The following is a 57,671-nucleotide window of genomic DNA, read 5'->3' on the forward strand; positions in this document are numbered from 1 at the left end:
GTTGGGCTTTATCTCCTGGGTACCGGAATATGCCAAAGGCCTCGGCATGAGCCTCGGCGACGCCGGTAAGTTGGTCAGCGATTTCTGGATGTCCTATATGATTGGCATGTGGTCGTTCAGCTTCATCCTGCGATTCTTCGACCTGCAGCGCATCCTGACCGTGCTGGCGGGCCTGGCGACAGTCCTGATGTATCTGTTCATTAACGGTTCGCCGGAGCATATGCCGTGGTTCATCCTGACCCTTGGCTTCTTCTCCAGCGCCATCTATACCTCGATCATTACTCTGGGCTCGCAGCAGACTAAAGTCGCTTCACCGAAGCTGGTGAACTTCATTCTGACCTGCGGCACTATCGGCACCATGCTGACCTTCGTAGTGACCGGGCCGATCGTCGCGGCCAGCGGCCCGCTGGCCGCGCTGCACACCGCGAACGGCCTCTATGCCGTGGTATTCGTGATGTGTCTGCTCCTTGGCTTCGTTTCCCGCCACCGTCAGAACGCGTCGGCGCACTAAGCCTTAGGCCCCTTTGCTTCGGCAAAGGGGCTATTTTTGGTAAAAAACAACTCCTCGCCGCCTTTATCGGTCTGTATCCACGTCTGCGCCAGCTGCGTAGTCGCAATGACCCTTCCCTGACGAATTGACCACCGTACCGGCACCTGGCAGCGTACGGCTTCAAAACCGTTTTCCGCCGGCAAGATCACCAGATTGGCCGGGTTGCCGGTAGCAATGCCGTAATCATTGAGCCCAAAGGTTCTGGCGCTGTTGTGGGTAATCAGCTGCAGACTGTCGTTAATCTGCTGATAGCCCATTAACTGGCAAACGTGTAGCCCCATATGCAGCACCTGTAGCATGTTGCCGGTTCCCAACGGATACCATGGGTCGAACACATCATCGTGGCCAAAACAGACATTAATGCCGGCCGCCATCAGCTCCTTAACTCGCGTCACGCCGCGCCGCTTCGGGTAGTCATCAAAGCGCCCCTGCAGATGAATATTGACCAGCGGGTTGGCGACGAAGTTAATGCCCGAGAGTTTTAACAGGCGGAACAGCCGTGAGGTATAAGCGCCATTATAGGAGTGCATCGCGGTGGTATGGCTCGCGGTCACCCGGGGGCCGATTCCCTCTTTTAACGCCAGCGCGGCGACCGTTTCGACAAAGCGCGACTGTTCATCGTCAATTTCATCGCAGTGGATATCCAGCGGACGCTGGTATTTCTGCGCCAGACGGAAAGCGATATGCAGTGATTCCACACCATATTCACGGGTAAATTCGAAATGCGGGATCGCCCCAACCACATCGGCGCCCAGCCGTAACGCCTCCTCCAGCAAACTCTCACCATTGGGGTAGGATAAAATCCCCTCCTGGGGGAAGGCGACTATCTGCAAATCGACCCACGGCGCTACCTCTTGTTTGACTTCCAGCATCGCTTTCAGCGCGGTCAACGTTGGGTCGGAAACATCGACATGGGTGCGGACAAACTGGATGCCGTTAGCGATTTGCCAGCGCAGGGTTTTCCACGCGCGGGCTTTCACATCCTCATGGCTTAGTAGCGCTTTACGCTCGGCCCAACGCTCAATCCCTTCGAACAACGTTCCGGACTGGTTCCAGTTCGGTTCTCCCGCCGTCTGCGTGGTATCGAGATGAATGTGCGGTTCGATAAACGGCGGGATGGCCAATCCGCCGCGGGCGTTAAGCACTTCGTAGCTTTCGCTGCGCGCCTCTCCCATCGGCGTAATGTCGCCGAATCGCCCTTTATCAATCGCAATCTGCCACAACCCTTCCCTCTTCGGCAGATGGACGTTCTGAATTAACCACAGCGGCGTTGTCGACATAGTTTGCTCCCCTGAATATTGCTTATTTCTTCCGCTGTCTTTGTACATAAAAAGAACAAAACGGAAAAGCCTGATTTTTCCGCAACTTAGAAAAATCATTATAAATCATGAATATACTCATTAAGTGGTAGGTAAGTTCTAAATTGATTTGTATCAATGAGTGTAGTAGCTGAATCGTTAAGGTAGGCGGTAATAGAAAAGAAATCGAGGCAAAAATGAGCAAAGTCAGAATCGCTATTATCGGTAACGGCATGGTCGGCCATCGCTTTATCGAAGAGCTTCTTGATAAGGCGCCTGCCGGACAATTCGACATTACCGTGTTCTGTGAAGAGCCGCGTATCGCCTATGACCGTGTCCACCTGTCGTCTTACTTCTCCCATCACACTGCGGAAGAGCTGTCGCTGGTACGCGAAGGTTTCTATGAGAAACACGGCGTCAAGGTACTGGTCGGCGAACGCGCGATTACCATCAACCGTCAGGAAAAGGTGATCCACTCCAGCGCTGGCCGTACCGTTTTCTACGACAAGCTGATTATGGCGACTGGCTCATACCCGTGGATCCCGCCCATTAAAGGCGCGGAAACCCAGGATTGCTTCGTCTATCGTACTATTGAAGATCTTAACGCCATCGAATCCTGCGCCCGTCGCAGCAAACGCGGCGCGGTGGTCGGCGGGGGTCTGCTCGGTCTGGAAGCGGCTGGCGCGCTGAAAAATCTCGGCGTGGAAACCCACGTGATCGAGTTCGCGCCGATGCTGATGGCCGAGCAGCTCGACCAGATGGGCGGCGAGCAGCTGAAGCGTAAGATTGAAAGCATGGGTGTGAAAGTTCACACCAGCAAAAACACCAAAGAGATCGTTCAGCAGGGCACCGAGGCACGCAAAACGATGCGCTTCGCCGACGGTAGCGAACTGCAGGTCGATTTCATCGTCTTCTCTACCGGTATCCGTCCGCGCGACAAGCTGGCTACCCAGTGCGGTCTCGCCGTTGCCCAACGCGGCGGCATCATGGTCAACGATAGCTGCCAGACCTCCGATCCGGATATCTACGCTATCGGCGAATGCGCCAGCTGGAATAACCGCGTATACGGTCTTGTCGCCCCGGGCTACAAAATGGCGCAGGTTACCGTTGACCATATCCTCGGCAACGACAATCTGTTCACCGGCGCCGACCTCAGCGCCAAGCTGAAGCTGCTCGGCGTGGACGTTGGCGGTATCGGCGACGCCCACGGGCGCACGCCGGGCGCGCGTAGCTACGTCTATCTCGACGAAAGCAAAGAGGTCTACAAACGGCTCATTGTCAGCGAAGATAACAAAACCCTACTTGGCGCGGTACTGGTCGGCGACACCAGCGATTACGGCAACCTGCTGCAGCTGGTGCTGAATGCCATCGAGCTGCCGGAAAACCCGGATTCGCTGATCCTCCCGGCCCACGCCGGCAGCGGCAAGCCGTCCATCGGCGTGGATAAACTGCCGGACAGCGCGCAGATTTGTTCCTGCTTCGACGTCAGCAAAGGCGACCTGATCGCCGCTATCAATAAAGGCTGCCACACCGTGGCGGCGCTGAAAGCGGAAACCAAAGCCGGAACCGGCTGCGGCGGCTGTATTCCGCTGGTGACGCAGGTGCTCAACGCCGAGCTGGCGAAACAGGGTATCGAAGTGAACAACAATCTGTGTGAGCACTTCGCCTACTCTCGCCAGGAGCTGTTCCACCTGATCCGCGTCGAAGGCATCAAAACCTTCGACGAACTGCTGGAAAAACATGGTCAGGGCTACGGCTGTGAAGTCTGTAAGCCGACCGTCGGTTCCCTGCTGGCCTCCTGCTGGAATGAGTACATCCTCAAACCACAGCACACGCCGCTGCAGGACACCAACGATAACTTCCTCGCCAACATCCAGAAAGATGGCACCTACTCGGTTATCCCGCGCTCCGCAGGCGGCGAAATTACGCCAGAAGGCCTGGTTGCCGTCGGTCGCATCGCGCGCGAATTTAATCTGTATACCAAAATCACCGGCTCCCAGCGTATCGGCCTGTTCGGCGCGCAAAAAGACGACCTGCCGGAAATCTGGCGTCAACTGATTGAAGCCGGCTTCGAAACCGGCCATGCCTACGCCAAAGCGTTACGTATGGCGAAAACCTGCGTCGGCAGTACCTGGTGCCGCTACGGCGTCGGCGATAGCGTCGGCTTCGGCGTAGAACTGGAAAACCGCTATAAAGGTATCCGTACCCCGCACAAAATGAAGTTCGGCGTCTCCGGTTGTACCCGTGAATGCGCGGAAGCCCAGGGTAAAGACGTTGGGATCATCGCCACCGAGAAAGGCTGGAACCTGTACGTGTGCGGTAACGGCGGGATGAAACCACGCCACGCCGATCTGCTGGCCGCGGACCTCGATCGCGATACGCTCATCAAATATCTCGACCGCTTTATGATGTTCTACATCCGCACCGCCGATAAGCTGACCCGTACCGCGCCGTGGCTGGACAACATGGAAGGCGGCATCGACTATCTGCGCAGCGTCATCATCGACGATAAGCTGGGCCTGAACGATCACCTTGAAGAAGAGCTGGCTCGCCTGCGCGCCGCTTTTGCCTGCGAATGGACCGAGACCGTCAATAACCCGGCGGCACAGACGCGCTTCAAACACTTTATCAACAGCGATCAGCGCGACCCGAACGTTCAGGTGGTGCCGGAACGTGACCAGCATCGCCCGGCCACGCCCTATGAGCGCATCCCGGTCACGCTGGTGGAGGAAAACGTATGAGCCAGTGGGTAAACATCTGCAAAATTGACGACATCCTGCCGGCGACCGGCGTCTGTGCGCTGCTGGGGCAACAGCAGGTAGCTATCTTCCGTCCGTACCATGACGACAGAGTGTTCGCCATCAGCAATATCGATCCGTTCTTCAATGCCAGCGTGCTGTCCCGCGGGATTATCGCTGAGCATGACGGCGCGCTGTGGGTTGCCAGCCCGCTGAAAAAGCAGCGCTTCCGCCTCAGCGACGGGCTGTGCATGGAAGATGAGAGCCACTCCATCGCCCACTACGAAGCCCGTGTTAAAGATGGCAAAGTGCAGCTGAAAGCCTGATGCCGCAAGGTTCCCTCCGCGCGGCGGGGGGAACCATATCATCAGCTTATGACCACTAATAAGTAGAGGCGGCAAAATTCATATCTCCGTGATTCCCTCAGCTGCTATGCTACGACCGCACTCCCTTTCCCCCCTTGCCGTGAGGATCTGCCGTGGACCACTTACCTATTTTTTGCCAACTACGCGATCGCGACTGCTTGCTGGTCGGCGGCGGCGATGTCGCTGAACGCAAGGCGCGTCTGTTGCTCGACGCAGGCGCCCGGTTAACGGTGAACTCACGCCAGTTTACTCCGCAGTTTCAGGTGTGGGCCGAGGCGCAAATGCTGACGCTGGCGCAGGGCGATTTCAATCCTGCGCTGCTCGATAACTGCTGGCTGGCGATCGCCGCCACCGACGATGATGTCGTTAATCAGCAGGTCAGCGAGGCCGCTGAATCACGGCGTATTTTCTGCAACGTGGTGGATGCGCCCCGTCAGGCCAGCTTTATCATGCCGTCAATTATCGACCGCTCGCCGCTGATGGTCGCCGTGTCTTCCGGCGGTACCTCCCCGGTGCTGGCGCGCCTGCTGCGTGAAAAGCTCGAATCGCTGCTGCCGCTGCACCTCGGGCAAATCGCCCGCTATGCCGGGCAGTTGCGCTCAAGGGTGAAAAAACAGTTCGCTACCGTCGGCGAGCGCCGCCGCTTCTGGGAAAAGCTGTTTGTTAACGATCGTCTCGCCCAATCGCTGGCGAACGATGATCGTCAGGCCGTTGCCGACACCACGGAACAGTTATTGAATGAGCCGCTGGAACATCGCGGCGAAGTGGTGCTGGTGGGCGCCGGTCCGGGCGATGCCGGGCTGCTCACCCTCAAGGGACTGCAGCAGATCCAGCAGGCCGATGTAGTGGTTTATGACCGACTGGTCTCCGACGACATTATGAACCTGGTGCGCCGTGACGCCGATCGGGTGTTTGTCGGCAAACGTGCAGGCTATCACTGCGTGCCGCAGGAGGAGATTAACCAAATCCTGCTGCGCGAAGCGCAAAGCGGCAAACGTGTTGTACGTCTGAAAGGCGGCGATCCGTTTATTTTTGGCCGCGGCGGCGAAGAGCTGGAGACCCTCTGCGCGGCAGGTATTCCGTTCTCGGTGGTGCCGGGGATCACCGCCGCCTCCGGCTGCTCGGCCTACTCCGGTATTCCGCTCACCCACCGCGATTTCGCCCAGGGCGTACGCCTGATCACCGGCCATCTGAAAACCGGTAGCGATCTCGACTGGCAAAATCTGGCGGTGGAAAAACAGACGCTGGTGTTCTATATGGGGCTAAACCAGGCGCCGGCGATCCGCGAAAAACTGATCGCCCACGGCATGGCGGCGGATATGCCGGCCGCTATCGTCGAAAACGGCACCGCGGTCAACCAGAAGGTCGTCACCGGCACTCTGGATCGGCTGGATATCCTGGCGCAGCAGATGGCCAGCCCGGCGTTAATTATCGTGGGCCGCGTGGTGGCGCTACGCGACAAGCTGAACTGGTTTTCTCACCATTAAGCTAATGTGCTCTGACAAAGACAAAAAAACCGGGATAATCCCGGTTTTTTACCTTCAGTGAGCCTTATTACGGCTTAGCGACAAAGCCAATCGCTTCATATACCGCTTTCAGAGTCTTAGAAGCGTGCGCGCTGGCCTTCTCGGCGCCCTCTTTCATCACCTGATTAAGGAACGCTTCGTCGTTGCGGAAACGGTGATAGCGCTCCTGCAGCTCGGTCAGCATACCGGAAACGGCTTCGGCGACTTCACCTTTCAGATGGCCGTACATTTTACCTTCAAAGTGCTGTTCCAGCTCCGGAATGCTCTGGCCGGTGACGGCGGAGAGGATATCCAGCAGGTTGGAAACGCCCGCTTTGTTTTGCACATCGTAACGGACAACCGGCGGCTCGTCGGAATCGGTCACCGCGCGTTTGATCTTCTTAACTACCGATTTCGGGTCTTCCAGCAGGCCAATGACGTTGTTGCGGTTGTCATCGGACTTGGACATCTTCTTGGTCGGTTCCAGCAGCGACATGACGCGCGCGCCGGACTTAGGAATAAACGGCTCAGGCACTTTAAAGATATCGCCATAGATAGCGTTAAAGCGCTGCGCAACGTCGCGGCTCAGCTCAAGATGCTGTTTCTGATCTTCGCCTACCGGTACCTGGTTGGTCTGGTACAGCAGGATGTCAGCGGCCATCAGTACCGGGTAGTCAAACAGACCAGCGTTGATGTTCTCGGCGTAGCGCGCGGACTTGTCCTTAAACTGGGTCATACGGCTCAGTTCGCCGAAATAGGTGTAGCAGTTGAGCGCCCAGCCCAGCTGTGCGTGTTCCGGCACGTGAGACTGGACGAAAATGGTGCTCTTTTGCGGATCGATACCGCAGGCCAGATACAGCGCCAGCGTATCCAGCGTTGCTTTACGCAGGTTCTGCGGATCCTGACGCACGGTGATCGCGTGCTGGTCAACGATGCAGTAAATACAGTGATAGTCATCCTGCATGTTTACCCATTGACGCAGCGCACCCATATAGTTGCCAATGGTCAATTCACCTGAGGGCTGTGCGCCACTAAAAACGATGGGCTTAGTCATTTTTTAATTCCTGAGTTTCACTGTACGGTAGCCCAAGAGCGGGCAAGAGTTCATTAAATTGGTCAAAGATAAAATCCGGCTCGCTCAGCGCTATCGGCTCGCCGTAGTTATAGCCGTAAGTCAGACCGATAGAGCGGCAACCTGCCGCTTTCGCCGCCTGAATATCATTGCGCGAATCCCCGACGAACAGGAGTTCGGCAGGCGTCAGAGAGAGCTTTTGCGCCACCAGCAGCAGCGGATCCGGATGCGGTTTTTTATTCTGCACATCGTCGCCGCCGATCACCACGCTAAAGTATTTCGCGATATCCAGCGCCTCAAGCAAGGGCGCCACAAACGGTGTCGGTTTGTTGGTGACCAGCGCCAGCGGCAGGCCTTTGGCATGCAGCGCGCCGAGCGTATCGGCCACCGCCGGGAACAAGAAACTACCTTCTTCCGCCGCTTCGGCGTAATAGCGGTCGAACAGTTTACGCAAAACGCGTAGCTGTTCGTCTTGCGGTATATCATGATCGTCGACGGAAGGTTTCCCCATCGCCGCGCGTAACGTGGCGCGCTCCTGGCGAGCCCAGTTCAGCGCCCGCTCCATCAGGACGTCTGCGCCGTTGCCAATCCAGGTCACGACGCGTTCTTCACCTGCCACCGGCAGTTCCAGCGCGTAAAGCGCGCTATCAACGGCGGCGGTTAAACCCGGCGCGCTATCGACCAGCGTACCGTCCAGGTCGAATGCCACGCCGCGGATGGCCTGTAATTTATCCATGACTAACCTTCGCTAATTCACTACGCATTTGATCAATAACTTTTTTGTAGTCCGGCTGGCCGAAGATCGCCGAACCCGCGACAAACATATCCGCACCGGCGGCGGCAATTTCACCAATATTGCTGGCTTTCACGCCGCCATCGACTTCAAGGCGAATGTCGTAGCCGGATTGATCGATAAGCTGACGCACCTGACGCAGTTTTTCAAGGGTGTGTGGAATAAAGGACTGGCCGCCAAAGCCTGGGTTAACCGACATCAGCAGGATCACATCCAGCTTATCCATAACATAATCGAGGTAACTTAGCGGTGTCGCCGGGTTGAATACCAGCCCCGCTTTACAGCCATGCTCTTTGATAAGCTGCAGGCTGCGGTCGACGTGTTCAGAGGCTTCCGGGTGGAAAGTGATAATGCTGGCGCCGGCTTCGGCAAAATCAGGAATGATGCGGTCGACCGGCTTTACCATCAGGTGCACATCGATCGGCGCGGTAATGCCGTAGTTGCGCAGCGACTTCAGTACCATCGGGCCAATCGTCAGATTCGGCACATAGTGGTTGTCCATGACGTCGAAGTGTACGACATCCGCACCCGCCGCCAGTGCCTTAGCGGTATCCTCGCCCAAACGGGCAAAATCAGCCGACAGAATCGAAGGGGCAATCAAATACTGCTTCATCCGCATCTCCTTGAAATTTATTTGGTCTTCGGTGGACGGTACAGCGCTAAGAGCTCGTCCACCTTTTTACGCGTACCACCATTGCTGCTGATGCTGCGCCGAACCTTCACAATATGCGTTTCCGCCGCGTTTTTATACCACTCCTGCGTCAGCGGCGTGCGGTGGTTTGAGATAAGCACCGGGATCCGCTTTTTCATCAACGATTCCGCCTTTTTCGCCAGCAGTACCTGCTGATCAAGGTTGAAGCTGTTGGTGTGGTAGGCGGTAAAATTCGCCGTCGCCGTCAGCGGCGCGTACGGCGGATCGCAATAGACTACCGCCCGGCTATCGGCGCGCTTCATACACTCTTCATAAGATTCGCAGTAAAACTCGGCGTTCTGCGCCTTGGCGGCGAAGTGATAGAGCTCAGCCTCGGGGAAATAGGGCTTTTTGTAGCGGCCAAACGGCACGTTGAACTCGCCGCGCAGGTTGTAGCGGCACAGGCCGTTGTAGCCATGACGATTCAGATACAGGAACAGCACCGCGCGACGCAGGGGATCCTGACTCTGGTTGAATTCATCACGGTACTGGTAGTAGCGCTCTGCGGCGTTATTTTCCGGCGTAAACATCTCACGTGCCGCGCTGACGTATTCGTCGGTGCGCAATTTGACGATGTTATACAGACCGATCAGGTCGCTATTGATATCCGCGAGAATATAACGAGAAAAGTCGGTATTCAGGAATACCGACCCGGCGCCCACGAAGGGCTCAATCAAGCATTCACCTTCCGGCAAATGCTTTTTAATATCGTCAAGCAGGGGGTATTTCCCCCCTGCCCACTTCAGAAAAGCGCGATTCTTTTTCATGCTGCCTAACTAATTACACTTTCTCCGGCTGTGGAGAAATCGCTCCGACAGCATCCTGCGCTTAAGACTACTCGCGGCATTACTTCAGGTCAGCTTGTACCTGGTGCAGCGGTTTTGCCCATGGATTTTTCGCCTGAACATCCGCAGGGAGCGTGGCGACGGCACGTTTCGCTTCATCTTTTGAAGCGTAGATGCCGCTAACCAGCACATACCACGGTTGACCGTTGCGAGTCGTCTCATAGACAACATATTTTTCCAGCTTCTCTTTCTTCGCCCAGTTATTCAGGTTGTTGTAGTTAGAGGAGCTGCTGAGCTGCAACGTATAGTTGCCAGACGGCGCAGACTTCATCGAACCAACATCGCCAGCCGTTTTGCTGCCAGCCGCTGCGGTCGCCGCAGGCGTGGTGGCAGCCGGGGCGGAGGTCGTTGCGGCCGGCGCAGTCGCAGTCGCCGTTGGCGCGGTTGTCGCAGCCGGTTTAGTCTGCGCAGTGGCGACAGGCTTGCTGGCGGTAGCCGCCGGCGCGCTCTCTACGCGCTTAGGTTTGGTTTCAACCGGCGCTTTGGCGGTCACCTGCGGCTTGCTTTGCGGTTTCGGTTCAATCACCACCTGTTTACGCTCGGCAGGACGCGGCGCGGCGGCCGTCTGGCGTTCGGTCGTTTGACGCGGCGCGGCGGCCGTCTGGCGTTCGGTCGTTTGACGCGGCGCGGCGCCATTACGCATCGGCGCAACGGTCGCAGGTTCGGTCGGTAAGGTGGAGTTAGCAACGGCGCTATCCAGTTGACCCTGCTGTTGAGTCAGCGCATTGTTCAGGTCGCCCTGAACTTCCACACGCTGCTGGCCCTGCGGCTCGGAGGCGGGTTGACCCTGAGTCGGACTAGAGGCGATCGGCGGCAGAGAAACGTCCTGCGGCTGTTGCTGGTTGGTGTTGCCCGCAGTTTGATCGACCGGCTGCGCGGCATTGTTGTTCTGGTCAGCGGTCATGCTTTGATCGCCTGACAGATTAACGCTCTTCTCACCAGAAGCGGATTCATTGGAAGAAGATGGCGATTTCAGCGCCGAACCCACGCCGACAATCAGCAGCAGGAGTACCAGCACCCCGACGCCCATCATGACATACTGGCGGGAAGCCGGCTTAGCAGGGGCCTTTTTGCGTTTACGCGGGCGGCGTTCAACCTGCTGCTCTTCTTCTACTTCTTCTTCGGACTCGAGGTCCTCTTCGTACTCTTCTTCATCGCGTTCACGACGGGCTTTGTTCGCGCGCGTCGGACGGCCTTCATCGGCCTCAAGATCGAGATCGTCGAAATTGATCTGCGGATCGGCGTCACGCTCGGAAGACTGACGGGAACGACCAGCACGACGATCGTTGCGATCGGCTTTCATATCGTCTTCTGGTTTGAAATCATCCATTTAACACCCCACTAAAAGGCTTATGCTCACGATTATTGCATGTTGCCCGAAATGATAACGCCGCGCGGACGCGGCTAGACCTTCTTATTGTTGCGCCTGCTGAGTATCAGCAATCGCGCCAAGAACTACATCGTGCGACACTCCGCCGCGGACCTCGCTCTTTCCTATAGCGAGCGGTAATACCAGGCGCATTTCGCCTGCCAGTACCTTTTTATCACGCATCATGTGAGGCAAATACGCTTCGGCAGACATTTCCTGCGGCCCGCGTACCGGCAACCCTGCACGTTGCAACAGCGCAATCATACGCTGCGTATCCTGCGCGCTAAACTGCCCTAAACGCTCGGACGTATGCGCCGCCATGACCATTCCTGCCGCCACAGCTTCGCCATGTAGCCAGTTACCGTAGCCCATTTCAGCTTCGATAGCATGGCCAAATGTATGTCCCAGATTCAGTAAAGCACGTAACCCGGTTTCGCGCTCGTCGGCAGCGACAACTTCGGCTTTTAGCTCACAACAACGGCGAATACAGTACGCCATCGCTGATTCATCCAGCGCCATCAGCGCATCGATGTTGTCTTCAAGCCAGCAGAAGAACTCGCCGTCGAGGATAATGCCGTACTTAATAACCTCAGCCAGGCCGGAGGAGAGCTCACGCTTCGGCAAGGTTTTGAGACAATTAAGGTCGACGACCACGGAAACCGGCTGCCAGAAGGCGCCAATCATATTTTTACCGAGGGGATGGTTTACGGCCGTTTTACCGCCAACCGAAGAGTCCACCTGCGAAAGCAGCGTGGTGGGAACTTGAATAAAACGTACGCCGCGCTGATAGCTCGCAGCGGCAAAACCGGTTAAATCGCCAACCACGCCGCCGCCGAGCGCCACGAGTGTGGTGTCGCGGCCATGTGGTTTTTGCAACAGCGCGGTAAATACCGTATCCATCACCGCCAGGCTTTTATACTGCTCGCCATCCGGCAGGATCACGCTGTCAACGTTGACACCCGCTTGCTCCAGTACGGAGCGAACGGTATCAAGATAAAGCGGCGCCAGCGTTTCATTGGTGACCAGCATGACCTGGTCGCCTGATTTCAGTGGCAGAAAAGAAGCTGGATCGTTAAACAAACCAGCCGCGATGGTAATCGGGTAACTACGTTCCCCGAGAGTTACAGTCAGCTTCTCCATAACGCGACGTCCACCTCAGTTGCTTTACTCTGACGCACTTTATTAAGCCAGAATTAGTTGCTTTCCAGCATATGAATAATCTGGTTTGCAACGACTTTCGCGCTTTGATCGTCGGTGCGGATAGTGACATCGGCGATCTCTTCATACAGTGGATTACGTTCATCTGCCAACGCTTCAAGAACTTCACGTGGCGGCGCATCTACTTGTAATAAAGGACGCTTTTTATCGCGCTGCGTACGAGCAAGTTGTTTTTCGATCGTTGTTTCCAGGTAGACCACCACGCCGCGGGCGGAGAGACGGTTACGCGTTTCACGGGATTTTACTGAGCCGCCGCCAGTGGCGAGTACGATTCCCTGTTTTTCCGTCAACTCATTGATGATTTTTTCTTCACGATCGCGGAAGCCTTCTTCGCCTTCGACATCGAAGACCCAGCCGACGTCTGCGCCAGTGCGTTTCTCAATCTCTTGATCAGAATCGTAAAATTCCATGTTGAGCTGTTGGGCTAACTGGCGCCCAATGGTGCTTTTGCCGGCACCCATAGGCCCAACCAGAAAGATATTGCGTTTCTCTGCCATTTTTTCGGTACTACTAAGACTATTCGTTAATGATAAACCCGCTTCGCAGACACCCAGCGCAGCAGGACATGAACTGAAACCTCATATGCAATAGAGCGAGAGTCAGACTAAAAATTATCTCAATACTCCGGCTGGTTTGGCAACAGAATAAAATCGCCGGACATAAAGGGAGGATTGATGTCGTACCCGACTCTCAAATCGGTACCCCTTGTATGCTAAATCCGTCCCCGCGTCAAACACCTGAAACGTGTTTAGCATGAAAAACCCGCTTAATGTACTGCCAGAATACGCGGCGTGATGAAGACAACCAGTTCACGTCGTTCATTATCTTTACCATCATGGCGAAACAGCTGCCCGAGCAAGGGGATTTCGCCAAGCAACGGCACGCTGTCGCGCGCCGACTTATTCTTTTGCGAAAAAATACCGCCCAGCGCCAGGGTCTCGCCGCTTTTCACCTCGACTAAGGTTTCAATTTCTTGCTTATCAATTGCCAACGCTTCGCCATTCTCCTGCTGCAGTACCTGGCCTGGCGTATTTTCGCTAATGCGCAGCTTCAGGCGCACGCGATCCTGCTGTAGCACCGTCGGCGTCACTTCCATCCCCAGGACCGCCTCTTTAAACTCGACCGAGGTGGCGCCGCTTTCTCCGCTGGAGACCTGATAGGGGATTTCGCTGCCCTGTTTGATACTAGCGGGTTGCATATGCGACGCCAGCAGGCGTGGACTGGCGATGATGTCCACCTGCTGCTTTTGCTCCAGCGCGGAAAGCTCCAGCTCCAGTAATCGCCCGTTGATCCGGCCGATATTAAAGCCGCCGCGGGTGGTTGCATCTGACACCGCCAGGTTGCTACTCAGGTTGGTCATTTTCCCCATCCCCGGCGTACTGCTGGCCTCCGCCAGGCTCCACTTCACGCCAAGCTCACGCAGGCTGGTCGCGCTCATTGACACAATGTGCGCCGCCAGTTCCACCTGCCCGACCGGCAGATCCATCTCTTCAGCCCACGCCTTCAGCGCCGGCAAATGACGATCGTCGTCGCGGATTAGCAGACGATTAGTACGCCGATCGACAGTCATCGTGCCGCGGGCGCTCAACAGCTTGCCCCCGGATTTCGCCAGTTCGTCTGCGTCGGCATAGCGCAGCGGGATACTGTGGTTACGTAATGGCAGATTCTGCCAGCGTCTGGCCTGCTCGGCTTCCTGCTGCGCCCGTTTTGCTTGCTGCCACGCCTGTGTATGGATGTACAACACCGTGCCCTGCCGGGCCATTGTCAGCCCGGCGCTATCGACAACCGACTGGAGCGCCTGTCGCCAGGGAACGCTGTTTAAGTGGAGCGACAATGTACCACTGACCTCCGGCGCCACGATTACATTAAGATTTTGCATTTCCGCCAGGCTTTGCAGTACCTGGACCACCGGTACATCATCGACCACCAGCGACACCGGCGGTTCTTTTTTCGTCGCCGCGGCCAGCAACGGCAACAGCAGAAGTAGCAACGGGCTTATCCTTCGCATCATGTTGGCTTCCCTTACGTGACCAGACCCAGCGTGCGGGTTCACACCCGGCGCTGGCCTCCAGAGTTAATGTTTCTACCGTTAGCTGTCGAATTCGCCAGCCGCCAGGCAAAACGTCGTTGCGTCGTACACGCCGCCACTGACCGGTGTGATCCTGAATAAGAGCCAGCCACAGCGCCGGGTGGCCAGTTCCGCCGCCGTAGCGCCACTGTGTCAGTTGTGTGGTCTGGCAGCGATCCTCGACGGGTAAAAAAGGATCCCGCGCCCCTGTCAGCAGAGGACAAACCAACAGCAGCATGTATCCTTTATGTTTCATCGTCCCTCTCCAGCTGCAGCGACAACTGCAACGCTCCTTTTTCGGCATTCAATGAAAAAGCGCCTGGGTGTACCCCGCAATCGGCAAGCCAGGCAAACAGCGGTGGCACCGCCTGCCAGTCAACCACAGCAAGCATTTCGCCACCGCGCCCCCTCGGTTGCCAGGCCTGTAAGGCGACGCCGGCGACAGGCGGCTCCAGCGGCGAAAAATGCCGGGCCGTCCAACTATGGACTACCCGTTGCTGCAGCGTGGCGCGCAGCGGCAATATTCGCCGCCATTGCGCCTGTAGCGGCACATTCGAGGGCTGTGAAACGCTGACAGCAGCAAGCGAAAACGCCAGACATATTGCCGCAGCCAACACTGCGCCGCAGAGTAACGTCAACGACCACCCACGCAGCGCCAGCAGGCGTTCAATCGCTACCCGCATCGGTGGTTTCTCCTGCAAGGAAAAAGCTGAATGACCAGCGCCCCTGTGCATCACGCCGCGTCGCCCCTGGCGTAACCGGTTGAAAATCCTCCAGCTTGCTGAGCGCTTTTTCCAGCGCCGCCACCGCCTTGAGGTTCAGCGCCAGGCCGTTGAGGGTGATTCCCTGCGGCTGGTAGTCCAGCCTGGTCAGCCACAGCGGCTCCGGCAATAGTGCAGCCAGCGATAACAGTCGCGGCTGCCAGGCATGCGTCGCCGCCCGCCGCTGCGCTCGCCGTGCCTGCCGCTCACCGCGCTGTATTTCCTCACGCATCTCCCGCTCGCGTTGCAACAGCGCGGAATAAAGCAGATTGTCGGCCTGGGTGCGCATTACCTGCTGCGCCACATCCATCTGACGTAACGTGCGCGTCGCTATCGTCAGAGTGGCGATGCTTAGCGCCATCGCCGCCGCCAGCAGCCCGCCCAGGCGCAAGCGTTGCCGCCGTCGCGTCTCGCGCCACGGCAGAAGATTAATCTGCTGCGCCATGATTATTTACCTCCCAGCGCCAAACCAAGCGCGATAGCAAAGCGATCGCCGCAGGCGGGAAGCGGCGGCTGCAGGCGGTGGATCGCGCTCCAGCAATCGAAGCTATTTTCCGCCAACGGCAGGCTGCTACAGAGCTGGAACTGTTCATCATTGAGGCGCGAGGTTAAGTGCGAGAAAGAGGGGGCTTCAGCGCAAGGACAATAGCCCCAGCGCTCCTGGGTCGCCCATAACCACTGCGCGTCCCCCTGCCAGACCAGGCCCTGAGTCTCGTCAGTAAGCCAGGGAAAAAAAGAAGTGAGAGCAGCCGCATCCGGTACGATAGCCGCCAGGCGCAGCTTAAGCCGCCGCGCCAGCTGACGCAGGGCGTCGATATCCAAACGCTGAGCCGCCGTCGCCTGCCAGCCATCGTTTGCCGCGCGGGCGGCGTAATCGATACACAGCGAAGAGGCAGGCATTTCCAGCTGACGCGCCATCGTGCCCGCTATCCATGTCGCTCTTTCGCTTTCCCGCAGCGACACCTGTGGCGCGGGCAACTGCTTTTGCAGCGTACGGCTGGCAGGAAGCGCAATGCACACCTGATGCTGTAACGGCAGCTCGCGGCGCCATTCACGTAACCGCTTCACCATCTCATTAAGGTCAACGATGCTGCCCTGCGCCACCAGGCCGGGCGGTAGCGGAATTCGCCACCAGCGACGCAAAGCCCAGCGCCCGCGTTCGTACAACAGCGCCACGATGGCGACGCTATCCTGTTGAATGTGAATTCCTATACGCCAATTTCTGAAAGTCATGCTTAGATCTCCTTATCCGCGATTGCGATTCAAGGAGCAGCCTGGATATACCATGTGGCGAAATGGGGGCTTTTAGCGTCGATCGACACGCCGCCCGGAAAGCATAGCGCCAGCAAGCCGCCCCGTAGGGGTATATCAATGCTCCTGGCTTGCCTTTATACTACCGCGCGTTTGTTTATAAACTGCCCAAATAAAACTAAATGGGAATTCTCCGGTGAAGTTCGTAAAGTATCTTTTTATCCTTGCAGTTTGTTGCGTTCTGCTGGGAGCAGGCTCGATTTATGGCCTCTACAAATTTATAGAGCCGCAACTCCCCGATGTCGCGACCTTAAAGGATGTGCGCTTGCAGATCCCGATGCAGGTGTATAGCGCGGACGGCGAGCTTATTGCGCAATATGGCGAAAAGCGCCGCATCCCCGTCACTCTGCAGCAGATGCCGCCGGAGCTGATAAAAGCGTTTATCGCGACTGAAGATAGCCGCTTCTATGAGCATCATGGCGTCGATCCGGTGGGGATTTTCCGCGCCGCCAGCGTGGCGATGTTCTCAGGCCATGCCTCGCAGGGCGCCAGTACCATCACTCAGCAGCTCGCACGTAACTTTTTCCTCAGTCCGGAAAAAACGATAACGCGTAAGATCAAAGAAGTTTTCCTCGCAATCCGCATCGAACAGCTGCTGAATAAAGACGAAATTCTCGATCTTTACCTCAACAAAATTTACCTCGGCTACCGTGCCTATGGCGTCGGCGCCGCCGCGCAGGTTTACTTCGGTAAATCAGTCGATCAGCTGACGCTGAGCGAAATGGCGGTTATCGCCGGTCTGCCGAAAGCGCCTTCCACCTTTAACCCGCTCTATTCGCTGGACCGCGCGACCGCGCGTCGCAACGTGGTGCTGTCGCGAATGTTAAGCGAAGGCTATATCACTCAGGCACAGTACGATCAGGCGCGCAGCGAAGCGATTGACGCCAGCTACCATACGCCGGAAATCGCCTTCTCCGCCCCGTATCTGAGCGAAATGGTGCGTCAGGAGATGGTCAACCGCTACGGCGAGCAGGCCTACGAAGACGGCTATCGCGTCTACACCACCATCACGCGTAAAAACCAGCAGGCCGCCCAGCAGTCGGTGCGTAAAAACGTGCTCGATTACGACATGCGCCACGGCTATCGTGGCCCGGCCAATGTGCTGTGGAAAGTTGGCGAGACCCCGTGGGATAACAAAAAAATCCTCGATACGCTGAAAAAACTGCCGGGCGTCGGCCCGCTGGCCCCGGCGGTAGTCACCTCCGCGAACCCGCAGGAAGCGGTCGCGTTGCTGGGCAACGGCACGTCGGTGGCATTAACGATGGATGGCGTCCGTTGGGCGCGTCGCTACGTTTCCGATACGCAACAAGGCTCGACGCCGCGCAAAGTGACCGACGTCATTCAGACCGGGCAGCAAATTTGGGTGCGCAAAGAGGGCGACAAATGGTGGCTGTCGCAGGTGCCGGAAGTAAACTCCGCGCTGGTATCTATCAACCCGCAAAATGGCGCGATTATCGCTCTGGTCGGCGGCTTTGACTTCAATCAGAGTAAGTTCAACCGCGCTACCCAGGCGCTGCGTCAGGTTGGCTCCAATATCAAGCCGTTCCTTTATACCGCGGCGATGGACAAAGGCTTAACCCTCGCCAGTATGCTTAACGATGTGCCGATCTCCCGCTGGGATGCCGGCGCGGGCTCCGACTGGCGGCCGAAAAACTCGCCGCCGCAGTACGCCGGCCCTATTCGTCTGCGTCAGGGATTAGGCCAGTCGAAGAACGTGGTGATGGTGCGCGCGATGCGCGCAATGGGCGTCGATTATGCGGCAGAGTATCTGCAGCGTTTCGGCTTCCCGGCGCAGAACATCGTCCATACCGAATCACTGGCGCTGGGTTCCGCTTCCTTTACCCCGCTACAGGTCGCCCGCGGCTATTCGGTAATGGCCAACGGCGGCTTCCTGATTAATCCGTACTTTATTAGCAAGATTGAGAACGATCAGGGCGGCGTGCTGTTTGAAGAGCGGCCTAAGATCGCCTGTCCGCAGTGTAATTCGCCGGTGATCTACGGCGATACGCCGAAATCCAATGTGCTGGAAAACCAGGATGTTGAAGAGGTCGCCACCTCTCAGGAGCCGCAAAACGGCGACGTTCCGCCGCAGCCGCAGCTTGAGCAGGCTAATCAGTCGCTGGTCGCGCAAAGCGGCGCGCCGGAGTATGCCCCGCATGTCATCAACACGCCGTTGGCCTTCCTGATTAAGAGCGCGCTGAATACCAATATTTTCGGCGAACCGGGCTGGATGGGCACCGGCTGGCGTGCGGGCCGCGACCTGCAGCGTCATGATATCGGCGGCAAAACCGGTACCACCAACAGCTCAAAAGACGCGTGGTTCTCCGGCTACGGTCCTGGCGTCGTGACGTCGGTGTGGATCGGCTTCGATGACCACCGCCGCGATTTGGGCCGTACCACCGCTTCCGGCGCGATTAAAGATCAGATTTCGGGTTATGAAGGCGGCGCTAAAAGCGCCCAACCGGCCTGGGATGATTTTATGAAACGGGTACTGGAAGGCGTGCCGGAAGAGCCGTTAACGCCGCCGCCGGGTATTGTGACGGTGAATATCGACCGCAGCACAGGTCAACTGGCTAACGGCGGCAACAGCCGCGCCGAGTACTTCATCGAGGGCACGCAGCCTACCCATCAGGCGGTGCGCGAAGTTGGCACCACCATTACCGATAGCGGTGGCGAAACCCACGAGTTGTTCTAATGCAAGCCACCTTCTAAAAGGTGGCCTGAGAGCAGCAAAAAAACCACCGAAATGAACTGCACCCAAAAAGTTGGATACCCAACGAAGTAAGGTGCAGTTTTTTTATTGCTGACAAAGAATACATTGGCTTTTTTGCCGGATGGCGGCTGCGCCTTATCCGGCCTACCGTTCGTGCGACCAGCCTTTAATTTCTTCACCACGCTGGATGAAACTGCCGGTGCTGATAGCCTCAAAATCGCTGAGACGTTCCCGGAAGGCCGGGGCAGCCCGCATGGATGCGGGCTGAGGGCCGTGATTTGCAGGGACTCTGCCTCGGCCCGACCCGAAGCCTGCCGGGATAAGTCGAAGGAACCACGAAGTGGCGATTTTGGCGGCCAGAGCCCGGGAGTACAGAGGGCGGCGGCGACTGGCCGCCCTCTGTGCGCTCCCTGCGCTATGAGAGACATAAAGCAGAAGAAAAATCGGGAGCGCAATGTGTTCGGAAGCGACAGAAAACAACCGTTTTGCCCGAACCGAATCAATCGCAAACTGATAATAGTATCTTGTATAACCGTTTCAATTATTCACTTACCAGGTTTGGCATAACTCTCGTTTTCCTCACCATCAGTAAAGCGCCAGCGACGTTTCCAGTTAGCCGCTTACAAACGCCCCTGCGCCTGTAGCCATTCACGCACCAGAAACAGCGCGCTGACGTTACGCGCTTCATTGAAGTCTTCTTCTTCCAGTAGCGACATCAGCTGCGACAGCGGCCAGCGCACCTGCGGCAGCGGTTCCGGCTCATCGCCCGGCAGCGATTCCGGATAGAGATCTTCCGCCACCATAATGTTCATTTTGCTGGAGAAATAAGATGGCGCCATGCTGAGCTTCTTCAGGAAGGTCAATTGACGGGCGCCGAAACCCACCTCTTCTTTCAGCTCGCGGTTGGCGGCTTCCATGGCCGTCTCGCCGGGGTCGATAAGCCCTTTGGAGAAACCCAATTCGTAGGATTCGGTACCGACCGCATATTCGCGGATTAAAATAATGTGGTCGTCAACAATCGGCACAATCATTACGGCTTCACGCGCGGTGGGCCGCATGCGTTCATAAACGCGACGCACGCCGTTGCTGAACTCCAGGTCCACGCTTTCAACATTAAAAAGACGCGAACGCGCTACCGTTTCAACGTTGAGAATGGTGGGTTTTTGTAATGATTTGCTCATTGTCATCGGTCTATGCTGTGATTACAGAAGTCATTGTGCGATACGCAGCACGGTTTCGGCAATCCAAATTGCCACTAATTTACATAGTTGCAACGTTTTGCTTGCAATGCAAAGATTCATAAAGATAAAAAAGTCAATAGGTTGAATTTGTTTTGAGAATTTACCGATTCCTGAGTTTTCCCGTTTTTGATAAGCTTACATGCTGCTGCATTGCACAATAAAATTTCCTGCATTAGACAACATGTGCCGATAAACAATTAAAATTACTATGACGATGGGATGGGCATGGGCACCTTTCTGACCTTTTTCACAGCTCTGCTACTCTGTGTCTTGCTTATCGGGTGGTGGTATCGATCTCATGCCAGACGTCGTCGCCTCCCCTTACTGCAAGCCTTTAGCGACGCGACGACCCGCAAGCTTTCTGATGATGAACGCCAGGCGGTCGAAAAGTATCTCGATGGCCTCAGCCAGTCGCAACAGGTACCGGCGACCGGCGCCAGCGTCGCGCCTGTCGCCCTGAAACTGAATGAGCAGAGCGACACCGTTTATACCGTCACCCGCGCCGTCACCCGCTATGGCATTTCGTCTGATGAGCCAAACAAATGGCGCTACTTCCTCGACTCGGTGGAGGTTCACCTGCCGCCGTTCTGGGAACAGCATATCAACGACGAGAACAGCGTCTCGCTGATCCCAACCGACAGCCTGCCGCTGGTGATTGTTCTCAATGACCACACCTTGCGCGACTATCCGCAGGAAGCCCGCAGCTACGCGCTTGAACGCGCATCGGCTACCCAGGCGTCGATTCGCGGTGAGGAGAGCGAGCAGGTCGAGCTGCTGAACATCCGCCAGGAAACTCAGGAAGAGCATGCTCTCAGCCGTCCTGACAGCCTGCGCGAAGGGATTATGATCGTCGCAGCCTTCCTGCTGTTCTATTGCTGCCTGATCTCCCCTGACGTCTTTGCGCCGTGGCTGCTCGGCGGCGGCGTACTGTTGTTGGCAGCGGGCTTATGGGGCATCTATGCGCCGCCGCTGGCCGGTTCGCTACGCGAGATCCACTGCCTGCGCGGAATGCCGAAACGCTGGGGACTGTTTGGCGAGAACGATCAGGAACACGTCAATAATATTTCGCTGGGGATTATCGACCTTATCTATCCGCGCCACTGGCAACCGTGGATCGCCCAGGACCTGGGGCAGCAAACCGATATTGATATTTATCTTAACCGCCATGTGGTTCGCCAGGGGCGCTTCCTGTCGCTGCACGATGAAGTGAAAAACTTCCCGCTGCAGTACTGGCTACGCAGCGCGATTATCGCCGCCGGCGCGCTGCTGGTCGTCATCATGCTGTGGATTAGCGTCCCGCTGAATATGCCCTTTAAATTCACGCTCTCCTGGCTTAAGGGGGCGCAGACCATCGAAGCCACCACCGTCGGCCAGCTTGAGAAGGCGAAAGTCCGCATCGGCGACACGCTGCAGTTAAAAGGTACCGGAATGTGCAACATCCGTACGCCGGGCGCCTGGAGCGCGAAAGAAGCCTCACCGTTTACGCCGTTCGATTGTTCTCAGATCATCTGGAACGATGCGCCTCCCCTGCCGCTGCCGGAGTCCGATATCGTCGGTAAAGCCACGGCGCTGGTCCAGGCGGTACAGCGCCAGTTGCATCCTGACCCGGACGACGATTCACACGTTAGCCCGGCATTACGTTCGGCAATTCAAAAATCAGGAATGGTACTGCTGGATGACTTCGGCGATATCGTGCTGAAAACCAACGAGCTCTGTTCGGCGAAAGATGATTGCGTGCGTCTGAAGAACGCGCTGGTCAACCTTGGCAATACCCGCAACTGGGAAGCGCTAACCAAACGCGCCACCGCCGGTAAGCTCGATGGGGTAAACGTGTTGCTGCGGCCGGTGAGCGCCGAATCGCTGGAGAATCTGGTGACCACCTCAACCGCGCCGTTTGTGATGCGTGAAACCTCCCGCGCGGCGCAGGCGCTAAATAGCCCGGCGCCTGGCGGATTCCTGATCGCCAGCGATGAAGGCAGCGAACTGGTCAATCAGCCGTGGCCGGCTATCAGCCTGTACGATTATCCCGCCCACGAGCAGTGGGGAGAGCTACAGCGTCTGGCGGGTATGCTGATGCATACACCATTCCATGCGGAGGGGATTGTCACCAATCTTTATACCGACGCCAATGGCACCCAGCATATCAACCTGCACCGCATTCCCGATCGCAGCGGGCTGTGGCGCTATCTTGGCACCACTCTGCTGCTGCTGGCGATGCTTGGCTGTATGTCGTGGCACGGCGTGCAGGCGATCCGCCGCTATCAGCGCCAGCGTCAGCGCATGGAAGAAATTCAAAAATATTATGAAAGCTGCCTGAATCCGGTTCTCATCCCTTCCCCGGATCATCAAGATTAATTCCTGCGCGGCAGGGTGTGATACCCTGTCGCGCATTTCCCCCCTCGCTGGAGACTCACCATGCAAATCAATATCGCGTGGCAGGAGGTTGATACCGTTCTGCTGGATATGGATGGCACGCTGCTCGACCTCGCCTTCGACAACTACTTCTGGCAAAAACTGGTCCCGGAAACCTGGGGCGCCGCGCGCGGACTCAACCTGCAGGAAGCCAAAGCGGCAATGCATCAGGAGTATCACGCCGTGCAGCATACGCTAAACTGGTACTGTCTTGATTACTGGAGCGAGCGACTGGGTTTGGATATTTGTGCGATGACCAGCGAGCAGGGGCCGCGGGCAAAACTGCGGGAAGATACCGTGCCATTCCTTGATGCGCTGCGGGCCAGCGGCAAGCGCCGCATCCTGTTGACCAATGCGCACCCGCATAATCTGGCGGTGAAGCTCAAGCACACCGGTCTGGACGCGCACCTTGATTTATTACTTTCCACCCACACATTTGGTTATCCGAAAGAGGATCAGCGCCTGTGGCGCGCGGTGGCGGAAGAAACCGGCCTTGATGCGCGCAAAACGCTGTTTGTCGATGACAGCGAGGCTATCCTGGACGCGGCGGCGCAGTTCGGTATTCGTTATTGCCTGGGCGTCACCAATCCGGATTCAGGCCTGGCGGAAAAACAGTATACCCGCCATCCCGGCGTGAACGATTACCGGCGGCTGATCCCTTCCCTGACTCCGGAGGAGAGGCCATGAAAGATAAGCCCGCAGAAAACGTCAGGCTGGACAAATGGCTTTGGGCAGCCCGCTTTTATAAAACCCGCGCCATCGCGCGCGAGATGGTTGAAGGCGGCAAAGTGCACTACAACGGACAACGTAGTAAGCCGAGCAAAATCGTCGAGCTGAATGCCACCCTGACCCTGCGTCAGGGCAACGATGAGCGTACCGTTATCGTCAAAAGCGTTACCGAACAACGCAGGCCAGCCAGCGAAGCCGTTATGCTGTACGAAGAGACGGCGGAAAGTATCGAGAAACGCGAAAAAGTGGCGCTGGCGCGTAAGCTGAATGCGCTAACGATGCCGCACCCAGACAGACGTCCGGACAAAAAAGAGCGCCGCGACCTGATGAGATTTAAACACGGCGACAGCGAATAGCGCTGCCGCCAGCAAGAGAGATGATTATGACTCAACACGATCAATTACATCGTTATCTGTTTGAAAACTATGCCGTGCGCGGTGAACTGGTCACCGTATCGGACACGTTGAAACAGATCCTGGCCAACCATAGCTACCCGCAGCCGGTGAAAACCGTGCTGTCGGAGCTGCTGGTCGCCACCAGCCTGCTGACCGCCACGCTGAAGTTCGCCGGCGATATTACCGTTCAGCTGCAGGGCGACGGCCCGCTCTCGCTGGCGGTGATCAACGGCAATAACCAGCAGCAGCTGCGCGGCGTCGCTCGCGTTCAGGGTGAAATCCCGGAAGGCGCGGACCTGAAAACGCTGGTTGGCAACGGCTACCTGGTCATTACCATCTCTCCACAGGAAGGCGAGCGCTATCAGGGCGTTGTTGGCCTGGAAGGCGATACCCTGGCGGCATGCCTGGAAGATTACTTCCAGCGTTCCGAACAGCTGCCGACCCGACTGTTCATTCGTACCGGCGAGCACGACGGTAAAGCGGTGGCTGGCGGCATGCTGCTGCAGGTGATGCCGGCTCAGGACGCGCAGCTTAACGACTTCGAGCATCTGGCGACCCTGACCGAGACCATCAAGGCGGAAGAGCTGTTCACCCTGCCGGCGACCGATGTATTATGGCGCCTGTACCATGAGGAAGAGGTGACGGTATACGACCCGCAAGACGTCGAGTTCAAATGCACCTGTTCTCGCCAGCGCTGCGCCGATGCGCTGAAGACGCTGCCGGATGAAGAAGTCGACAGCATCCTCGCCGACGAAGGCGAAATTGATATGCATTGCGACTACTGCGGTAATCATTATCTGTTCAACGCGATGGATATCGCCGAGATCCGCAATAACGCCTCGCCGGCGGATCCGCAGGTACACTAATCGCCCTTCTCGCCGGGCGTTGCCGGGTTTTTCTGGCCCGCCGCGCCTGGCGTCAATTATTTCGACCGCGTGTTGAATCGATTTTCACTGAAAGAGTTACGTAACTTTCTTTCAAGAAAGCGATTACATTCACATTTCAGCAGTTTTTTTAATTACTTTTTAACCATTCGGAAACATCTATCGCCACCTGCGGCCGTTTTCCTGAGATAATCACGCGCACTTCGTGACAGGAGTCACTGTGTTTTTCGTAAGAAAGGCGTTTGTCGAGATACGTAAATCTATGAGCCTGGTCGCGGTCTATTCCCTGAAAGAAACCCTACAATTTAAAGCAGTACATATTGGCTAAGGAGCAGTGACATGCGCGTTAATAGTTTAACCCCGCAGGATCTCAAGGCTTACGGTATCAATGACGTCCAGGAAATTGTCCACAACCCGAGCTTCGATACGCTGTATCAGGAAGAGCTCGACCCGAAACTGGAAGGTTATGAGCGTGGCGTATTAACCAATCTTGGCGCCATCGCCGTCGATACCGGCATTTTCACCGGCCGTTCGCCGAAAGATAAATATATCGTCCGTGACGATACCACTCGCGATACCGTGTGGTGGTCTGATAAAGGCAATGGCAAGAACGACAACAAGCCGCTCTCCCAGGAAACCTGGCAGCACCTGAAAGGCCTGGTGACTCACCAGCTGTCGGGCAAACGCCTGTTTATCGTCGACGCCTTCTGCGGCGCCAACGCCGACACCCGCCTCAGCGTGCGCTTCATTACTGAAGTCGCCTGGCAGGCACACTTTGTTAAGAACATGTTCATTCGCCCGAGCGAAGAAGAACTGGCAGCCTTCGAGCCGGACTTTATCGTCATGAACGGCGCGAAGTGCACCAACCCGCAGTGGAAAGAGCAGGGTCTGAACTCCGAAAACTTCGTGGCTTTCAACCTGACCGAGCGCATCCAGCTCATCGGCGGCACCTGGTACGGCGGCGAAATGAAGAAAGGGATGTTCTCGATCATGAACTACCTGCTGCCGCTACAGGGCATCGCTTCGATGCACTGCTCCGCTAACGTCGGCGAAAAAGGCGATGTCGCCGTGTTCTTCGGCCTCTCCGGCACCGGTAAAACCACCCTCTCCACCGACCCGAAGCGCCGCCTGATTGGCGATGACGAGCACGGATGGGATGATGACGGCGTATTTAACTTCGAAGGCGGCTGCTATGCGAAGACCATTAAGCTGTCGGAAGCCAACGAGCCGGATATCTATCACGCGATCCGCCGCGATGCGCTGCTGGAAAACGTCGTGGTACGGGCTGACGGCACCATCGATTTTGATGACGGTTCGAAGACCGAGAACACCCGCGTCTCCTACCCGATCGACCATATCGAAAATATCGTTAAGCCAGTGTCGAAAGCCGGTCACGCCACCAAGGTTATCTTCCTGACCGCCGATGCCTTTGGCGTATTGCCGCCGGTTTCACGCCTGACCGCTGACCAGACTCAGTACCACTTCCTGTCTGGCTTTACCGCCAAGCTGGCCGGTACCGAGCGCGGCGTCACCGAGCCGACCCCAACCTTCTCCGCCTGCTTCGGCGCCGCGTTCCTGTCGCTGCACCCGACGCAGTACGCTGAAGTGCTGGTGAAACGCATGCAGGCTTCCGGCGCCCAGGCTTACCTGGTCAACACCGGCTGGAACGGTACCGGTAAACGTATCTCAATTAAAGATACCCGCGCGATTATCGACGCCATCCTCGACGGTTCGCTGGATAACGCCGAAACCTTCACCCTGCCGATGTTCAACCTGCAGATCCCAACCGAGCTGCCGGGCGTCGATACCCATATCCTCGACCCGCGTAATACCTACGGTTCTCCGGAGCAGTGGCAGGAGAAAGCCGATCAGCTGGCGAAACTGTTTATTGAGAACTTCGAGAAATATACCGATACCCCGGCCGGCGCTGCGCTGGTTGCGGCCGGTCCGAAGCGTTAATCAGGTCACAGAGACAACAAAGCCGGGCGATGCCCGGCTTTTTTATTTTTATACGCTAATCAACTCTCTTTCGCAGGCTTCGCCGGCGACAGCGCGCGATGCACCGGAATCGGTAACCAGGCGCGGATCAGCAGGCCGCCGCGTTCGCTGGTGCCAATCTCCAGGCGACCGTTATGATTGTCGATAATACGCTGCACTATCGCCAGCCCCAGCCCGGTGCCGCTGGTGCTACGGGCGCTATCGCCACGCACAAACGGCTGGAACAGATGTTCGCGCTGTTCCGGTTTAATTCCCGGGCCGTCATCTTCCACCTGGAACCAGGCACGGCTGGCTTCGCTGCCGCTGCTGACTTTAATCCAGCCCTTACCGTAACGAGCGGCGTTCACCACCATATTGGCTAACGCGCGTTTAATCGATAGCGGATGCAGACGCAGCGGAATTTCTCCGGCCTGCAGATCGGTGGCGATTTCCCGCTCGTAGCCGCTTTCGGCGGCGATCACTTCGCCTAACACGGCATTGAGATCCGCAAGCTCCATCGGCATCTCCTGGCCGGTGCGCAGGTAATCAATAAACTGCTCGATGATGGCGTTGCACTCTTCGATATCTTTATTGATCGACTCGGCAAGATAGCCGTCCTGTTCGCCCATCATCTCCGTCGCCAGCCGGATCCGCGTCAACGGCGTGCGCAAATCGTGGCTGACCCCGGCCATCAGCAGCGTACGGTCATCCGCCAGCTGTTTGACCCCGGCGGCCATATGGTTGAAGGCGCGGGTCACCGAACGCACTTCCGACGCGCCGTATTCGCGTAGGGGCGGCGGAATAATCCCACGTCCGACCTGCAGCGCGGCGTGCTCCAGATCGACCAGCGGCCGGTTCTGGATACGGATGAATAGCCACGCGCCGCCAATGGCCAGCAGCATTATCGCCAGCGTATAACGGAATAGCGGCGAGAAATCGCCCTGATGGATTTCAGTCAGCGGTACCCGCACCCAGATATTCGGCGACAGCCAGGTCTTCAGCCACACCACCGGCGAGCTTTTGTTGACCTCAACCCGCACTTCGGTCGGCCCGCCAAGCTGGTGCGCCATCTGCTGGCTTAAGAATTCATAATGCTGCGCCCAGCGCAGGCCTGCGTCTTCCGCTGCCTCATTGGAATAGAGCGAAATCCCCAGCTCGCGGTAAATTTCGCGGCGAAACGCCGGCGGAACCACCAGTTGGGTGCCGTCTTCCAGCTGCAGTTTATCGGTCATCAGCATACGGACTTCGTATGCCAGCACCTTGTTAAACTGCTGCAGGCTCGGCAGGATCGCGAAATTCAGCACCACCAGATAGGTCGTCACCAGGCTGACGAACAGCAGGGTGACGATCAGTAACAGGGTGCGGGCAAATGAGCTTCGCGGCGAAAAACGCACGCGCTTCATGCCTTAGAACCGTCCGGCACGAAGACGTAGCCCAGTCCCCAAACGGTCTGGATGTAGCGCGGATGCGCCGGATCTTCTTCCACCATGCGACGCAGGCGGGAGATTTGTACGTCGATGGAACGCTCCATCGCCGAGTACTCGCGGCCGCGGGCAAGGTTCATCAGCTTATCGCGGGACAGCGGTTCACGCGGATGGCTAACCAGCGCTTTTAATACCGCGAACTCACCGCTGGTGAGCGGCATCGGCTCATCTTCACGGAACATCTCGCGGGTGCCGAGGTTCAGTTTAAATTTGCCAAAAGCGATCACCGCTTCTTCTTGCGATGGCGCGCCCGGCAGCTCGTTCGCCTGGCGGCGCAGCACGGCGCGGATACGGGCCAGCAGTTCACGCGGGTTAAACGGTTTAGGAATGTAGTCATCGGCGCCGATTTCCAGGCCCACGATACGGTCCACTTCTTCCCCTTTCGCCGTCACCATAATGATCGGCATCGGGTTGCTCTGACTACGCAGACGGCGGCAGATAGATAAACCATCTTCGCCCGGCAGCATCAGATCCAGCACCATCAGGTGGAAGGATTCACGGGTCAGCAGGCGATCCATCTGTTCAGCGTTCGCCACGCTACGAACCTGGAAGCCCTGCTCGGTCAGATAACGTTCCAGCAGCGCGCGCAGGCGCATGTCGTCATCCACAACCAGAATCTTATAATTCTCTTGCATTGTTTGTACTCCCAAAGGTTCACTGCAATCGTTAGTGCGTATTCTTAAAAACCCACGCTAATACGACCAGCCAAATCTGGTATATATTCTAGTCGAAATTGTTACAAAGCATATTAAACAGCAATTTATACCCGTCATTCTTCAAGTTGCACGTGCGTTGGCTGCGTGCGCTCACCCCAGTCACATAGTTATCTATGCTCCTGGGGATTCACACACTTGCCGCCTTCCTGCAACTCGAATTATTTAGGGTAAACCCGTCATTCTGAGCAAAATTTACCACCGGCGCGACAAAAAAGAAAAAGGCGGAGGGTCTCCTCCGCCTTTTTAGCTAATTTTGCCGCTTACGCGCGTCGTTGGCTCATGCCGTACCACAGCACCACCAGGAAGCATAGCAGCGGCAACCCATAGGCCAGCGCGGTGCTGTAGCGGTCGGCCAGCGCCCCCATAAAGTAAGGCATAATCGCCCCGCCGACGATGGCCATAATCATAAACGAGCTGGCGCGTTTGGTATGGCTGCCCATATTTTTAACGCCCAGCGCGAAAATGGTCGGGAACATAATCGACATAAAAAAGAAGACCGCAATCAGCGCCACCACCGACACGCCGTCGATACTCATCATCACCAGACCGCAGAGCACGATATTGACCAACGAATACACCATCAGCAGCGTCGCCGCCTGCACCCGCCCCATCAGCCAGGTACTGAAGAAACGACCGACCATAAAGCTAATCATCGCAATCGACAGCAGATAGGAAGCGTGCTGGTTTGTCACGCCATGCCAGTGCTCGGTCGCATAGTTGATAAAGAACGCACCCACGCCGACCTGCGCGGCAACATAAAAGAACTGGGCGATAACCCCGCCGGTAAAGTGGCGATGCTGCCACAGCCCCTGCGCCGCTTCTTGCTGACTGCCCTCCTCTTCGCGAATATCCGGCATCGGCGTGCGGCGGAACAGCAACGCGATGGCCAGCACCAGCACGGCGATAGCGACATAGGTGATTTTTACCGAGCTCTGATCGCCGGTATCGCCCTGAGTAGCTGAAAAGAACAGCGTGCCGCCGATCAGCGGGCCAATAAATTGCCCCAGTCCGTTAAACGACTGCGCCAGATTCAACCGCCGCTCGGCGCCTTTACTATCGCCAAGTACCGTCGCATAAGGGTTCGCCGCGGTCTCAAGACAACCTAATCCACAGGCAATCACAAACAGCGCGAACAGGAACAGCGCAAAGCTATTCACGCTCGCCGCCGGCACAAACAGCAGCGCGCCAAGCGCATACAGGCACAAGCCGACCAGGATCCCCGCTTTATAACCGCGTTTATCCATAAAGTAGCCGGCGGGCAGCGCCACCAGGAAGTAGGCGCCAAAATAGGCCGCCTGCAGTAAACCGGACTGCGCTTTGGTGACGTGCAGGGTCTCCTGAAAATGTTTATTGAGAACATCGAGCAGGCCGTAAGAGAGCCCCCACATAAAGAACAGGCTGGTGACCAGCATAAATGCCCAGCGCAGATTAGGGGTCGCCCCGGCGCGGGCCGCCAGCGGCTCCGCCGTTTTATTCACTAGCATGGTGAGATCCTCAGTAGAGTACAGAGTTGTTTTATTGATCCTGCAAAGAGAATATGCGCTCCATCGACACCCATTTTTCGCCTGCCGGCGTCCAGGGGGTGGTAACCTGGTATTGCCACATCAGCGCTTCCCAGCGCTGAATGACCGGGTGGTTCAGGCTGTGCTGAGCAAAGCGTTCGCCATCGAAATCCCCGGCGACCTCCATCACCATAAACAGCCGCGTGCCAAGCCGGTAAATCTCCATATCCAGCACGCCATGGGCGCGCAGATGCCCGGCGACTTCCGGCCAGATACGTTCATGCAGACGCTGGTATTCGGCAATTTTCTCCGCCGAATCGACCAAATCCAACGCCTGACACAGTCGCCGCCGCGCGGCGGTAACGCTCATGACAGCGCCCTATCGAGATGCAAATATCCGCCGTCCACCGATAGCCACTGCCCGGTAGTGTGCGACGCACGCGAGGAGATAAGAAACACCACGGTATTGGCGATCTCTTCCGGCGTGGTCATGCGTTTGCCCAACGGGATGCGTTGGTTAATCGCCGCCATCTGCCGCTGCGGGTCAGGGAAGGTATTTATCCAGCGCTGGTACTGCGGCGTCAGCACTTCTGCCGGCACCACCGCGTTGACCCGCACGCCGCTCTCGCGCAGCGATACCGCCCATTCACGGGTTAATGCCAGCACCGCCCCTTTCGCCGCGGTATAGCCGCTGGTGCCGCCCTGGCCGCTGAGCGCGGTTTTCGAGGCGATATTGACGATAGCCCCCCGCGCCACCTCTAACGCTTCGCGGCATAGGTGGGCCATCTGATAGTAGTGGATCAGGTTTTTTTCAAGCGATCCGAGAAACGCCTCACGCCCGGCCTCGAGCCCTACGCCATCGTTCACTCCGGCGTTATTCACCAGCGCATCAATACGACCAAAGCGCGCCAGCACCTGGCTCACCGCCCTGGCGCATTCAGCCTCCTGGCACAGGTCGGCGATAATCAGCTCACTTTGCGGCGCGATTTGCTTCAGCCTATCCATAAACCCCTGCTCTGGCTGGGCGTTAGTGACGATGACCGGCACCGCCCCCTCTTCCGCCAGCAGTTGCGTTACCGCCGCGCCGATCCCCGAGCCGCCGCCGGTGACGATAACCACTTTGTCTTTAAGAAATAGATCCACGCTTCGCCTCCGTTAAACCATAAACCCGACAGGCAGTGCCGCCCCAGATAGCTGACCGCTGCGTTTCCGTCAGCGGGGCCAGCGCCGTTTCGCACAGCTGGTAAACCTGGCGGTACTCCGCCGCCAGCAGGCATACCGGCCAGTCGGAACCAAACATCAGCCGCTGCGGGCCAAACAGCTCCAGCGCGGCGTCGAAGAAAGGCAGCAGTTGCTGCTCGGTCCAGCATCCGCCCGCGGCCTCGGTCACCAGACCAGAAAGCTTAAGCGCCACGTGCGGTAGCGCCGCCAGCGGCCGCGCCTGTTCGGCCCAATGGGCCGCGCCGCGCGCGATATCCGGCTTGCCGAAATGGTCGAGTACCAGCCAGTGATCATCGTGGCGGGCGGCAAAGCGTGCCGCCGCCGCGAGATGACGATGGGTAACCAACAGATCCCAGCTATAGCCCTGGCGCTGCAACTGCTGCATTCCTCGCGAGACCGCCTCGCGCTCAAGCCACGCTGCCGGATCGGCTTCATCCTGCACCTGATGGCGCAACCCGCACAGCTGGTCGCGCCACTGCGTCAGCTTGTCCTCGAGATCCGCGGCGGTAATATCCAGCCAGCCCACTACGCCGCATACGCCAACCGCCTGAGAAACCTGCGCCACCAGCCAGGCGGTTTCGTTTTCATCATGACGCGCCTGCACCACCACCGCGCCATCGAGCCGGTGCTGCGCCAGCAGCGGCTGGAGCTGCGGGGGGTAAAAATCCCGGCGCAGTTGCGGCATGTCGTCATCAATCCACGGGTAATCCTGTGGCTGATAGCGCCAGTAGTGGTGGTGGGCGTCAATGCGCAACATGCGCTTCTCCACGGTAGCGGTACTGCTCGATAGAAGCCTGATGCATTTCAATCGAGTAGCCCGGCGCCTGCGGCGGCATATAAGCTGCGCCGCGGATTTCGCAAGGGTGCAGGAAGTGCTCGTGCAGATGGTCAACAAACTCAATCACCCGCCCTTCATGGGTACCGGCGATGCACAGGTAGTCAATCATCGACAGGTGCTGGACGTATTCGCACAGCCCGACGCCGCCGGCGTGCGGGCAAACCGGCAGGTTGTACTTCGCCGCCATCAGCATCACCGCCAGCACTTCGTTGACGCCACCTAACCGGCAGGCATCGATCTGCACCACGTCAATCGCGCCGCGCATAATGAATTGTTTGAACATAATCCGGTTCTGGCACATCTCGCCGGTGGCGACCTTCACCGCGCCGATGTTTTCGCGGATCTTGCGGTGGCCTTCGATATCATCCGGGCTGGTCGGCTCTTCGATAAACCACGGGTTGGCGAAGGCCAACGCTTTGACCCATGGAATGGCGGCGTCCACTTCCCATACCTGGTTGGCATCAATCATCAATTTCCGCTCGGGGCCAATCACTTCCCGGGCAATGCGCACGCGGCGGATATCATCTTCAATATCGCGCCCGACCTTCAGCTTGATATGCGAGAAACCGGCGTCCACCGCCTGCTGACAAAGGCGACGCAGTTTTTCATCACCGTATCCCAGCCAGCCCGCTGAGGTGGTGTAGCACGGATAACCCTGCGCCTGTAGCTGTTCGAGACGCTGGGCTTTGCCCTCCTCACGGCTTTCCAGCAGGCGCAGCGCCTCCTCCGGGGTAATGCAGTCGGTGATGTAGCGAAAATCGATACAGCGCACCAGCTCGGCCGGGCTCATATCGGCGACCAGTCGCCAGACCGGTTTGCCTTCGGCCTTCGCCCACAGATCCCACACCGCATTGACCACCGCGCCGGTCGCCAGGTGAATCGCGCCTTTGTCCGGGCCAATCCAACGCAGCTGGCTATCGCTGGTAAAGCGCCGCCAGAAGGTGCCCATATCGGCGGCGATCGTCTCGAGTTGCTCGCCGACGATTAAATGCTCCAGCGCCTGAATCGCCGCGCAGCAAATTTCGTTGCCGCGGCCAATGGTGAAGGTCAACCCGTGACCGGTGAGCTTAGGATTGTCGGTTTCGAGGATCACGTAGGCGGCGGAGTAATCCGGGTCGGGATTCATCGCATCGGAGCCGTCCAACTGCTGCGAAGTGGGGAAGCGAATATCCTCTACCCGCAGGGCGGTAATTTGCGTCATTGTTTGTCCTCCACGGTCAGCTGCTGCTGTTCGCCCAACCCTTCAATGCCCAAACGAATAGTCTGGCCGGCGCGTAAATAAACCGGCTGCGGTTTCTGGCCCATACCCACCCCAGGCGGCGTACCGGTGGAGATGACATCGCCCGGCTGCAGGCTCATAAAGCGGCTCAGGTAGCTGATGATATAGGGCACTTTGAAAATCATGGTGCGGGTGTTGCCGTCCTGATAGCGCTTGCCGTCGACCTCCAGCCACAGGTTAAGCGCGTTGGGATCGGGGATTTCATCGGCGGTGACCAGCCAGGGGCCCGTCGGCCCGAACGTGTCGCAGCCTTTGCCCTTATCCCAGGTGCCGCCGCGCTCAATTTGATACTCACGTTCGGAGACGTCATTAATCACGCAGTAGCCAGCAACGTGCTGCATGGCGTCGCGCTCGTCGATATAGCGCCCGCCTTTGCCAATCACTACCCCTAATTCGACTTCCCAGTCGGTCTTTTGCGAACCGCGCGGGATAATCACGTTGTCGTTTGGGCCAACCACCGCGCTGGTCCACTTGCTGAATACCACCGGCTCCTGCGGAATATCGGCGCCGGTCTCCGCGGCGTGATCGGCATAGTTCAGGCCGATGCAGATAAACTTACCGATACCGCCAACGCAGGCGCCAATACGCGGATTGCCTTCAACCAGCGGCAGGCTGTAGAGATCCAGCTGGCGCAGACGCGCCAGACTCTCCGGCAGCAGCGCGTCGCCGCGCAGGTCGCTAATATATTGCGACAGGTCGCGCAGGCGGCCGTCGTTATCGAGTACGCCCGGACGCTCGCTGCCGGGATTGCCAAAACGAAGTAATTTCATGCGTTTTCCTGATAGTGAAATAAAGCGCCGCGCGGTTAGTTGCTCCAACCGCCGTCAATAATCTGCACCGTGCCGGTGGTGTAGGCGCTGGCGTCGGAAGCCAGGTACAGCGCCAGTTGGGCGATCTCTTCCGGCTTGCCGATGCGGCCAATGGGCTGGCGGGCGACAAACGCCTCATAAACCGCCTCTTCGCTCAGCCCCTGCTCGCGCGCCTGCTCGGCAATACGTCCGCGTAGGGAAGGTGAATCGACGGTGCCCGGACAAATCGCATTACAACGAATGCCCTGGGTGACGAAATCCGCCGCTACCGAGCGGGTCAGGCCAATGACCGCCGCTTTACTGGCGCTGTAGGCGAAGCGGTTTGGTACTCCTTTCACGCTGGAAGCTACCGATGACATGTTGATAATCGAGCCGCCGCCGCGGGCGATCATCGCCGGCAAAAAGGCGCGAATCGTGTGGAACATGGCGGTGACGTTCAGATCGAGGGCGAACTGCCACTCCCGCTCGCTACATTCAAGAATGCTGCCGCTATGCACCACCCCGGCGCAGTTGAACAACACATCCAGCGGGCCCAGCGTTTCCGCGGCGGCGGCAATCGCATCCGCGCGGGTGACATCCAGCTGCAGCGGCTGTACGCCGGGGATATCGCTCAATCCGGCAATGTTGATATCGCTGGCAATCACTTCCGCGCCGGCGGCGGCAAACAGCCGCGCGCAGCTGTTGCCAATCCCCTGCCCTGCGGCGGTAATCAGAACGCGTTTTCCGGTTAGTTCCATTTCTCTCCCCTGGTCTAAAGGACTAATGGTCAGGCCATTGGTGGTAGTCAAAGGCCTGACCTTTCGCATGACAAGTCAGGCATAACCCGCTATCGTGAAGCTTAGATGTTGCAAAAACGGCCACAAACGGCACATTGGTTAACCAATTAATTACACTCGACTAACAAACACTCAAGTGTGCTGGCCAATATTTGTGCGCTTTATCACTGTCTATCGCATGAGCAAAGGTGAAACATGCCGATTACCAGACTGGAAAACCCAAGGATTTACAGACAGATAGCAGACCAACTCAAGCGATTAATTGAGAACAACGAATTTCCGCCCGGCAGTCGTCTTCCGTCTGAGCGAGATTTAGCCCAGCAATTGAACGTCAGCCGCGCATCGGTACGCGAAGCGCTGATTGCGTTGGAGGTGATTGGCCTGGTGGACGTGCGCGTCGGCAACGGGGTAATCGTCAAATCGCAAACGCCGCTCGTCGCCACCAAAGAGCCGGTGATGGCGCAGGCCGGTCGCGACCAGTGGACGGAGATCGACGACGAACTCAACATAGACCTCGATTTTAACGCCGAACTACCGCCCTTTTCTCTGCTGCAGGCGCGCCTGTTAATCGAACCGGAAACCGCCGCGCTGGCGGCGCGTCATGCCAGCCCCGAAGAGCTGGCCGCTATCCGCGAGGCCTTTGAGCAAAACTGTCGCGATAACCGCGCCGGTTCGACCACCCATCCCGGCGACCGCCTGTTCCATATCCGTATCGCTCAGGCCAGCGGCAACCCGGCGTACGCGTTTATCATCGGCCACCTGCTCGGCCACCGCTACGGCAGTATGTTCCGCATGCTGCAGCGCCACTATACGCCGGACGATATGCCGCATCGCTCGGAACAGGAGCATCGCGCGATCCTTGAAGCCATTGAGGCCCACGACGTCCGTGCGGCAAAGAAAGCAATGAAAAATCATATTGATCAGGTGATTACCATTTTTACCCGCAGCCAGTAGCCGCGATTTCTGCGCCCACCGCTTTACCTTGCCGAAACGGCTGGTTAAGGTACGGCAGGACGAGATTATTTTGGATGAACCACAGATGAAAACGCCGCTGATCACCCGTGAAGGGTATGAAAAACTGAAGCAAGAGATGGATTACTTGTGGCGTACAGAGCGCCCGGAAGTCACCAAGAAAGTGACCTGGGCGGCGAGTCTTGGCGACCGCAGTGAAAACGCCGATTATCAGTACAATAAAAAGCGCCTGCGCGAAATTGACCGCCGGGTGCGTTATCTCACCAAGTGTCTGGAAAATCTCAAAATCGTCGATTATTCCCCGCAGCAGGAAGGCAAAGTGTTCTTCGGCGCGTGGGTGGAAATCGAGAACGACGATGGTGATACCAAGCGCTTTCGCATTGTCGGCTACGATGAAATCTTCGGCCGCAAAGACTATATCTCTATCGATTCGCCAATGGCGCGCGCTTTACTGAAGAAAGAGGTGGGCGACCTGGCTATCGTTAACACCCCGGCGGGCGAAGCCAGCTGGTACGTCAATGAAATTGAATACGTGAAATAGCGCCGGAACATTCCGAGAGAACCCGGTCGCGGCTGGCATTTTAGCCTGGCAGCCCGTATAACTATCCCCTGATTTTGACCCTAATGATGAATAAAACCGATGATGAATGATTCGCTCTGCCGCATTATTGCGGGTGAACTTCAGGCCAGAGCCGAACAGGTAGAAGCTGCCGTTCGCCTGCTTGATGAAGGGAACACCGTGCCGTTTATTGCACGTTATCGTAAGGAAGTCACCGGCGGTCTGGATGACACGCAGCTGCGTAATCTGGAAACTCGCCTCGGGTATCTGCGCGAACTGGAAGACCGCCGCCAGGCGATCCTCAAATCGATCGGCGAACAGGGCAAGCTCAGCGAAGCGCTGGAAAAAGCCATCAACGCCACCCTCAGCAAAACCGAGCTCGAAGATCTCTACCTGCCGTACAAACCTAAACGCCGCACCCGCGGGCAAATCGCCATTGAAGCCGGTCTCGAACCGCTGGCCGATCTGCTGTGGAATGAGCCTTCCCACGATCCGGAAACCGAAGCGGCAAACTATATCGATGCCGATAAAGGCGTGGCGGATAGCAAAGCCGCTCTCGACGGCGCGCGCTATATCCTGATGGAACGCTTCGCGGAAGACGCCGCCCTGCTGGCGAAAGTACGTGATTATCTGTGGAAAAACGCCCATCTGGTGGCCAGCGTCGTCAGCGGCAAGGAAGAAGAAGGCGCTAAATTCCGCGATTACTTCGACCACCATGAACCGATCGCTTCCGTGCCGTCGCACCGCGCGCTGGCGATGTTCCGCGGGCGCAATGAGGGCGTGCTGCAGCTGTCGCTCAACGCCGACCCGCAGTTTGATGAGCCACCGAAAGAGAGCCACTGCGAGCAGATCATTATCGATCATCTCGGCCTGCGCCTGAATAACGCCCCGGCGGACAGCTGGCGCAAAGGCGTCGTCAGCTGGACCTGGCGCATCAAGGTGCTGATGCACCTCGAAACCGAATTAATGGGCACCGTGCGCGAACGCGCGGAAGACGAAGCGATTAACGTATTCGCCCGTAATCTCCATGACCTGCTGATGGCCGCGCCTGCCGGCCTGCGCGCCACCATGGGTCTTGACCCAGGCCTGCGTACCGGCGTCAAAGTGGCGGTAGTCGACGGCACCGGCAAACTGGTGGCCACCGATACCATCTACCCGCATACCGGCCAGGCGGCTAAAGCCGCCGTCGTCGTGGCGGCGCTGTGCGAAAAACATAACGTTGAGCTGGTGGCTATCGGCAACGGTACCGCTTCCCGCGAGACCGAGCGTTTCTTCCTCGACGTGCAAAAACAGTTCCCGAAAGTGACCGCCCAGAAGGTGATCGTCAGCGAAGCCGGCGCGTCGGTCTACTCGGCTTCCGAACTGGCGGCGCAGGAGTTCCCGGACCTCGATGTTTCCCTACGCGGCGCGGTCTCTATCGCCCGCCGTCTGCAGGATCCGCTGGCCGAGCTGGTGAAAATCGATCCGAAATCAATCGGCGTCGGCCAGTATCAGCATGACGTTAGCCAGACGCAACTGGCGCGTAAGCTGGATGCGGTGGTGGAAGACTGCGTAAACGCCGTTGGCGTCGACCTTAACACCGCCTCGGTGGCGCTGTTGACCCGCGTCGCGGGCCTGACCCGTATGATGGCGCAGAATATCGTCGCCTGGCGCGACGAGAACGGCCAGTTCCACAACCGCCAGCAGTTGCTGAAGGTAAGCCGTCTGGGGCCAAAAGCCTTTGAACAGTGCGCCGGCTTCCTGCGCATTAACCACGGCGACAACCCGCTGGACGCCTCGACCGTTCACCCGGAAGCCTACCCGGTGGTCGAGCGTATTCTGGCCGCTACCCAGCAGGCGCTGAAAGATCTGATGGGCAACAGTAGCGAACTGCGCAACCTGAAAGCCTCTGATTTTACCGATGATAAGTTCGGGGTGCCGACGGTATCCGATATCATCAAAGAGCTGGAAAAACCGGGCCGCGATCCGCGCCCTGAGTTTAAAACCGCCCAGTTCGCCGACGGCGTTGAGACGATGAACGACCTGCTGCCGGGGATGATTCTGGAAGGTGCGGTCACCAACGTCACCAACTTTGGCGCCTTCGTCGATATCGGCGTGCACCAGGATGGCCTGGTCCACATCTCTTCGCTGTCGAATAAGTTCGTTGAAGACCCGCATACCGTGGTCAAAGCGGGCGATATCGTCAAAGTGAAGGTGATGGAAGTGGACCTGCCGCGTAAACGCATCGCGTTAACGATGCGCCTCGATGAACAACCGGGCGACAGCAACGCGCGCCGCGGCGGCGGCAACGATCGCCCGCAGGGTAACCGCCCGGCGGCAAAAGCGGCGAAGCCGCGCGGTCGCGATGCTCAGCCAGCCGGCAACAGCGCGATGATGGATGCGCTGGCCGCCGCGATGGGCAAAAAACGCTAATCCTTCCCTGCCCCTCTCTACGAGGGGCAATTTTCCGCTTTTTAATGCCTGAGCCTCGATTAATATATTCCAGTAACCTTTCAATAAGTTCGAAATTTATAAAGTTTCATTCTGTTAACTAATGAAACCTTTATTAAACATTAAGTGAATAAATTAATTTTTGACTTATTTTTGGCTACAACAGGGTTCTTGCGTCATATCAAAAAATAAGCAAATACCCATGAAAAACGCATTTATTATCCATGCCATGTATTGATGATACAAACCATTCTCATTATCATCGTTATCAGTTAAGTTTTATTCTTCTTCGTTGGCTATAGTCCCCAGCGCCGCTTTAATAGCCGCGCCTGGAAATTCTCTTTTCGGTTAGCGATAACAAGTAGGCCCTATGCAATTCACTCCTGATAGTGCGTGGAAAATCACCGGTTTTTCTCGCGATATTAGCCCGGCTTATCGGCAGAAACTGCTCTCCCTGGGAATGTTGCCCGGTTCTTCGTTTCATGTCGTGCGCGTGGCGCCACTGGGCGATCCTATTCATATTGAGACCCGGCGCGTGAGCCTGGTATTACGTAAAAAAGACCTCGCGTTAATTGAACTGGAAGCGGTTGCGCAATAACACCTGACCCGGCACTAAGAGTCTGAAAAATGAAAAAATTAACCGTTGGTTTAATTGGTAATCCTAATTCCGGCAAAACAACGTTATTTAATCAGCTAACCGGCGCGCGCCAGCGGGTGGGTAACTGGGCGGGGGTCACCGTTGAGCGTAAAGAAGGCGCCTTCACCACCACCGACCACCAGGTTACTCTGGTTGACCTGCCGGGCACCTATTCGCTGACCACCATCTCCTCGCAAACATCGCTCGATGAACAAATTGCCTGTCACTATATTCTCAGCGGCGATGCCGACCTGCTGATTAACGTCATCGACGCCTCGAACCTGGAACGTAACCTCTATCTGACCCTGCAGCTGCTGGAGTTGGGTATTCCCTGCGTCGTCGCGCTAAACATGCTCGATATTGCCGAAAAACAGCAAATTCGCATCGACGTCGACGCGCTGGCGGCCCGTCTCGGCTGCCCGGTGATTCCGCTGGTCTCCACCCGCGGTCGCGGCATCGAAGCGCTGAAAATGGCGCTTGACCGCCATGAGCAAAATCAGCCGCTGGAACTGGTGCACTATCCGCAATCCCTGCAGCGCGAAGCCGATATGCTGGCGCAGGCGATGCCTGCTGATATGCCGCTGCGTCAGCGCCGCTGGCTGGGGCTGCAGATGCTGGAAGGCGATATTTACAGCCGCGCCTTTGCCGGCAACGCCGCCGACAAACTGGATCTGGCGCTGGCCAACCTGAGCGGCGAGATGGACGATCCGGCGCTCTATATCGCCGATGCCCGCTATCAAAGTATCGCCGCGGTATGCGATGCCGTCAGTAACACCCTGACCGCTGAGCCGAGCCGGTTCACCACGGCGATGGATAAAATTATCCTTAACCGCTTCCTCGGCTTACCGATCTTCCTGTTCGTGATGTACCTGATGTTCCTGCTGGCTATCAACATCGGCGGCGCCCTGCAGCCGATTTTCGACGCCGGTTCGGTGGCTATTTTCATTCACGGCATCCAGTGGCTGGGCTACACTCTGCACTTCCCGGACTGGCTGACCGTATTCCTCGCGCAAGGGCTGGGCGGCGGTATCAACACCGTGCTGCCGCTGGTGCCGCAAATCGGCATGATGTACCTGTTCCTCTCCTTCCTTGAGGACTCCGGGTATATGGCGCGCGCGGCCTTCGTAATGGACCGCCTGATGCAGGCGTTAGGCCTGCCGGGGAAATCCTTCGTGCCGCTGATCGTTGGTTTTGGCTGTAACGTGCCTTCCGTTATGGGCGCCCGTACGCTGGATGCGCCGCGTGAACGGCTGATGACTATCATGATGGCGCCGTTTATGTCCTGCGGCGCCCGATTGGCGATTTTCGCGGTCTTTGCCGCCGCCTTCTTCGGCCAGAACGGCGCGCTGGCGGTCTTCTCACTGTACGTACTGGGCATCGTGATGGCGATCCTCACCGGCCTGATGCTCAAATACACCATTATGCGCGGTGAAGCCTCGCCGTTCGTGATGGAGCTGCCGGTGTATCACGTACCGCACATCAAGAGCCTGGTTATCCAGACCTGGCAGCGCCTGAAAGGCTTCGTCCTGCGCGCCGGTAAGGTCATTGTGATTGTCAGTATTTTCCTCAGCGCGCTGAACAGCTTCTCGCTCAGCGGCAAAGTGGTCGATAACATCAACGACTCGGCGCTGGCTTCGGTTAGCCGAGTGATTACCCCGGTGTTTAAGCCCATTGGCGTGCACGAAGATAACTGGCAGGCAACCGTCGGCCTGTTTACCGGCGCGATGGCGAAAGAAGTGGTGGTCGGTACGCTGAACACCCTCTACACCGCGGAAGATATCCAGAATGAAGAGTTTAACCCACAGGAGTTTAGCCTTGGCGACGAGCTGTTAGCCGCCGTCGATGAAACCTGGCAGGGGCTGAAAGACACCTTTAGCCTGAGCGTGCTGGCGAACCCGATTGAAGCAAGCAAAGGCGACGGCGAAATGGAAACCGGCGCCATGGGGGTGATGGGCAGTAAATTCGGCAGCGCCGCCGCCGCGTACAGCTACCTGATCTTCGTCCTGCTCTATATTCCATGCATTTCCGTGATGGGAGCGATTGCCCGTGAGTCCAGCCGCGGTTGGATGATGTTCTCGGTGTTGTGGGGGTTGAATATCGCCTACTCGCTATCGACGCTGTACTACCAGACCGTGAGCTTTAGCCAACACCCGCGCTACAGCCTGGTGTGTATTCTGGCGGTAATTCTGTTTAACGTCGTGGTCTTTGGCCTGTTGCGTCGGGCGCGTAGCCGGGTGGATGTTTCCCTGCTGGCGACGCGTAAAACCCCGACGTCCTGCTGCCAGAGTCCGGCCGGCGACTGCCACTAAGGAGCAATCATCATGGCATCGTTAATTGACGTTCGCGATATGCTGGCCCTGCAGGGGCGCATGGAAGCCGCACAGCTGAGCGCCCGCCTGCATACGCCACGGCCGCTGATCGACGCCATGTTAAGCCGCCTGGAAGCGATGGGAAAAGCGGTCAAGATGACCGAAGATGCCGATGGCTGCCTTTCCGGCAGCTGTAAAAGCTGCCCGGAAGGGAAAGCCTGTCTGCGGGAGTGGTGGTCTTTGCGCTGAATAAGACATCCCGGATGGCGGCGCGTTGCGCCTTGTCCGGGCTATCTGCGGTGCGATTTGCTAGCCCTGCCAGGCGCAACGCTGGCAGGGAAAATCAGGCTTACTTATACACGTCGGCGTTCGCGTGAACCGTCTTCTCGTTCTTCTCGCCGGCAATCACTACGAAGTACTTACCACCCAACTCATCCGCTTTCTTCGACAGATCGCGCTTCGCGTCCATCGGCGACGTGGTACGGGAAGTCGTGATGCTGCCGACCTTGGTCAGATTCATCTTCGCGACTTCATCTTTTTGAATCTCTTTCGCCGCGAACGCGCCAAAAGAGAGGGAGCCTATCACCAGAGATGCAACAATACCTGTAACAAGTTTCATAGCCTTTACTCTCCATAAGGTTGTTATTTTTAGTTTGCGGCGGCAAAAACGAAATAATCAACCACCGCAACAACCTAAGTATTGCCCGATCCTGATGATTTACCATGCAGCGCTAAAAATAATTATTCAGCCGGTTTTTCAGCGCGATGAGAGGCTCACAGAATGGCTGGGGATGCGAAATAAACGGTGCGTGGGCCGCCTTTTCGAAGACAACAGACTCACTTTGCGGCCACAGCTCATCCAACAGAGGAACGATTTTACGCGGCACCAGCCCATCCAGTCGGCCATAGAGGCGCAAAAACGGCATGGTCAGCGCGGCGAGCGGTTGACGCAAATCGGCGGTTTTGAGGATTTCCAGCCCGCCGTTGAGAACCTCAGCAGGCGGCATCGGCAGCGACAGAACGGTGCTTTTCAGCGCCCGGGCGTCCTGGCGCGCGCTTTCGGTGCCCATGGTTTGCAGGGCGAGAAAACGCTCGACGGTACGCTGGAAATCTTCACTCAGCTGTTGCTGGAAGCCGCTCAGCACTTCCGGTTTAATCCCCGGCCACTGGTCGCGCGCGCCAAAACACGGCGAAGAAGCGACGGTCACCAGCGCCTGCACGCGTTGCGGGTGCTGCAGCGCCACCAGGCTCGCTACCAGCCCGCCCAGGCTCCAGCCAAGCCAGATAGCCTGCTCCGGCGCTTTTTCAACGACCTGCTGCGCCATCTCTTCAAGCGTTAAGGCGCCAAAACCACCGCTGCGGCCATAGCCCGGTAAATCCACCAGGTGAAGGGTAAAATGCGTAGCCAGTTCCGGCGTGATGCAATCCCATACGTTGGCATTCAGCCCCCAGCCGTGCAGCAGCACAAGATGACAATTTCCTTCGCCCGTGGTTTGCCACCAGATGTCATTCATCAGTTACTGTTCTCTTTCCATCACTATGAGGGGAATTATGCTAACAGCACACAGCTTATGCTGGCTATGCCAAATGCCGCTGGCCATGGCTCACTGGGGGATGTGCTCGCGCTGCACCGCCTCGCTGCTCGTCACGCCATCGCTCTGCCCGCAGTGCGGTTTACCGGCATTGGCGCCCGCCTTGCCCTGTGGACGCTGCCTGCAAAAACCACCGCCCTGGCAGCGGCTGGTGACGGTGAATAGCTATGCCCCACCGCTAAGCGGGCTGGTACACCAGTTTAAGTTTGCCCGTCATCCGGAACTCGCGGCGGCGCTGGCGCGACTGCTTCTTTTACGCCTGCGCCTTAATTGCGGGCTGCCGCCAGTGGATCGGATTGTCAGCGTGCCGCTGTGGCAGCGCCGTCATTGGCGTCGGGGATTTAACCAAAGCGAGGCGCTATGTCGCCCGCTGGCGCGCTGGATGGGCTGCGCCTGGCGCGGCGATGCGCTGACGCGAAGCCGGCGTACCGCAACGCAGCATCAGTTAAGCGCCAGATTACGTAAGCAGAACCTGAAAAATGCTTTCCAGGTTGAATTATCCGTTCGGGGCCTCCATATCGCCATTGTGGATGATGTCGTCACAACCGGAAGCACCGTCGCCGAGATTTCCCGCCTGCTTTTGCGAAACGGCGCCGCGACGGTTCAGGTATGGTGTTTGTGCCGTACCTTGTAGACCCCCGCTGATGGGCGTATTATAACCCAGTAAAATAGTCAACTATTAGGCCAACGCTATGATCCGTATTTCCGATGCTGCACAAGCGCACTTTGCCAAACTGCTGGCAAATCAGGAAGAAGGGACGCAAATTCGCGTATTTGTGATTAATCCCGGCACCCCAAACGCTGAGTGCGGCGTATCCTATTGCCCACCGGATGCGGTGGAAGACACCGACACGGCGCTGAAATTTGAACAGCTGACCGCGTATGTTGATGAACTCAGCGCACCTTATCTGGAAGATGCTGAAATCGACTTCGTCACTGACCAGCTCGGTTCCCAGCTGACGCTGAAAGCGCCTAACGCCAAAATGCGTAAGGTTTCCGACGATGCCCCGCTGATGGAGCGCGTGGAGTACCTGCTGCAGTCGCAGATCAACCCACAGCTGGCCGGTCACGGCGGTCGCGTTTCGCTGATGGAAATCACCGAAGACGGTCTGGCTATCCTGCAGTTCGGCGGCGGTTGCAACGGCTGCTCAATGGTCGATGTGACCCTGAAAGAAGGGATCGAAAAGCAGCTGCTGAACGAATTCCCGGAGCTGAAAGGCGTGCGCGATCTGACCGAACACCAGCGCGGCGAGCACTCCTACTACTAAGCTTCCCCCTCTCGCCCGGCAACAATCCGTTTGCCGGGCGACTTCTCCCTTCCGCATGTTACCGCACAACATTTCTGACTAGCCATCACGGCAAAAACCCGGCAGAGAGTATGACTTAAGTCTCATATTTAAAATTTACCCCGCGCAGGGCATTCTCAAAGCTCACATGTTACCCGTATCATCCACAGCAAGCACCACCGACAAAAAAATAGCCAGCTATCCTTTCTCTGGGTCAGGAATAAGCCAGCTTTACGGTGCAAGACATCCTTGTTCCTCTGCGGAACGGATACTGTAGATGTTCAGACTTTAACGTTACCCATAACAAGTTAAGGCCAGGTAAATCATGCCATTAGTCATCGTAGCTATCGGGGTTGCCCTGTTATTGTTGCTGATGATCCGTTTCAAAATGAACGGCTTCATCGCTCTGGTTCTGGTGGCGCTCGCCGTCGGATTAATGCAGGGTATGCCTCTGGATAAAGTCATCGTATCCATCAAAAACGGCGTCGGGGGCACGCTCGGCAGCCTCGCACTGATCATGGGCTTCGGCGCTATGCTCGGTAAAATGCTGGCGGACTGCGGCGGCGCGCAGCGTATCGCCACTACCCTGATTGATAAATTCGGTAAAAAACATATTCAATGGGCCGTTGTACTGACCGGTTTCACCGTCGGTTTCGCCCTGTTCTATGAAGTCGGTTTCGTGCTGATGCTGCCGCTGGTCTTTACCATCGCCGCTTCCGCGCGTATCCCGCTGCTGTACGTTGGCGTACCGATGGCCGCGGCGCTCTCCGTCACCCACGGTTTCCTGCCGCCACACCCGGGCCCGACCGCTATCGCGACAATTTTCCACGCCGATATGGGCAAAACGCTGCTCTACGGGACAATTCTGGCTATCCCGACGGTTATTCTCGCCGGCCCGGTTTTCGCCCGTTTCCTGAAAGGTATTGATAAACCGATCCCGGAAGGCCTGCACAACCCGAAAACCTTCACTGAAGAAGAGATGCCGGGCTTTGGCGTCAGCGTCTGGACCTCTCTGGTACCGGTGATCCTGATGGCGATGCGCGCCGTCGCCGAGATGGTTCTGCCGAAGGGCCACGCCTTCCTGCCCGTTGCCGAGTTCTTCGGCGACCCGGTGATGGCGACCCTGATTGCGGTGCTGATCGCGCTGTTCACTTTCGGCCTCAATCGCGGCCGTTCCATGGAGCAGATCAACGATACGCTGACCTCCTCTATCAAAATCATCGCCATGATGCTGTTGATCATCGGCGGCGGCGGCGCCTTCAAGCAGGTGCTGGTGGATAGCGGCATGGATAAGTACATCGCTTCTATCATGCACGAATCCAATATGTCACCGCTGTTTATGGCGTGGTCTATCGCTGCGGTGCTGCGTATTGCGCTGGGCTCAGCTACCGTTGCCGCTATCACTGCAGGTGGTATCGCCGCGCCGCTGATTGCCACCACCGGCGTTAGCCCGGAGCTGATGGTTATCGCCGTGGGTTCCGGTAGCGTTATCTTCTCGCACGTGAACGACCCAGGTTTCTGGCTGTTCAAAGAGTATTTCAACCTGACCATTGGCGAGACCATCAAGTCCTGGTCGGTACTGGAAACCATCATTTCCGTGTGCGGCCTGGTTGGTTGTCTGCTGCTGGGGATGGTGGTGTAACCCTCTCTCCCTGAGATAAAAAAGGCCGGGTGCGCATCATGCGCCCCGGCCTTTTTTGTTCTTCGTTTCCCGGATAGCGGCGCAAAGCGCCTTATCCGGGCTACCCGCAGTGCCGTTTTTTGTCGGATGGCGGCTAACGCCTTATCCGACCTACGGTCCGCGCGGCCTGCATTTAATTTATTCACCATGCTGGCTGAAACTGCAGGTGTTGGCGGCCTCAAAATCGCTGAGACGTTCCCGGAAGGCCGGGGCAGCCCGCATGGATGCGGGCTGAGGGCCGTGTTTTGCACGGACGCTGCCTCGGCCCGACCCGAAGCCTGCCGGGATAAGTCGAAGGTACCACGAAGTGGCGATTTTGGCGGCCAGAGCCCGGGGGTACAGGGGGCGGTGGCGACTGGCCGCCCCCTGTGCGCTCCCTGCGCCATGAGAGACATAACGCAGAAGAAATATCGGGAGTGCAATGTGCTCGGAATTAACACAAAGCACATGTTTTCCCCGACCAAAATCGTTGCAAACCGATAACAGTATCTACCAGTAGCCCCGGTAAGCGCAGCGCCACCGGGGCATTCTCTCTGGATTAACGGGCTTTGCGGCGCTTATCCAGATCTTTAATCAGCTTATTCACCTGCGCATCGGCAAACATCTGCTCGAGCGTCACGCTAAGCTTACGCCGCCAGTTGGGATACTCGGTACTGGTGCCCGGGATGTTGACCGGCGAAGCCATCTCCAGCCAATCTTCCGGCTGCAGCCCAAGCAGGGCGCTGTTGCTGTCGGCGATATAGCGCTGCATCCCGCGATTGAGCGTTGAGGTCATCGCCATCAGCGAGGCTTTATGTCCGGCGCGCTTCGGCAAACAGCCGTGCCGATGCAGCGCATCCAGCAACCCCTGCTTTGCTTGTTCGCGATCGGCATATAAGCCGCGCAGCACCACTTCATCCGGATACAGACCCAGCGTCTTCCCGAGCGTCAAATCACCGCTCTCCCAATAGCCGCGCAGCGTCGGGAGATCGTGGGTCGTTGCGACCGCCATCGACTGCTGTGGATAAGCCTTCGGCGCGCGGAACGTTTTATCAGGGCCATTTTCGAAATAGAGCACTTTATACGAGTAAACGCCGCTTTTGCGCAGCTTGCCGACGATTTCAACCGGTACGGTACCGAGGTCTTCGCCAATGACCATGCAGCAGTGCCGCTGGCTCTCCAGCGCCAGGATCGCCAGCAGGTCATCCACGGGATACTGCACATAGGCGCCATGGTCGGCGGTTTCGCCATACGGTATCCACCACAAACGCAGCACCGACATCACGTGGTCAATACGCAATGCGCCGCAGTTTTGCATATTCGCCCGTAGCAGTTCGATAAACGGCTCGTAGGCGCGGGCAGCCATCACGTGCGGATCCATCGGCGGCAGGCCCCAGTTCTGTCCCAGCGGGCCGAGGATGTCCGGCGGCGCGCCGACGGAAGCCTTGAGGCAATACAGCTCGCGATCGCACCACGTCTCCGATCCGCCTTCGGCGACGCCGACCGCCAGATCGCGATACAGGCCAATCGGCATCCCGTCCTGCTGGCTGGTGTGCCAACAGGCGGCGAACTGCGTATATGCCAGCCACTGCAACCATAGATAAAAGCTCACCTCATCGGCATGCTCCGCACAGAAGGTTTTCACCTGCGGACTGCTCGTGCTCTGATACGCTTCCGGCCATGCCGGCCAGCCCCAGCGCATCGGATCCTGACGGCTTTGCCAGGCATGCAGCGCATCAAACGCCGCCTGCCAGTAGAGACTTTCGCCCTCGCGCAGCACGAACTGACGGAACTCCGCCATTTGCTCATCTTCACGCGTAGAAAACTCGGCCCACGCCAGACGCAGCGCGGTCAGCTTCAGCGCGGTGACAGCGGTATAGTCGACATCAGCGGTCTGCCGCGCGGCCTGCAAGGCCTGCTGGGTTTCCGCAAGCTGCCACCATGCCTGCGCGGCAGGGCTACGCTGGAAATCCTCCACCGCGTTGACGTCGATATAGATGACGTTAAGCCAGCGGCGCGATGACGGACTGTACGGACTGGCGCTCTCCGGGTTCGCCGGATAGAGCGCGTGAATCGGGTTGAGGCCGATAAACGCGCCGCCGCGACGGGCGATTTCCGGCAGCATGGCGCGTAGATCGCCGAAGTCGCCAATGCCCCAGTTGTTCTCAGAACGCAGGGTGTAGAGCTGGACGCAGGCGCCCCATAGCTTTTTGCCCTCTTTGAGCGCCTGCGGTTCGTAGCAGCGCGCCGGGGCGACGATCGCCCGGCAGTGCCAGCGTTCGCCGTCCCGCGTGAGGGTCAGGGTGTGATAGCCCGTCGGCAATCGCCCAGGCAAAGCGAGCGTTTCGCCGCCGCGCGTCTCACCCTGATACTGCTTACCTTCTTCGGTCGTCAGCAGCCAGTGAAACGCGCCGCTTCCCGCTACCGGCAACTGCATTTTTTTACCGTGGGTAAAAACCTTGACGCTGGGCAGCGGTTCTACTGCCGCTTTCGCGGCAGTAGACGTACGATGCATAGCATCCAGCAAACGTTGTTTGGTGGCCGCCGCGATCGACTGCGGCTGGCCGTGCGCGTTGATATAGCTGGGGCTGATCCCCGCCGCCAGCGCGGCATTATCAAGGCGTTTATTCTCCATAGGCCTGTCCTTAGCGTTTTGCCTGCCAGATACGTTGCTGATAATCACGAATAGAGCGGTCGGAGCTGAACATGCCGCAGCGCGCGGTGTTGAGGATCGCCGCACGGGTCCAGGCTTCCTGGTCGCGATACAGTTCGTCTACCTGCTTCTGCGCCGCGACGTAAGCGCTAAAGTCAGCCAGCACCAGGTAAGGATCGCCGCCTTGCAGCAGGCTATGCAGCATCTGATCAAAGGCGTGTTTGTCGCCGCCGCTATATTTACCGCTTTCCAGCTCTTTCAGCACCGCGTCCAGCAGCTTATCTTTCTTGCGCCATTTCAGCGGATCGTAGCCTTTCGCCTTCAGCGCCTTAACTTCTTCCACGGTATGGCCGAAGATAAAGATATTGTCCTCGCCAACCTGCTCGGCGATTTCAACGTTGGCGCCGTCAAGAGTGCCGACGGTCAGTGCGCCGTTCAGCGCCAGCTTCATGTTGCCGGTACCAGAGGCCTCTTTACCCGCCGTGGAAATCTGCTCGGAGACGTCCGCCGCCGGGATCAGCATTTCCGCCGCCGATACGCAGTAATCCGGCAGGAAGACCACTTTCAGCTTATCGCCCACCAGCGGATCGTTATTGATCGCCTCGGCCACCTTGTTGATCGCCAGAATAATATTCTTCGCCAGGTAGTAGCCCGGCGCGGCTTTAGCGCCAAACAGGAAGACGCGCGGTACGCGGTCGGCCTGCGGGTTTTCGCGGATCTCTTTATACTGCGCCAGAATATTCAGCAGGTTGAGGTGCTGGCGTTTGTATTCGTGCAGGCGCTTAATCTGGATATCAAAAATCGCCTGCGGGTTGATGTCGATACCGGTACGCCGCTTCACGAACTCAGCGAGACGCACTTTATTCGCCTGCTTAATGTCGCGATAAACCTGACGGAATTTGGCATCGTTGGCGTACTTCTCCAGCTTGATCAGCTGGTCGAGATCGTTGGCCCACTCTTTCTTCAGCGTCTTATCGAGCAGGGCAGCCAGCGCCGGATTACACTGTTTAATCCAGCGACGCGGCGTAATGCCGTTGGTCACGTTATGGAATTTGTTCGGCCACAGCTGGTGATATTCCGGGAACAGATCCTTCACCACCAGATCGGAGTGCAGCGCCGCGACGCCGTTCACCGCAAAGCCGCTCACCACGCACATGTTGGCCATGCGAACCTGTTTATCATGGACCACCGCCAGCTTCGCCCACACCTGCTTATCGCCCGGCCAGGTTTTCTCCACCAGCAGTTTAAATCTGTCGTTAATCTCTTTGATTATCTGCATGTGGCGCGGCAGCAGCGCCTTGACCAGCTTCTCATCCCAGCACTCCAGCGCTTCCGGCATCAGAGTATGGTTGGTGTAAGCGAAGGTTTTGCTGGTGATGGCCCACGCATCGTCCCAGCTCATCTGGTGCTCATCAAGCAGCACGCGCAGCAGTTCCGGGATGGCGATGGTCGGGTGGGTGTCGTTCAACTGGATCACTTCATAATCCGCCAGCTCATGCAGCTTGCGGCCAGCCAGATGGTGACGACGCAAAATATCGGCCACCGAGCAGGCGCACTGGAAGTACTGCTGCATCAGGCGCAGTTTTTTCCCCGCCAGATGGTTGTCATTCGGATACAGCACCTTGGTCAATTTTTCGGCGTCGATACCTTGCTGCTCCGCGCGCAGGAAATCGCCGTCGTTGAATTTGGTCAGGTTGAACGGATGGGCATGTTTCGCCTGCCACAGGCGCAGCGGCTGCGCGACGTTATTGCGATAGCCAAGCACCGGCAGATCCCAGGCTTCGCCGGTAATCACGAAAGCCGGTTGCCATTCGCCGCTTTTGCTGACTTTACCGCCGATACCCACCTGCACATCCAGCGCTTCGTTGTGGCGGAACCACGGATAGCTGCCGCGTCCCCAGTCATCCGGCGCTTCCATCTGCTGACCGTCAGCGAAGGATTGACGGAACAAACCGTACTGGTAGTTCAGGCCGTAACCGGTCGCCGACTGGCCGACGGTGGCCATAGAATCCAGGAAGCAGGCCGCCAGACGGCCCAGGCCGCCGTTGCCCAGCGCCGGATCGGTCTCTTCTTCCAGCAGGTCGGTCAACTGGATGTCGTACGCCTTCAGCGTCTCGCTCACTCCTTCATACCAGCCCAGGTTGAGCAGGTTATTACCGGTCAGGCGACCGATCAGGAACTCCATCGAAATGTAGTTAACGTGGCGCTGTCCTTTAACGGCTTCCGCCGCCGGTTGCGCCGCCAAAAGCTCCGCCAGCGCGCCGCTGACCGCGCGCCACCACTGGCGTTGGGTCATCTCTGCGGCTGACGATAAACCGAAACGCTGCCACTGACGCGTCAGTGCAGCCTGAAACTGAGCCTGGTTAAAAGAAGTCTGTGACATAAGAAATCCTGGTCCTTTACTAAAACGTTAGCCTTAGTGTGCCGACCTCCCGAGGCCGCTGCCTCCTCCCGAGGGGGATTAGACAGGGAGGAGTAGCGGGGATGAGCGAAAATTGTGATCGCGGCCACTTTAACGTTAGCTCGTCGACGGGAATTCGCCGCCCTATTGCGCGTGTAGAACAATAATTTCGCCAGCGCAACGAACGGCAAATTTGTTACAGCGCAATTCATAGCACAAAGCAAAATTCGCTCGTGCCATTATCGTGAAATAAAAAATAAACTACTGACAGAATAAAAAGATGCCATGACAAAAATACGTGAAATAGATTAAACCTAAGAATCCACTGACGATAATTTAATAAAAACAATCAACTACAAAAAATGCCGGGTAAAGTAATTTCGTCCCGGACGAAACCGTCGTAAACCGAGGCATGACGCGTTCTGGTACCGGTTTAAAGCTAATTAAAAACCGAAGCGAGAAATTGTGACCGAGAGCAAATTCAAGAGCATCAATTTTGGACATAACTTGCAATAACTTTCATTATCGCCGACCTTAGGAGTCATTAATTACGAAGCGCAAAAAAAATCCCCATCCCTTTCTTGCACAGCGAAAAAGTGAACTATGTTGATTCCGTCAAAATTAAGTCGTCCATCCCGTCTTGAACACACTGTGGTTCGCGAACGGTTGCTGGCGAAACTTTCCGGCGCGAACAATTATCGTCTCGCGTTGGTGACCAGCCCGGCAGGTTACGGCAAAACCACGCTCGTTTCGCAGTGGGCTTCGGGTAAACATGACCTTGGCTGGTTTTCGCTTGATGAAGGCGATAATCAACAAGAGCGCTTCGCCAGCTATCTGATTGCGGCGATTCAACAGGCGACAGGCGGCCACTGCGCCGCCAGCGAAGCCATGGTGCAAAAGCGCCAGTACGCCAGCCTGCCGTCGCTGTTTGCGCAGCTGTTTATTGAGCTTGCCGACTGGCAGCGTCCGCTGTACCTGGTCATTGATGATTATCACCTGATTACCAATCCGGTGATCCACGATGCCATGCGCTTCTTCTTGCGCCATCAGCCAGAGACCATGACGCTGGTAGTGCTGTCGCGCAACCTGCCGCAGTTGGGGATCGCCAACCTACGGGTGCGCGAGCAGTTACTGGAAATCGGCAGCCAACAGTTGGCTTTTACTCATCAGGAAGCGAAACAGTTCTTTGACTGCCGCCTCGCCTCCCCCATTGAAGCCGATGACAGCAGTCGCCTGTGCGATGACGTCGCCGGTTGGGCCACCGCCCTGCAGCTCATCGCCCTCTCCGCCCGGCAGAAAAACACCTCAGCCCAGCACTCCGCCCGTCGTCTCGCCGGGATTAACGCCAGCCACCTTTCCGACTATCTGGTCGATGAAGTGCTGGATAACGTCGATGCCCGTACCCGCAGCTTCTTGTTAAAAAGCTCGCTGCTGCGCTCGATGAATGACGCGCTTATCGTCCGCGTCACCGGCGAAGAGAACGGCCAGATGCAACTGGAAGAGATCGAACGTCAGGGGCTGTTTCTGCACCGGATGGATGACTCCGGCGAGTGGTTCCGCTATCACCCGCTATTCGGCAACTTCCTGCGCCAGCGCTGTCAGTGGGAAATGGCCACCGAGCTACCGGAAATTCACCGCGCCGCCGCCGAAGCGTGGATGGCGCAGGGGTTCCCCACCGAAGCCATCCATCATGCGCTTGCCGCTGGCGATGCCGCCATGCTGCGCGATATTTTGCTCAACCACGCCTGGGGCATGTTCAACCATAGTGAGCTGGGTCTGCTGGAACAATCGCTGGCGGCGCTGCCGTGGTCGAACCTGCTGGAAAACCCGCGGCTGATCCTGTTACAGGCCTGGCTGATGCAGAGCCAGCATCGCTATAGCGAAGTGAATACCCTGCTGGCCCGCGCCGAGCAGGAGATGGATGTCGAAATGGATACCGCGATGCACGGCGATTTCAACGCCCTGCGCGCGCAGGTCGCAATCAACGCCGGCGATCAGGACGAAGCCGAGCGTCTGGCAATGGTGGCGCTGGATGAACTGCCGCTGGCGAGCTATTACAGCCGCATCGTCGCCACTTCCGTTCACGGCGAAGTGCTGCACTGCAAAGGCCACCTGAGCAAATCGCTGGCGGTGATGCAGCAAACAGAACAGATGGCTCGCCGTCATGACGTCTGGCACTACGCCCTGTGGAGCATGATCCAGCAGAGCGAGATTCTGTTTGCCCAGGGCTTCCTGCAGGCGGCATGGGAGATTCAGGATAAAGCTTTCCAGCTTATCCGCGATCAGCATCTTGAACAGCTGCCGATGCATGAGTTCCTGTTGCGCATCCGCGCGCAGCTGCTGTGGGCGTGGGCGCGTCTTGATGAAGCAGAAGAAAGTGCCCGCAGCGGCATCGCTGTGCTGGCAAACTACCAGCCGCAGCAGCAGTTGCAGTGCCTAGCGTTGATGGTGCAGTGCTCGCTGGCGCGCGGCGATCTCGACAACGCCCGCAGCTTATTAAACCGCCTGGAAAATCTGCTGGGCAACGGCCACTATCACAGCGATTGGGTCTCTAACGCCGACAAAGTGCGGGTGATCTACTGGCAGATGACCGGTGATAAAACCGCAGCGGCCAACTGGCTGCGCCAGACGCCGAAACCTGAATTCGCCAATAACCACTTCCTGCAAAGCCAGTGGCGCAACATTGCCCGCGCACAGATCCTTCTCGGTGATTTTGATTCCGCCGAAATGGTGCTGGAAGAGTTAAATGAAAATGCCCGCTCGCTGCGGCTGATGAGCGATATCAACCGTAACCTGCTACTGTTGAACCAGCTGTACTGGCAGGCGGAGCGCAAGGGCGAGGCGCAAAAAGTGTTAATGGAAGCTTTAACCCTCGCTAACCGCACCGGCTTTATCAACCACTTCGTGATTGAAGGCGAAGCCATGGCCCAGCAGCTGCGCCAACTGATTCAACTGAATACGCTGCCGGAGCTGGAGCAGCACCGCGCCCAGCGTATCCTGCGCGATATTAACCAGCATCATCGACATAAATTCGCCCATTTCGACGAGAGCTTCGTCGAACGGCTGCTGAACCACCCGGAAGTACCGGAGCTTATCCGCACCAGTCCGCTGACCCAGCGCGAGTGGCAGGTGTTAGGGTTAATCTATTCCGGTTACAGCAACGAGCAGATCGCCGGCGAACTGGATGTCGCGGCCACCACGATTAAAACGCATATTCGCAATCTATATCAGAAACTGGGCGTCGCGCACCGCCAGGATGCCGTTCAGCATGCCCAGCGGTTGCTCAAAATGATGGGATACGGCGTATAACGCCGTTTAGCACAGCTCCAGCTGCAGGTTGTTGTCTTTAATCACCTTCAGCACGCCTGCGGGCGGCATGATATCGGTATAAACCGCATCGACCATACTAATGCTGCCCATGTTCACCATCGCATTACGGCCAAACTTCGAGTGATCCACCACCAGCATCACGTGGCGCGAGTTTTCGATAATCGCCCGCTTGGTGCGCACTTCATGGTAATCAAACTCCAGCAGCGAGCCGTCGCTATCAATACCGCTAATACCAAGAATGCCGAAGTCGAGGCGGAACTGGGAGATAAAATCGAGCGTCGCTTCGCCGATGATCCCGCCGTCGCGGCTACGCAGCTCGCCACCGGCGAGGATAATGCGAAAATCGTCTTTCACCATCAGCGTATTCGCGACGTTGAGATTGTTGGTCACAATCCGCAGGTCATTATGATCGAGCAACGCATGGGCCACTGCTTCCGGCGTCGTGCCAATGTCGATAAACAGGGTTGCGCCGTCGGGTATTTCGCTCGCCACTTTCCGCGCGATGCGCTCTTTTTCCGCCGTCTGGGTCGCTTTCCTGTCGTGCCACGAGGTGTTGACCGAGCTTGAAGGCATCGCCGCGCCGCCGTGGTGGCGGAGGATCATTTTTTGTTCCGCTAAATCATTCAGATCGCGACGAATAGTCTGCGGGCTGACGGCAAACTGCTCCACCAGCTCTTCGGTACTGACGTATCCCTGTTTTTTTACCAGCTCGATAATCGCGTCATGACGTTGTGTTTGTTTCATGAAATATCCCTGGGAATCTCTACGTTCGTTTTCGCACATTTAGCGTATCGACAAGCGCCATCGCCAGCCCGACTGCCAGGCCCGCCACGTGCGCGCCATTGGCGATCGACATGCCGAAAACATCAAACCATCCAGCCACTAACCACACTAAAGAGAAGAGGATCAGACCGCGTTGCAGATAAATACCGCTCTGCGGGTCGCGCTCGCCGCGCAGCCAGACATAGCCCATTAATGCATAGACCACTCCCGACAAACCGCCGAACCACGGGCCGCTAACCTGATGCTGGACGAATCCGCTCAGCAGAGCGCTGATAATGGTAATCACCACCAGTTTGCCGCTACCGATGCGCTTCTCCACCGCACCGCCGAGGTACCACCACCATAGCAGGTTAAACAGAATATGCATCAGCGAGAAGTGCATGAAAGCATGGGTAAGATAGCGCCAGGCTTCGAATTTCAGCGAAGGATCGTAGGGCCAGGCAAGCCAGATCATCATCGTCTGATCGCCCAGAACGTTTTGCAGTATGAAGACCAGGATACAGGCCAGCAAAATCGCCCACGTAAACGGCCCGGCGTTGTTACGCAGGGTAGCTAAAAACGGGAAGCGTTGATAATGCAATCCGCTATTGGTATGCCCCGATTGCCAGCTGGCGGCGAGATAGCGCGGGTCGGCCGGGTTTTCGAGAAAACGGGCCAGCTCGGCCTGCACCCGCGCGGCCTGGGTTTCATCAGCCAGCCAGACATCGCTCTGCGTGTGCTGTTGGATAGTCAGGATGACCCCTTGCGTCGCCATATAGTCGACAAACGCCTGGGCCACGCGCGGGTTGGCAAAAGAGGTAATCATTAACATACAGCGGATCGCTTATTCCACACAAAGGGGGCTAGTATATACCGTACCGCGCTTATAGCGAGCCGTGTGCAACTTCCGCCGGGAAATGACGATGCCAGGCGTCAAAACCGCCGTCGACGCTGTAGACGTTCTCGAAGCCCTGCTGCAGTAAATACTGCGCGGCGCCTTTACTGCTGTTGCCGTGGTAGCACATCACCATCACCGGCGTCTCAAAGTCGTTATCGCGCATAAAAGCGCCCAGGGTATCGTTGGTCAGATGAAACGCGCCCGGCGTGTGCCCCATTGCATAGCTTTGCGGGTCGCGGATATCGACCAGCACCGCCTTCTGCTGATGCAGTTTCTGATGCGCTTCTTCTACATTGATACATTCAAATTGTTCCATGATTCTCTTCTCTATTGCACTTCATGACGGGCGGTGACCGACCCTGATTTTACCCGCTAGTGTACCGTCAGGCGGTAAATAAACGCCAATATGTTACATGCATCACTCTGAAATGTTTTTTTGATGTTACCAAAAGCGCGTTTGTTTGCTATAGTGAGCGATATCGAACATTTATGAGCTTAAACGAAAGTGAACGAGGTGCGAGCGTGGAAATCAAAGATCTGATTGTGATAGGCGGAGGCATCAACGGTGCCGGTATCGCGGCAGACGCCGCCGGGCGCGGTTTATCCGTGCTGATGCTGGAAG

The 57,671-nt window shown here is 57.3% G+C and carries 51 protein-coding genes (2 of these 51 cut by a window edge); 21 read left to right on the forward strand and 30 right to left on the reverse strand.

Annotated elements, in window-relative coordinates; genetic code table 11:
• Nucleotides 1-511 carry the final stretch of an MFS transporter TsgA gene (tsgA, locus tag ABLU86_RS18790; protein WP_015369396.1) on the forward strand. 668 nt of this gene lie to the left of the window's left edge, so 511 of the gene's 1,179 nt are visible here — the last part of the coding sequence; its start codon lies beyond the left edge, outside the window; it ends in the stop codon at nt 509-511.
• Here tsgA and ABLU86_RS18795 read toward each other — a convergent pair.
• Nucleotides 508-1,830, reverse strand: coding sequence for a cytosine deaminase (locus ABLU86_RS18795; protein WP_045361162.1), 1,323 nt, complete (start codon nt 1,828-1,830; stop codon nt 508-510). The two genes, tsgA and ABLU86_RS18795, sit on opposite strands and share 4 nt — an antisense overlap.
• 215 nt (nt 1,831-2,045) lie before the next feature.
• Between ABLU86_RS18795 and nirB the strand changes: the two genes are divergently transcribed.
• The 3 genes from nirB (at nt 2,046) to cysG (ending at nt 6,438) form a co-directional block, all read left to right on the forward strand.
• Complete coding sequence (gene nirB / locus ABLU86_RS18800; protein WP_015369394.1) at nt 2,046-4,589, forward strand: nitrite reductase large subunit NirB; 2,544 nt, start codon at nt 2,046-2,048, stop codon at nt 4,587-4,589.
• Nucleotides 4,586-4,912, forward strand: coding sequence for a nitrite reductase small subunit NirD (gene nirD / locus ABLU86_RS18805; RefSeq protein WP_015369393.1), 327 nt, complete (start codon nt 4,586-4,588; stop codon nt 4,910-4,912). The genes nirB and nirD overlap by 4 nt, the downstream gene beginning before the upstream one ends.
• 152 nt (nt 4,913-5,064) lie before the next feature.
• A complete protein-coding gene (gene cysG, locus ABLU86_RS18810; RefSeq protein ID WP_348796414.1) occupies nt 5,065-6,438 on the forward strand; it encodes a siroheme synthase CysG in 1,374 nt (457 codons plus the stop codon).
• Between the two features lie 67 nt (nt 6,439-6,505).
• Here the strand turns inward: cysG and trpS are convergent, their stop codons facing one another.
• The 12 genes from trpS to pilM all read right to left on the reverse strand — a co-directional run bounded on the left by trpS (nt 6,506) and on the right by pilM (nt 16,506).
• Nucleotides 6,506-7,510 carry a tryptophan--tRNA ligase gene (gene trpS, locus ABLU86_RS18815; RefSeq protein WP_015369391.1) on the reverse strand — a complete coding sequence of 335 codons (1,005 nt, stop codon included), beginning with the start codon at nt 7,508-7,510 and terminating at the stop codon, nt 6,506-6,508.
• Nucleotides 7,503-8,264, reverse strand: coding sequence for a phosphoglycolate phosphatase (gene gph / locus ABLU86_RS18820; protein WP_032709270.1), 762 nt, complete (start codon nt 8,262-8,264; stop codon nt 7,503-7,505). The genes trpS and gph overlap by 8 nt, the downstream gene beginning before the upstream one ends.
• Nucleotides 8,257-8,934: a ribulose-phosphate 3-epimerase gene (rpe, locus tag ABLU86_RS18825; RefSeq protein WP_015369389.1), complete on the reverse strand. Its 678-nt coding sequence runs from the start codon at nt 8,932-8,934 to the stop codon at nt 8,257-8,259. Before rpe ends, gph begins: the two co-directional genes overlap by 8 nt.
• Before the next feature lie 17 nt (nt 8,935-8,951).
• Nucleotides 8,952-9,779 (reverse strand): adenine-specific DNA-methyltransferase, encoded by an 828-nt coding sequence (gene dam, locus ABLU86_RS18830; protein WP_015369388.1) that lies wholly within the window; start codon nt 9,777-9,779, stop codon nt 8,952-8,954.
• Between the two features lie 79 nt (nt 9,780-9,858).
• Entirely contained in the window at nt 9,859-11,187 is a 1,329-nt protein-coding gene (gene damX / locus ABLU86_RS18835) for a cell division protein DamX (RefSeq protein WP_348796415.1), read from the reverse strand.
• A gap of 84 nt (nt 11,188-11,271) precedes the next feature.
• Nucleotides 11,272-12,366 carry a 3-dehydroquinate synthase gene (gene aroB, locus ABLU86_RS18840; protein WP_015369386.1) on the reverse strand — a complete coding sequence of 365 codons (1,095 nt, stop codon included), beginning with the start codon at nt 12,364-12,366 and terminating at the stop codon, nt 11,272-11,274.
• A 53-nt stretch (nt 12,367-12,419) separates the two neighbouring features.
• Nucleotides 12,420-12,941, reverse strand: a complete 522-nt coding sequence (aroK, locus tag ABLU86_RS18845; RefSeq protein WP_002920267.1) for a shikimate kinase AroK — start codon at nt 12,939-12,941, stop codon at nt 12,420-12,422.
• Nucleotides 12,942-13,210: 269 nt separating this feature from the next.
• Nucleotides 13,211-14,455, reverse strand: coding sequence for a DNA uptake porin HofQ (gene hofQ, locus ABLU86_RS18850; protein WP_047054560.1), 1,245 nt, complete (start codon nt 14,453-14,455; stop codon nt 13,211-13,213).
• On the reverse strand, nt 14,361-14,768 hold the full coding sequence (locus ABLU86_RS18855) for a HofP DNA utilization family protein (protein WP_348796416.1): 408 nt from the start codon (nt 14,766-14,768) through the stop codon (nt 14,361-14,363). Before ABLU86_RS18855 ends, hofQ begins: the two co-directional genes overlap by 95 nt.
• Nucleotides 14,758-15,195, reverse strand: coding sequence for a hypothetical protein (locus ABLU86_RS18860; RefSeq protein ID WP_015369384.1), 438 nt, complete (start codon nt 15,193-15,195; stop codon nt 14,758-14,760). Before ABLU86_RS18860 ends, ABLU86_RS18855 begins: the two co-directional genes overlap by 11 nt.
• Nucleotides 15,179-15,718, reverse strand: coding sequence for a PilN domain-containing protein (locus ABLU86_RS18865; protein ID WP_015369383.1), 540 nt, complete (start codon nt 15,716-15,718; stop codon nt 15,179-15,181). The genes ABLU86_RS18860 and ABLU86_RS18865 overlap by 17 nt, the downstream gene beginning before the upstream one ends.
• Before the next feature lie 2 nt (nt 15,719-15,720).
• Entirely contained in the window at nt 15,721-16,506 is a 786-nt protein-coding gene (pilM, locus tag ABLU86_RS18870) for a pilus assembly protein PilM (RefSeq protein WP_015369382.1), read from the reverse strand.
• A 214-nt stretch (nt 16,507-16,720) separates the two neighbouring features.
• Here pilM and mrcA point away from each other — a divergent pair, with 214 nt between their 5' ends.
• A complete protein-coding gene (gene mrcA / locus ABLU86_RS18875) occupies nt 16,721-19,279 on the forward strand; it encodes a peptidoglycan glycosyltransferase/peptidoglycan DD-transpeptidase MrcA (protein WP_032707309.1) in 2,559 nt (852 codons plus the stop codon).
• Nucleotides 19,280-19,917: 638 nt separating this feature from the next.
• Here the strand turns inward: mrcA and nudE are convergent.
• Nucleotides 19,918-20,478: an ADP compounds hydrolase NudE gene (gene nudE / locus ABLU86_RS18880; protein WP_015703662.1), complete on the reverse strand. Its 561-nt coding sequence runs from the start codon at nt 20,476-20,478 to the stop codon at nt 19,918-19,920.
• Between the two features lie 285 nt (nt 20,479-20,763).
• Between nudE and ABLU86_RS18885 the strand changes: the two genes are divergently transcribed.
• From ABLU86_RS18885 to pckA, 5 genes are all read left to right on the forward strand, one after another.
• A complete protein-coding gene (locus tag ABLU86_RS18885) occupies nt 20,764-22,893 on the forward strand; it encodes an intracellular growth attenuator family protein (RefSeq protein ID WP_015703663.1) in 2,130 nt (709 codons plus the stop codon).
• Between the two features lie 60 nt (nt 22,894-22,953).
• Nucleotides 22,954-23,637, forward strand: coding sequence for a GMP/IMP nucleotidase (gene yrfG, locus ABLU86_RS18890; protein WP_015703664.1), 684 nt, complete (start codon nt 22,954-22,956; stop codon nt 23,635-23,637).
• Nucleotides 23,634-24,035: a ribosome-associated heat shock protein Hsp15 gene (gene hslR, locus ABLU86_RS18895; protein ID WP_045413199.1), complete on the forward strand. Its 402-nt coding sequence runs from the start codon at nt 23,634-23,636 to the stop codon at nt 24,033-24,035. Before yrfG ends, hslR begins: the two co-directional genes overlap by 4 nt.
• Before the next feature lie 26 nt (nt 24,036-24,061).
• On the forward strand, nt 24,062-24,940 hold the full coding sequence (hslO, locus tag ABLU86_RS18900) for an Hsp33 family molecular chaperone HslO (protein WP_348796417.1): 879 nt from the start codon (nt 24,062-24,064) through the stop codon (nt 24,938-24,940).
• Nucleotides 24,941-25,297: 357 nt separating this feature from the next.
• Nucleotides 25,298-26,917: a phosphoenolpyruvate carboxykinase (ATP) gene (gene pckA / locus ABLU86_RS18905; RefSeq protein WP_015703667.1), complete on the forward strand. Its 1,620-nt coding sequence runs from the start codon at nt 25,298-25,300 to the stop codon at nt 26,915-26,917.
• A gap of 59 nt (nt 26,918-26,976) precedes the next feature.
• On the opposite strand, the gene envZ is transcribed toward pckA, so the two are convergent.
• The 9 genes from envZ to ABLU86_RS18950 all read right to left on the reverse strand — a co-directional run bounded on the left by envZ (nt 26,977) and on the right by ABLU86_RS18950 (nt 35,521).
• Entirely contained in the window at nt 26,977-28,338 is a 1,362-nt protein-coding gene (gene envZ / locus ABLU86_RS18910) for a two-component system sensor histidine kinase EnvZ (RefSeq protein ID WP_015369373.1), read from the reverse strand.
• Nucleotides 28,335-29,054 (reverse strand): two-component system response regulator OmpR, encoded by a 720-nt coding sequence (ompR, locus tag ABLU86_RS18915; protein WP_001157751.1) that lies wholly within the window; start codon nt 29,052-29,054, stop codon nt 28,335-28,337. The genes envZ and ompR overlap by 4 nt, the downstream gene beginning before the upstream one ends.
• 341 nt (nt 29,055-29,395) lie before the next feature.
• Complete coding sequence (gene fucP, locus ABLU86_RS18920; RefSeq protein WP_020077794.1) at nt 29,396-30,619, reverse strand: L-fucose:H+ symporter permease; 1,224 nt, start codon at nt 30,617-30,619, stop codon at nt 29,396-29,398.
• Between the two features lie 31 nt (nt 30,620-30,650).
• Nucleotides 30,651-31,007, reverse strand: coding sequence for an L-rhamnose mutarotase (locus ABLU86_RS18925; protein WP_348796418.1), 357 nt, complete (start codon nt 31,005-31,007; stop codon nt 30,651-30,653).
• On the reverse strand, nt 31,004-31,780 hold the full coding sequence (locus ABLU86_RS18930) for an SDR family oxidoreductase (RefSeq protein WP_042893919.1): 777 nt from the start codon (nt 31,778-31,780) through the stop codon (nt 31,004-31,006). Before ABLU86_RS18930 ends, ABLU86_RS18925 begins: the two co-directional genes overlap by 4 nt.
• Nucleotides 31,764-32,615 carry an amidohydrolase family protein gene (locus tag ABLU86_RS18935; protein WP_213193534.1) on the reverse strand — a complete coding sequence of 284 codons (852 nt, stop codon included), beginning with the start codon at nt 32,613-32,615 and terminating at the stop codon, nt 31,764-31,766. The genes ABLU86_RS18930 and ABLU86_RS18935 overlap by 17 nt, the downstream gene beginning before the upstream one ends.
• Nucleotides 32,602-33,897, reverse strand: coding sequence for an L-fuconate dehydratase (locus tag ABLU86_RS18940; RefSeq protein WP_047054568.1), 1,296 nt, complete (start codon nt 33,895-33,897; stop codon nt 32,602-32,604). Before ABLU86_RS18940 ends, ABLU86_RS18935 begins: the two co-directional genes overlap by 14 nt.
• Nucleotides 33,894-34,745: a fumarylacetoacetate hydrolase family protein gene (locus tag ABLU86_RS18945; RefSeq protein ID WP_015369367.1), complete on the reverse strand. Its 852-nt coding sequence runs from the start codon at nt 34,743-34,745 to the stop codon at nt 33,894-33,896. Before ABLU86_RS18945 ends, ABLU86_RS18940 begins: the two co-directional genes overlap by 4 nt.
• Nucleotides 34,746-34,780: 35 nt before the next feature.
• Nucleotides 34,781-35,521, reverse strand: coding sequence for an SDR family oxidoreductase (locus ABLU86_RS18950; protein ID WP_015703673.1), 741 nt, complete (start codon nt 35,519-35,521; stop codon nt 34,781-34,783).
• A 234-nt stretch (nt 35,522-35,755) separates the two neighbouring features.
• Here ABLU86_RS18950 and ABLU86_RS18955 point away from each other — a divergent pair, with 234 nt between their 5' ends.
• From ABLU86_RS18955 to feoC, 6 genes are all read left to right on the forward strand, one after another.
• Nucleotides 35,756-36,514 (forward strand): FadR/GntR family transcriptional regulator, encoded by a 759-nt coding sequence (locus tag ABLU86_RS18955; protein WP_015369365.1) that lies wholly within the window; start codon nt 35,756-35,758, stop codon nt 36,512-36,514.
• A gap of 85 nt (nt 36,515-36,599) precedes the next feature.
• Nucleotides 36,600-37,073 carry a transcription elongation factor GreB gene (greB, locus tag ABLU86_RS18960; RefSeq protein ID WP_015703675.1) on the forward strand — a complete coding sequence of 158 codons (474 nt, stop codon included), beginning with the start codon at nt 36,600-36,602 and terminating at the stop codon, nt 37,071-37,073.
• A gap of 99 nt (nt 37,074-37,172) precedes the next feature.
• Nucleotides 37,173-39,503, forward strand: a complete 2,331-nt coding sequence (locus tag ABLU86_RS18965; RefSeq protein ID WP_015703676.1) for a Tex family protein — start codon at nt 37,173-37,175, stop codon at nt 39,501-39,503.
• 388 nt (nt 39,504-39,891) lie between these two features.
• The gene (gene feoA, locus ABLU86_RS18970) at nt 39,892-40,119 is read left to right on the forward strand and encodes a ferrous iron transporter A (RefSeq protein ID WP_015703677.1); all 228 of its coding nucleotides are present in this window, start codon (nt 39,892-39,894) and stop codon (nt 40,117-40,119) included.
• Nucleotides 40,120-40,148: 29 nt separating this feature from the next.
• A complete protein-coding gene (gene feoB, locus ABLU86_RS18975; RefSeq protein ID WP_015703678.1) occupies nt 40,149-42,467 on the forward strand; it encodes a Fe(2+) transporter permease subunit FeoB in 2,319 nt (772 codons plus the stop codon).
• Nucleotides 42,468-42,479: 12 nt separating this feature from the next.
• Nucleotides 42,480-42,716 carry a [Fe-S]-dependent transcriptional repressor FeoC gene (gene feoC / locus ABLU86_RS18980; RefSeq protein WP_015369360.1) on the forward strand — a complete coding sequence of 79 codons (237 nt, stop codon included), beginning with the start codon at nt 42,480-42,482 and terminating at the stop codon, nt 42,714-42,716.
• A 100-nt stretch (nt 42,717-42,816) separates the two neighbouring features.
• Here the strand turns inward: feoC and ABLU86_RS18985 are convergent, their stop codons facing one another.
• Together ABLU86_RS18985 and bioH are read right to left on the reverse strand one after the other, a co-directional pair.
• On the reverse strand, nt 42,817-43,086 hold the full coding sequence (locus ABLU86_RS18985) for a YdgH/BhsA/McbA-like domain containing protein (protein WP_015369359.1): 270 nt from the start codon (nt 43,084-43,086) through the stop codon (nt 42,817-42,819).
• A gap of 112 nt (nt 43,087-43,198) precedes the next feature.
• Nucleotides 43,199-43,981: a pimeloyl-ACP methyl ester esterase BioH gene (gene bioH / locus ABLU86_RS18990; protein WP_032713170.1), complete on the reverse strand. Its 783-nt coding sequence runs from the start codon at nt 43,979-43,981 to the stop codon at nt 43,199-43,201.
• Nucleotides 43,982-44,018: 37 nt separating this feature from the next.
• Here bioH and gntX point away from each other — a divergent pair, with 37 nt between their 5' ends.
• The 3 genes from gntX (at nt 44,019) to gntT (ending at nt 46,987) form a co-directional block, all read left to right on the forward strand.
• Complete coding sequence (gntX, locus tag ABLU86_RS18995; RefSeq protein WP_032706492.1) at nt 44,019-44,693, forward strand: DNA utilization protein GntX; 675 nt, start codon at nt 44,019-44,021, stop codon at nt 44,691-44,693.
• 58 nt (nt 44,694-44,751) lie between these two features.
• The gene (gene nfuA / locus ABLU86_RS19000) at nt 44,752-45,327 is read left to right on the forward strand and encodes a Fe-S biogenesis protein NfuA (protein WP_015369356.1); all 576 of its coding nucleotides are present in this window, start codon (nt 44,752-44,754) and stop codon (nt 45,325-45,327) included.
• Nucleotides 45,328-45,670: 343 nt separating this feature from the next.
• Nucleotides 45,671-46,987 (forward strand): gluconate transporter, encoded by a 1,317-nt coding sequence (gene gntT, locus ABLU86_RS19005; protein ID WP_015369355.1) that lies wholly within the window; start codon nt 45,671-45,673, stop codon nt 46,985-46,987.
• Nucleotides 46,988-47,564: 577 nt separating this feature from the next.
• On the opposite strand, the gene malQ is transcribed toward gntT, so the two are convergent.
• On the reverse strand, nt 47,565-49,640 hold the full coding sequence (gene malQ / locus ABLU86_RS19010; RefSeq protein ID WP_142689329.1) for a 4-alpha-glucanotransferase: 2,076 nt from the start codon (nt 49,638-49,640) through the stop codon (nt 47,565-47,567).
• Nucleotides 49,641-49,650: 10 nt separating this feature from the next.
• Nucleotides 49,651-52,041: a maltodextrin phosphorylase gene (gene malP / locus ABLU86_RS19015; RefSeq protein ID WP_142689330.1), complete on the reverse strand. Its 2,391-nt coding sequence runs from the start codon at nt 52,039-52,041 to the stop codon at nt 49,651-49,653.
• Between the two features lie 621 nt (nt 52,042-52,662).
• Between malP and malT the strand changes: the two genes are divergently transcribed.
• Nucleotides 52,663-55,368, forward strand: a complete 2,706-nt coding sequence (malT, locus tag ABLU86_RS19020) for an HTH-type transcriptional regulator MalT (protein ID WP_015369352.1) — start codon at nt 52,663-52,665, stop codon at nt 55,366-55,368.
• Between the two features lie 6 nt (nt 55,369-55,374).
• Here the strand turns inward: malT and ABLU86_RS19025 are convergent, their stop codons facing one another.
• From ABLU86_RS19025 to glpE, 3 genes are read right to left on the reverse strand one after another with little or no spacing between them, the layout of a single operon-like run.
• Nucleotides 55,375-56,133, reverse strand: coding sequence for a DeoR/GlpR family transcriptional regulator (locus tag ABLU86_RS19025; protein WP_015369351.1), 759 nt, complete (start codon nt 56,131-56,133; stop codon nt 55,375-55,377).
• Nucleotides 56,134-56,152: 19 nt separating this feature from the next.
• Complete coding sequence (glpG, locus tag ABLU86_RS19030; RefSeq protein WP_015369350.1) at nt 56,153-56,983, reverse strand: rhomboid family intramembrane serine protease GlpG; 831 nt, start codon at nt 56,981-56,983, stop codon at nt 56,153-56,155.
• Nucleotides 56,984-57,035: 52 nt separating this feature from the next.
• Complete coding sequence (gene glpE, locus ABLU86_RS19035) at nt 57,036-57,365, reverse strand: thiosulfate sulfurtransferase GlpE (protein WP_015369349.1); 330 nt, start codon at nt 57,363-57,365, stop codon at nt 57,036-57,038.
• A 206-nt stretch (nt 57,366-57,571) separates the two neighbouring features.
• Here glpE and glpD point away from each other — a divergent pair, with 206 nt between their 5' ends.
• A protein-coding gene (gene glpD / locus ABLU86_RS19040) for a glycerol-3-phosphate dehydrogenase (protein ID WP_020077778.1) crosses the window boundary here: on the forward strand, nt 57,572-57,671 show its 5' end (the start). Its footprint extends 1,409 nt past the window's final position; the window shows 100 of its 1,509 coding nt (coding positions 1-100); the start codon lies at nt 57,572-57,574; its stop codon lies off the right edge, out of view.

Source organism: Klebsiella sp. JN_Kp121 (genome assembly GCF_040062145.1).
Lineage (GTDB): Bacteria > Pseudomonadota > Gammaproteobacteria > Enterobacterales > Enterobacteriaceae > Klebsiella > Klebsiella aerogenes.

Bases quoted from the DNA above. Each gene is read 5' to 3' on its own strand.
- ABLU86_RS18965 (WP_015703676.1), top strand. From the start codon at position 37,173: ATGATGAATGATTCGCTCTGCCGCATTATTGCGGGTGAACTTCAGGCC.
- bioH (WP_032713170.1), bottom strand. From the start codon at position 43,981: ATGAATGACATCTGGTGGCAAACCACGGGCGAAGGAAATTGTCATCTT.
- malQ (WP_142689329.1), bottom strand. From the start codon at position 49,640: ATGGAGAATAAACGCCTTGATAATGCCGCGCTGGCGGCGGGGATCAGC.
- feoB (WP_015703678.1), top strand. From the start codon at position 40,149: ATGAAAAAATTAACCGTTGGTTTAATTGGTAATCCTAATTCCGGCAAA.
- pilM (WP_015369382.1), bottom strand. From the start codon at position 16,506: ATGACTTTCAGAAATTGGCGTATAGGAATTCACATTCAACAGGATAGC.
- ompR (WP_001157751.1), bottom strand. From the start codon at position 29,054: ATGCAAGAGAATTATAAGATTCTGGTTGTGGATGACGACATGCGCCTG.
- ABLU86_RS18795 (WP_045361162.1), bottom strand. From the start codon at position 1,830: ATGTCGACAACGCCGCTGTGGTTAATTCAGAACGTCCATCTGCCGAAG.
- yrfG (WP_015703664.1), top strand. From the start codon at position 22,954: ATGCAAATCAATATCGCGTGGCAGGAGGTTGATACCGTTCTGCTGGAT.
- envZ (WP_015369373.1), bottom strand. From the start codon at position 28,338: ATGAAGCGCGTGCGTTTTTCGCCGCGAAGCTCATTTGCCCGCACCCTG.
- hofQ (WP_047054560.1), bottom strand. From the start codon at position 14,455: ATGATGCGAAGGATAAGCCCGTTGCTACTTCTGCTGTTGCCGTTGCTG.
- gph (WP_032709270.1), bottom strand. From the start codon at position 8,264: ATGGATAAATTACAGGCCATCCGCGGCGTGGCATTCGACCTGGACGGT.
- glpG (WP_015369350.1), bottom strand. From the start codon at position 56,983: ATGTTAATGATTACCTCTTTTGCCAACCCGCGCGTGGCCCAGGCGTTT.
- fucP (WP_020077794.1), bottom strand. From the start codon at position 30,619: ATGCTAGTGAATAAAACGGCGGAGCCGCTGGCGGCCCGCGCCGGGGCG.
- aroB (WP_015369386.1), bottom strand. From the start codon at position 12,366: ATGGAGAAGCTGACTGTAACTCTCGGGGAACGTAGTTACCCGATTACC.
- dam (WP_015369388.1), bottom strand. From the start codon at position 9,779: ATGAAAAAGAATCGCGCTTTTCTGAAGTGGGCAGGGGGGAAATACCCC.
- nudE (WP_015703662.1), bottom strand. From the start codon at position 20,478: ATGAGCAAATCATTACAAAAACCCACCATTCTCAACGTTGAAACGGTA.
- aroK (WP_002920267.1), bottom strand. From the start codon at position 12,941: ATGGCAGAGAAACGCAATATCTTTCTGGTTGGGCCTATGGGTGCCGGC.
- glpE (WP_015369349.1), bottom strand. From the start codon at position 57,365: ATGGAACAATTTGAATGTATCAATGTAGAAGAAGCGCATCAGAAACTG.
- greB (WP_015703675.1), top strand. From the start codon at position 36,600: ATGAAAACGCCGCTGATCACCCGTGAAGGGTATGAAAAACTGAAGCAA.
- ABLU86_RS18935 (WP_213193534.1), bottom strand. From the start codon at position 32,615: ATGTTGCGCATTGACGCCCACCACCACTACTGGCGCTATCAGCCACAG.
- damX (WP_348796415.1), bottom strand. From the start codon at position 11,187: ATGGATGATTTCAAACCAGAAGACGATATGAAAGCCGATCGCAACGAT.
- ABLU86_RS18950 (WP_015703673.1), bottom strand. From the start codon at position 35,521: ATGGAACTAACCGGAAAACGCGTTCTGATTACCGCCGCAGGGCAGGGG.
- ABLU86_RS18955 (WP_015369365.1), top strand. From the start codon at position 35,756: ATGCCGATTACCAGACTGGAAAACCCAAGGATTTACAGACAGATAGCA.
- pckA (WP_015703667.1), top strand. From the start codon at position 25,298: ATGCGCGTTAATAGTTTAACCCCGCAGGATCTCAAGGCTTACGGTATC.
- ABLU86_RS18865 (WP_015369383.1), bottom strand. From the start codon at position 15,718: ATGGCGCAGCAGATTAATCTTCTGCCGTGGCGCGAGACGCGACGGCGG.
- malT (WP_015369352.1), top strand. From the start codon at position 52,663: ATGTTGATTCCGTCAAAATTAAGTCGTCCATCCCGTCTTGAACACACT.
- nfuA (WP_015369356.1), top strand. From the start codon at position 44,752: ATGATCCGTATTTCCGATGCTGCACAAGCGCACTTTGCCAAACTGCTG.
- gntX (WP_032706492.1), top strand. From the start codon at position 44,019: ATGCTAACAGCACACAGCTTATGCTGGCTATGCCAAATGCCGCTGGCC.
- rpe (WP_015369389.1), bottom strand. From the start codon at position 8,934: ATGAAGCAGTATTTGATTGCCCCTTCGATTCTGTCGGCTGATTTTGCC.
- ABLU86_RS18860 (WP_015369384.1), bottom strand. From the start codon at position 15,195: ATGCGGGTAGCGATTGAACGCCTGCTGGCGCTGCGTGGGTGGTCGTTG.
- ABLU86_RS18940 (WP_047054568.1), bottom strand. From the start codon at position 33,897: ATGACGCAAATTACCGCCCTGCGGGTAGAGGATATTCGCTTCCCCACT.
- ABLU86_RS19025 (WP_015369351.1), bottom strand. From the start codon at position 56,133: ATGAAACAAACACAACGTCATGACGCGATTATCGAGCTGGTAAAAAAA.
- ABLU86_RS18885 (WP_015703663.1), top strand. From the start codon at position 20,764: ATGGGCACCTTTCTGACCTTTTTCACAGCTCTGCTACTCTGTGTCTTG.
- feoC (WP_015369360.1), top strand. From the start codon at position 42,480: ATGGCATCGTTAATTGACGTTCGCGATATGCTGGCCCTGCAGGGGCGC.
- ABLU86_RS18855 (WP_348796416.1), bottom strand. From the start codon at position 14,768: ATGAAACATAAAGGATACATGCTGCTGTTGGTTTGTCCTCTGCTGACA.
- nirB (WP_015369394.1), top strand. From the start codon at position 2,046: ATGAGCAAAGTCAGAATCGCTATTATCGGTAACGGCATGGTCGGCCAT.
- ABLU86_RS18925 (WP_348796418.1), bottom strand. From the start codon at position 31,007: ATGAGCGTTACCGCCGCGCGGCGGCGACTGTGTCAGGCGTTGGATTTG.
- hslR (WP_045413199.1), top strand. From the start codon at position 23,634: ATGAAAGATAAGCCCGCAGAAAACGTCAGGCTGGACAAATGGCTTTGG.
- hslO (WP_348796417.1), top strand. From the start codon at position 24,062: ATGACTCAACACGATCAATTACATCGTTATCTGTTTGAAAACTATGCC.
- trpS (WP_015369391.1), bottom strand. From the start codon at position 7,510: ATGACTAAGCCCATCGTTTTTAGTGGCGCACAGCCCTCAGGTGAATTG.
- nirD (WP_015369393.1), top strand. From the start codon at position 4,586: ATGAGCCAGTGGGTAAACATCTGCAAAATTGACGACATCCTGCCGGCG.
- gntT (WP_015369355.1), top strand. From the start codon at position 45,671: ATGCCATTAGTCATCGTAGCTATCGGGGTTGCCCTGTTATTGTTGCTG.
- malP (WP_142689330.1), bottom strand. From the start codon at position 52,041: ATGTCACAGACTTCTTTTAACCAGGCTCAGTTTCAGGCTGCACTGACG.
- feoA (WP_015703677.1), top strand. From the start codon at position 39,892: ATGCAATTCACTCCTGATAGTGCGTGGAAAATCACCGGTTTTTCTCGC.
- ABLU86_RS18985 (WP_015369359.1), bottom strand. From the start codon at position 43,086: ATGAAACTTGTTACAGGTATTGTTGCATCTCTGGTGATAGGCTCCCTC.
- ABLU86_RS18945 (WP_015369367.1), bottom strand. From the start codon at position 34,745: ATGAAATTACTTCGTTTTGGCAATCCCGGCAGCGAGCGTCCGGGCGTA.